General features: G+C 65.9%; 52 protein-coding genes and 1 tRNA gene (1 of these 53 running past the window's edge). 21 read left to right on the top strand and 32 right to left on the bottom strand.

The window, feature by feature from the left end; genetic code table 11:
* A protein-coding gene (ilvD, locus tag AC3FKH_RS04800; RefSeq protein ID WP_488673373.1) for a dihydroxy-acid dehydratase crosses the window boundary here: on the top strand, positions 1-116 show its 3' end. Its footprint begins 1,558 nt before the window's first position; the window shows 116 of its 1,674 coding nt (coding positions 1,559-1,674); its start codon lies off the left edge, out of view; the stop codon is at positions 114-116.
* 101 nt (positions 117-217) lie between these two features.
* On the opposite strand, the gene AC3FKH_RS04795 is transcribed toward ilvD, so the two are convergent.
* Genes AC3FKH_RS04795 through AC3FKH_RS04785 form a run of 3 tightly spaced genes read right to left on the bottom strand, consistent with a single transcriptional unit; the run spans position 218 to position 2,734 of the window.
* A complete protein-coding gene (locus tag AC3FKH_RS04795) occupies positions 218-748 on the bottom strand; it encodes a hypothetical protein (RefSeq protein ID WP_488673371.1) in 531 nt (176 codons plus the stop codon).
* Positions 745-1,179 (bottom strand): DNA polymerase III subunit chi, encoded by a 435-nt coding sequence (locus AC3FKH_RS04790; RefSeq protein WP_488673369.1) that lies wholly within the window; start codon positions 1,177-1,179, stop codon positions 745-747. The genes AC3FKH_RS04795 and AC3FKH_RS04790 overlap by 4 nt, the downstream gene beginning before the upstream one ends.
* A 22-nt stretch (positions 1,180-1,201) precedes the next feature.
* Entirely contained in the window at positions 1,202-2,734 is a 1,533-nt protein-coding gene (locus AC3FKH_RS04785; protein WP_488673367.1) for a leucyl aminopeptidase, read from the bottom strand.
* 165 nt (positions 2,735-2,899) lie between these two features.
* On the opposite strand from AC3FKH_RS04785, the gene lptF reads away from it, so the two are divergent.
* From lptF to AC3FKH_RS04770, 3 genes are read left to right on the top strand one after another with little or no spacing between them, the layout of a single operon-like run.
* Complete coding sequence (gene lptF, locus AC3FKH_RS04780; RefSeq protein ID WP_488673365.1) at positions 2,900-4,021, top strand: LPS export ABC transporter permease LptF; 1,122 nt, start codon at positions 2,900-2,902, stop codon at positions 4,019-4,021.
* Positions 4,018-5,172: an LPS export ABC transporter permease LptG gene (gene lptG / locus AC3FKH_RS04775; protein WP_488673363.1), complete on the top strand. Its 1,155-nt coding sequence runs from the start codon at positions 4,018-4,020 to the stop codon at positions 5,170-5,172. The genes lptF and lptG overlap by 4 nt, the downstream gene beginning before the upstream one ends.
* A 13-nt stretch (positions 5,173-5,185) precedes the next feature.
* Positions 5,186-5,599: a sirohydrochlorin chelatase gene (locus AC3FKH_RS04770; RefSeq protein WP_488673361.1), complete on the top strand. Its 414-nt coding sequence runs from the start codon at positions 5,186-5,188 to the stop codon at positions 5,597-5,599.
* A 46-nt stretch (positions 5,600-5,645) separates the two neighbouring features.
* Here the strand turns inward: AC3FKH_RS04770 and cobA are convergent, their stop codons facing one another.
* Genes cobA through AC3FKH_RS04735 form a run of 7 tightly spaced genes read right to left on the bottom strand, consistent with a single transcriptional unit; the run spans position 5,646 to position 12,681 of the window.
* Positions 5,646-6,449, bottom strand: coding sequence for a uroporphyrinogen-III C-methyltransferase (cobA, locus tag AC3FKH_RS04765; protein WP_488673359.1), 804 nt, complete (start codon positions 6,447-6,449; stop codon positions 5,646-5,648).
* 42 nt (positions 6,450-6,491) lie between these two features.
* On the bottom strand, positions 6,492-7,796 hold the full coding sequence (locus AC3FKH_RS04760; protein ID WP_488673358.1) for a sulfate adenylyltransferase subunit 1: 1,305 nt from the start codon (positions 7,794-7,796) through the stop codon (positions 6,492-6,494).
* 24 nt (positions 7,797-7,820) lie between these two features.
* On the bottom strand, positions 7,821-8,786 hold the full coding sequence (gene cysD / locus AC3FKH_RS04755; protein ID WP_488673356.1) for a sulfate adenylyltransferase subunit CysD: 966 nt from the start codon (positions 8,784-8,786) through the stop codon (positions 7,821-7,823).
* 17 nt (positions 8,787-8,803) lie between these two features.
* Positions 8,804-9,607 (bottom strand): phosphoadenylyl-sulfate reductase, encoded by an 804-nt coding sequence (locus AC3FKH_RS04750; RefSeq protein WP_488673354.1) that lies wholly within the window; start codon positions 9,605-9,607, stop codon positions 8,804-8,806.
* Positions 9,604-10,179, bottom strand: a complete 576-nt coding sequence (locus AC3FKH_RS04745) for a DUF934 domain-containing protein (RefSeq protein WP_488673352.1) — start codon at positions 10,177-10,179, stop codon at positions 9,604-9,606. Before AC3FKH_RS04745 ends, AC3FKH_RS04750 begins: the two co-directional genes overlap by 4 nt.
* Positions 10,180-10,196: 17 nt before the next feature.
* On the bottom strand, positions 10,197-11,879 hold the full coding sequence (locus AC3FKH_RS04740; protein WP_488673350.1) for a nitrite/sulfite reductase: 1,683 nt from the start codon (positions 11,877-11,879) through the stop codon (positions 10,197-10,199).
* 28 nt (positions 11,880-11,907) lie between these two features.
* Positions 11,908-12,681, bottom strand: a complete 774-nt coding sequence (locus AC3FKH_RS04735; RefSeq protein ID WP_488673348.1) for a sulfite exporter TauE/SafE family protein — start codon at positions 12,679-12,681, stop codon at positions 11,908-11,910.
* Between the two features lie 165 nt (positions 12,682-12,846).
* Between AC3FKH_RS04735 and AC3FKH_RS04730 the strand changes: the two genes are divergently transcribed.
* The 4 genes from AC3FKH_RS04730 to AC3FKH_RS04715 all read left to right on the top strand — a co-directional run bounded on the left by AC3FKH_RS04730 (position 12,847) and on the right by AC3FKH_RS04715 (position 17,224).
* Positions 12,847-13,788: a CysB family HTH-type transcriptional regulator gene (locus AC3FKH_RS04730; protein ID WP_488673346.1), complete on the top strand. Its 942-nt coding sequence runs from the start codon at positions 12,847-12,849 to the stop codon at positions 13,786-13,788.
* Between the two features lie 88 nt (positions 13,789-13,876).
* Positions 13,877-15,022, top strand: coding sequence for a methyltransferase (locus AC3FKH_RS04725; RefSeq protein WP_488673344.1), 1,146 nt, complete (start codon positions 13,877-13,879; stop codon positions 15,020-15,022).
* An 88-nt stretch (positions 15,023-15,110) separates the two neighbouring features.
* Positions 15,111-16,283, top strand: coding sequence for an ABC transporter substrate-binding protein (locus AC3FKH_RS04720; RefSeq protein WP_488673343.1), 1,173 nt, complete (start codon positions 15,111-15,113; stop codon positions 16,281-16,283).
* Positions 16,284-16,333: 50 nt separating this feature from the next.
* Positions 16,334-17,224 (top strand): NAD(P)-dependent oxidoreductase, encoded by an 891-nt coding sequence (locus AC3FKH_RS04715; protein WP_488673341.1) that lies wholly within the window; start codon positions 16,334-16,336, stop codon positions 17,222-17,224.
* 9 nt (positions 17,225-17,233) lie between these two features.
* Here the strand turns inward: AC3FKH_RS04715 and AC3FKH_RS04710 are convergent, their stop codons facing one another.
* Positions 17,234-18,139: an alpha/beta hydrolase gene (locus AC3FKH_RS04710; RefSeq protein WP_488673339.1), complete on the bottom strand. Its 906-nt coding sequence runs from the start codon at positions 18,137-18,139 to the stop codon at positions 17,234-17,236.
* Between the two features lie 205 nt (positions 18,140-18,344).
* Here AC3FKH_RS04710 and AC3FKH_RS04705 point away from each other — a divergent pair.
* The 7 genes from AC3FKH_RS04705 (at position 18,345) to cls (ending at position 27,490) form a co-directional block, all read left to right on the top strand.
* A tRNA-Leu gene (locus AC3FKH_RS04705) sits at positions 18,345-18,429 on the top strand.
* Positions 18,430-18,671: 242 nt separating this feature from the next.
* On the top strand, positions 18,672-19,457 hold the full coding sequence (locus AC3FKH_RS04700) for a class I SAM-dependent methyltransferase (protein WP_488673337.1): 786 nt from the start codon (positions 18,672-18,674) through the stop codon (positions 19,455-19,457).
* A gap of 173 nt (positions 19,458-19,630) precedes the next feature.
* On the top strand, positions 19,631-20,383 hold the full coding sequence (gene loiP / locus AC3FKH_RS04695) for a metalloprotease LoiP (RefSeq protein WP_488673335.1): 753 nt from the start codon (positions 19,631-19,633) through the stop codon (positions 20,381-20,383).
* A gap of 282 nt (positions 20,384-20,665) precedes the next feature.
* Positions 20,666-22,360 carry an aspartate-alanine antiporter gene (aspT, locus tag AC3FKH_RS04690; RefSeq protein WP_488673334.1) on the top strand — a complete coding sequence of 565 codons (1,695 nt, stop codon included), beginning with the start codon at positions 20,666-20,668 and terminating at the stop codon, positions 22,358-22,360.
* Positions 22,361-22,469: 109 nt separating this feature from the next.
* Positions 22,470-24,155, top strand: a complete 1,686-nt coding sequence (gene aspT, locus AC3FKH_RS04685) for an aspartate-alanine antiporter (protein WP_488673332.1) — start codon at positions 22,470-22,472, stop codon at positions 24,153-24,155.
* Between the two features lie 103 nt (positions 24,156-24,258).
* The gene (locus AC3FKH_RS04680; RefSeq protein WP_488673330.1) at positions 24,259-25,884 is read left to right on the top strand and encodes a bifunctional aspartate transaminase/aspartate 4-decarboxylase; all 1,626 of its coding nucleotides are present in this window, start codon (positions 24,259-24,261) and stop codon (positions 25,882-25,884) included.
* Positions 25,885-26,020: 136 nt separating this feature from the next.
* On the top strand, positions 26,021-27,490 hold the full coding sequence (gene cls, locus AC3FKH_RS04675) for a cardiolipin synthase (protein ID WP_488673328.1): 1,470 nt from the start codon (positions 26,021-26,023) through the stop codon (positions 27,488-27,490).
* Between the two features lie 180 nt (positions 27,491-27,670).
* Here the strand turns inward: cls and hutG are convergent, their stop codons facing one another.
* From hutG to AC3FKH_RS04620, 11 genes are all read right to left on the bottom strand, one after another.
* The gene (hutG, locus tag AC3FKH_RS04670; protein WP_488673327.1) at positions 27,671-28,483 is read right to left on the bottom strand and encodes an N-formylglutamate deformylase; all 813 of its coding nucleotides are present in this window, start codon (positions 28,481-28,483) and stop codon (positions 27,671-27,673) included.
* Between the two features lie 59 nt (positions 28,484-28,542).
* Positions 28,543-29,949 carry a formimidoylglutamate deiminase gene (locus tag AC3FKH_RS04665; protein ID WP_488673325.1) on the bottom strand — a complete coding sequence of 469 codons (1,407 nt, stop codon included), beginning with the start codon at positions 29,947-29,949 and terminating at the stop codon, positions 28,543-28,545.
* Between the two features lie 4 nt (positions 29,950-29,953).
* Positions 29,954-31,225 carry an imidazolonepropionase gene (gene hutI, locus AC3FKH_RS04660; RefSeq protein ID WP_488673323.1) on the bottom strand — a complete coding sequence of 424 codons (1,272 nt, stop codon included), beginning with the start codon at positions 31,223-31,225 and terminating at the stop codon, positions 29,954-29,956.
* Positions 31,222-31,815, bottom strand: a complete 594-nt coding sequence (locus AC3FKH_RS04655; RefSeq protein ID WP_488673321.1) for a HutD/Ves family protein — start codon at positions 31,813-31,815, stop codon at positions 31,222-31,224. Before AC3FKH_RS04655 ends, hutI begins: the two co-directional genes overlap by 4 nt.
* Positions 31,812-33,512, bottom strand: a complete 1,701-nt coding sequence (gene hutU, locus AC3FKH_RS04650) for a urocanate hydratase (protein WP_488673319.1) — start codon at positions 33,510-33,512, stop codon at positions 31,812-31,814. The genes AC3FKH_RS04655 and hutU overlap by 4 nt, the downstream gene beginning before the upstream one ends.
* Before the next feature lie 17 nt (positions 33,513-33,529).
* On the bottom strand, positions 33,530-35,110 hold the full coding sequence (hutH, locus tag AC3FKH_RS04645; RefSeq protein ID WP_488673317.1) for a histidine ammonia-lyase: 1,581 nt from the start codon (positions 35,108-35,110) through the stop codon (positions 33,530-33,532).
* A 90-nt stretch (positions 35,111-35,200) separates the two neighbouring features.
* Positions 35,201-35,968 (bottom strand): histidine utilization transcriptional repressor HutC, encoded by a 768-nt coding sequence (hutC, locus tag AC3FKH_RS04640; protein WP_483709110.1) that lies wholly within the window; start codon positions 35,966-35,968, stop codon positions 35,201-35,203.
* Positions 35,969-35,973: 5 nt separating this feature from the next.
* Complete coding sequence (locus tag AC3FKH_RS04635) at positions 35,974-36,753, bottom strand: ABC transporter ATP-binding protein (RefSeq protein WP_488673315.1); 780 nt, start codon at positions 36,751-36,753, stop codon at positions 35,974-35,976.
* Positions 36,753-37,607, bottom strand: a complete 855-nt coding sequence (locus tag AC3FKH_RS04630; protein WP_488673313.1) for an ABC transporter permease — start codon at positions 37,605-37,607, stop codon at positions 36,753-36,755. Before AC3FKH_RS04630 ends, AC3FKH_RS04635 begins: the two co-directional genes overlap by 1 nt.
* A 16-nt stretch (positions 37,608-37,623) precedes the next feature.
* Positions 37,624-38,601: an ABC transporter substrate-binding protein gene (locus AC3FKH_RS04625; protein ID WP_488673311.1), complete on the bottom strand. Its 978-nt coding sequence runs from the start codon at positions 38,599-38,601 to the stop codon at positions 37,624-37,626.
* A gap of 311 nt (positions 38,602-38,912) precedes the next feature.
* Positions 38,913-39,890 (bottom strand): NAD-dependent epimerase/dehydratase family protein, encoded by a 978-nt coding sequence (locus AC3FKH_RS04620; RefSeq protein ID WP_488673309.1) that lies wholly within the window; start codon positions 39,888-39,890, stop codon positions 38,913-38,915.
* A 9-nt stretch (positions 39,891-39,899) separates the two neighbouring features.
* Here AC3FKH_RS04620 and AC3FKH_RS04615 point away from each other — a divergent pair, with 9 nt between their 5' ends.
* Complete coding sequence (locus tag AC3FKH_RS04615) at positions 39,900-40,964, top strand: CDP-6-deoxy-delta-3,4-glucoseen reductase (RefSeq protein ID WP_488673307.1); 1,065 nt, start codon at positions 39,900-39,902, stop codon at positions 40,962-40,964.
* Positions 40,965-41,245: 281 nt separating this feature from the next.
* Positions 41,246-42,433 carry an acetylornithine transaminase gene (locus tag AC3FKH_RS04610; protein ID WP_488673305.1) on the top strand — a complete coding sequence of 396 codons (1,188 nt, stop codon included), beginning with the start codon at positions 41,246-41,248 and terminating at the stop codon, positions 42,431-42,433.
* Positions 42,434-42,496: 63 nt separating this feature from the next.
* Here AC3FKH_RS04610 and AC3FKH_RS04605 read toward each other — a convergent pair whose 3' ends face one another.
* The 7 genes from AC3FKH_RS04605 to AC3FKH_RS04575 all read right to left on the bottom strand — a co-directional run bounded on the left by AC3FKH_RS04605 (position 42,497) and on the right by AC3FKH_RS04575 (position 49,635).
* Positions 42,497-43,213: an ABC transporter ATP-binding protein gene (locus tag AC3FKH_RS04605; protein WP_488673304.1), complete on the bottom strand. Its 717-nt coding sequence runs from the start codon at positions 43,211-43,213 to the stop codon at positions 42,497-42,499.
* A gap of 15 nt (positions 43,214-43,228) precedes the next feature.
* Complete coding sequence (locus tag AC3FKH_RS04600; RefSeq protein WP_488673303.1) at positions 43,229-44,005, bottom strand: ABC transporter ATP-binding protein; 777 nt, start codon at positions 44,003-44,005, stop codon at positions 43,229-43,231.
* Positions 44,006-44,018: 13 nt separating this feature from the next.
* Positions 44,019-45,176, bottom strand: coding sequence for an ABC transporter permease subunit (locus AC3FKH_RS04595; protein WP_488673301.1), 1,158 nt, complete (start codon positions 45,174-45,176; stop codon positions 44,019-44,021).
* A gap of 13 nt (positions 45,177-45,189) precedes the next feature.
* Complete coding sequence (locus AC3FKH_RS04590; protein ID WP_011298876.1) at positions 45,190-46,125, bottom strand: branched-chain amino acid ABC transporter permease; 936 nt, start codon at positions 46,123-46,125, stop codon at positions 45,190-45,192.
* A gap of 211 nt (positions 46,126-46,336) precedes the next feature.
* Positions 46,337-47,539, bottom strand: coding sequence for a branched-chain amino acid ABC transporter substrate-binding protein (locus AC3FKH_RS04585; RefSeq protein ID WP_483709123.1), 1,203 nt, complete (start codon positions 47,537-47,539; stop codon positions 46,337-46,339).
* 623 nt (positions 47,540-48,162) lie between these two features.
* Positions 48,163-49,137: a 4-hydroxy-3-methylbut-2-enyl diphosphate reductase gene (ispH, locus tag AC3FKH_RS04580; RefSeq protein ID WP_488673298.1), complete on the bottom strand. Its 975-nt coding sequence runs from the start codon at positions 49,135-49,137 to the stop codon at positions 48,163-48,165.
* A gap of 9 nt (positions 49,138-49,146) precedes the next feature.
* Positions 49,147-49,635 carry an FKBP-type peptidyl-prolyl cis-trans isomerase gene (locus AC3FKH_RS04575; RefSeq protein ID WP_483709125.1) on the bottom strand — a complete coding sequence of 163 codons (489 nt, stop codon included), beginning with the start codon at positions 49,633-49,635 and terminating at the stop codon, positions 49,147-49,149.
* A 108-nt stretch (positions 49,636-49,743) separates the two neighbouring features.
* Here AC3FKH_RS04575 and radC point away from each other — a divergent pair, with 108 nt between their 5' ends.
* From radC to nadB, 4 genes are all read left to right on the top strand, one after another.
* Positions 49,744-50,430 carry a RadC family protein gene (radC, locus tag AC3FKH_RS04570; protein WP_488673295.1) on the top strand — a complete coding sequence of 229 codons (687 nt, stop codon included), beginning with the start codon at positions 49,744-49,746 and terminating at the stop codon, positions 50,428-50,430.
* Between the two features lie 177 nt (positions 50,431-50,607).
* The gene (gene rpmB, locus AC3FKH_RS04565) at positions 50,608-50,841 is read left to right on the top strand and encodes a 50S ribosomal protein L28 (RefSeq protein ID WP_006575661.1); all 234 of its coding nucleotides are present in this window, start codon (positions 50,608-50,610) and stop codon (positions 50,839-50,841) included.
* 13 nt (positions 50,842-50,854) lie between these two features.
* Positions 50,855-51,025 carry a 50S ribosomal protein L33 gene (gene rpmG / locus AC3FKH_RS04560; RefSeq protein ID WP_010814980.1) on the top strand — a complete coding sequence of 57 codons (171 nt, stop codon included), beginning with the start codon at positions 50,855-50,857 and terminating at the stop codon, positions 51,023-51,025.
* 207 nt (positions 51,026-51,232) lie between these two features.
* Positions 51,233-52,819, top strand: coding sequence for an L-aspartate oxidase (gene nadB / locus AC3FKH_RS04555; RefSeq protein ID WP_488673290.1), 1,587 nt, complete (start codon positions 51,233-51,235; stop codon positions 52,817-52,819).
* A 65-nt stretch (positions 52,820-52,884) separates the two neighbouring features.
* On the opposite strand, the gene nadC is transcribed toward nadB, so the two are convergent.
* The 3 genes from nadC to AC3FKH_RS04540 all read right to left on the bottom strand — a co-directional run bounded on the left by nadC (position 52,885) and on the right by AC3FKH_RS04540 (position 56,224).
* The gene (gene nadC / locus AC3FKH_RS04550; protein WP_488673289.1) at positions 52,885-53,748 is read right to left on the bottom strand and encodes a carboxylating nicotinate-nucleotide diphosphorylase; all 864 of its coding nucleotides are present in this window, start codon (positions 53,746-53,748) and stop codon (positions 52,885-52,887) included.
* Positions 53,745-54,899 carry a quinolinate synthase NadA gene (nadA, locus tag AC3FKH_RS04545; protein WP_488673287.1) on the bottom strand — a complete coding sequence of 385 codons (1,155 nt, stop codon included), beginning with the start codon at positions 54,897-54,899 and terminating at the stop codon, positions 53,745-53,747. Before nadA ends, nadC begins: the two co-directional genes overlap by 4 nt.
* A 134-nt stretch (positions 54,900-55,033) precedes the next feature.
* Positions 55,034-56,224, bottom strand: coding sequence for a DesA family fatty acid desaturase (locus tag AC3FKH_RS04540; protein WP_488673285.1), 1,191 nt, complete (start codon positions 56,222-56,224; stop codon positions 55,034-55,036).
* Positions 56,225-56,546: the final 322 nt, after the last annotated feature.

Genomic DNA, 56,546 nt, shown 5'->3' with positions numbered 1-56,546 from the left:
AGTTGGCACGGCGCCGGGCCGAATGGAAACCGCCCGCGCCGCGCTATACGCGTGGAGTCCTGGCGAAATTTTCGCGGCTGGCGTCAACCGCGAGCAAGGGGGCGGTGACCGATTGAGAGGACGGTTGCGCGAAGCGTCGCGGCTGCTGAGCCGCGCGCAGCGCAGCCGTAGGCGATGATGCGAAAGCGCGACCAGTGCCGGGCCAAGGACACCCTCCTCACATTCCCCCCGGATCCTTCTCAATCTCCTCCAGCGTCGCATCCAGCCACTCGACCAGCCGAGCCTCCAGCGCCTGGGTCAGTTCAGCCGCGAGCTGCGCGGTAAGCGGCGCCAACCGCGCGCGCAGCGTGGCCTCGGTATGCGCTTCCACCACCTGCGGCCACTCCGTGCGAAAGCGCATCATGACGCGTGTCAGCAACTCGGAACGCATGGCGCGCAGATCATCCTCGCCGGGCGCATCCGACAAATAGCGACCCGACACAGCGATGTCTTCAGGATCGGTCACCGGCAACGCGGTATCGCCGTCTTCCACCTCATCCATCAAAACCGGTATCGCCAGCGCATCGGGCTCCCCGGTGTCGCCCACATACGTGACCACGCCCGACTCCGCCATGCCTGCCGTATCGATGACCCCATCCTCGGATGGCGCGGCGGCGGCATCCGGAAACTCCACCACTTCGGTCAGCAGCGGAATGCTGTCGTTGGGCCCGAGCCGCGGGATCACCCGCGAGGTCGTGCGTTCGCTCATGCGGAATCTCCCTTGGGCTGGCCGAGGTCGTGGTGCGTCAGCGGATAACCGCGTTCACGGTAGAAGCGGTAGCGCTCGCGCCCCGCCTCGCGGTCTTCGTCGCCGGCACCCACCACTTCGATCAGGCGTTCAAAACTGGCGAACTGCGCCGGTGCCTGCGAGTCCAGGTTGATCAGCAGTTGATGGTGCGGCAGCCCGTCCAGCTGCGCGGCCAGCACGATCGGCGTGACGGCCGCATTGGGACTGTCCACGCCGCAGTGCGGCAGGAAGTCCAGCGGCGAGAAGGTCCACAGCCGCGCGTCGAGTTCCGCGAGCTGCGGCGGCTGGCCGTGTACCACTACCTTCTGGCCAGCGCTGTATGCCTTGCGGACCAGCCGGCAGACATAGCCCAGCTTGTCCGGCACGTTGCTGTGGAAATCGATGCGCGTCATGACTGCCTGTCCCTTGCGCCCGTCAGGCGGCGCGATCCATCAGGAACTGGGCCAGCAGCGGCACCGGGCGCCCGGTGGCACCCTTGGCCGCTCCACTCTTCCAGGCCGTGCCGGCGATGTCCAGGTGGGCCCAGTCGTACTTTTCGGTGAAGCGTGCCAGGAAGCAGGCGGCGGTCACGCTGCCGGCCGGGCGGCCGCCGATATTCGCCATGTCGGCGAAGTTCGACTTGAGCTGGTCCTGGTACTCGTCGTCCAGCGGCATGCGCCAGGCCGGGTCCATGGACTTGCGGCCCGCCTGCAGCAGCTGGTCGGCGAGCAGGTCGTTACGGGCGTAGAGACCGCTGTTGATGTGGCCCAGCGCGATGATGCAGGCGCCGGTCAGCGTGGCCACGTCGACCACCGCGGCCGGCTTGAAGCGCTCGACGTAGGTCAGCGCATCGCATAGGATCAGGCGGCCTTCGGCGTCGGTGTTCAGGATCTCGATGGTCTGTCCCGACATGCTGGTCACCACGTCGCCCGGCTTGGTGGCGATGCCGCTGGGCATGTTCTCGCAGGTCGGCACGACGGCAATCACGTTGAGCTTCAGGCCCATCTCGGCCACGGCCTGCAGCGTGCCAAGCACCGAGGCCGCGCCGCACATGTCGTACTTCATTTCGTCCATGCCCTCGCCCGGCTTGAGCGAGATGCCGCCGGTATCGAAGGTGATGCCCTTGCCCACCAGCACCACGGGCGCCTGCTTGGCGCCCGCGCCGTCATAGCGCAGCACGATGAACTGCGGCGGCTCGACGCTGCCCTTGGTCACGGCCAGGAACGAGCCCATGTTGAGCGCTTCCATCTGCTTGCGGCCGAGCACTTCCACCTTGAGCTTGTGGCGCTTGGCAATGGCGCGCGCCGTGTTGGCCAGGTAGGTCGGGGTGCAGATATTGGACGGCAGGTTGCCCAGGTCGCGGGTCAGTTCCATGCCGTTGGCGATGGCCGTGCCACGCACCACGGCCTGGGTCGCGGCCTTGGCATCGTTGGCGTCCACGGCCAGCACCACCTTGCGCAGCGTCGGCTTGTCGGGCGCACCCGGCTTGCCGTTGGCGCGCTTCAGGCCCGGGTGACGCTCCAGCAGGCGGTAGCCCGCGTCGCGCACCAATGTGATCGTCGTGATGACGGCCCAGCCGATGTCGCGCTGCTGCGGCGGCTGCTGCGACAGGCACCACAGCGCCGACGTCGCGCGCGTGGCCGACAAGGCACGCACGGCCGTGCGCACGGATTCGGCAAACGCCTTGTCGCTGAAGTCCGCTTCCTTGCCCAGGCCGACCAGCAGTACGCGGGCCGCGCCCACGCCGGCCACTTCGTGCAGCGTAAGCTGCGTGCCGCGCTTGCCTTCGAAGTCGCCCTGCTTCAGCAAGCGTGCGACCAAGCCCTTGGTGGCCACGTCAAGGGCCTTGGCGACCCCCGCCAGGTTCTGTCCTTCGAACACGCCGACCACCAGGCAGTCGGTCTTGGTCGCCAGGAAACCATTTTGGCCGGCTTTGCTCCAATCCAGGGCTTTTGTGCTAAATTCCATCGCGCTTCCTTCTAGGGGCTTGTAGTCACGAAAGCCCCCATTATCCGCGATTTTTATCCGCGACCTGCCGCTGCCGATCCGCCCCGCCGCCAGCCCGCTGTCCTGCGAGGCACTTGACACACGGCACATCGCCCGCGCCGGCCGGCAGCCCGGAACCGACACCGCATGATCCTTCAACAAGCCCTGCGACGCGAGCTCGCCTACACCGCCGGCGCGGTGTTCCTGGTGATGCTGACCTTCATGCTCACGTCGCTTGTGATCCGTATCCTGGGCCTGGCCGCCAACGGCAAGGCCAGTCCCAACGACGTGCTGATCCTGATCGGCCTGGCCACGATCGGCTATCTGTCGATCCTGCTCTCGGCCACGCTCTTCATCTCGACCCTGATCGTGCTCACGCGCTGGTACAAGGACTCCGAGATGGTGGTGTGGTTCTCGGCCGGCATCTCGCTGCGCGACCTGGTCAAGCCGGTGCTGCAGTTCGCGGCGCCGTTCATCCTGCTGTCGCTGTTGCTCGGCGTGTTCGCGTGGCCGTGGGCCAACCAGCAGAGCGCACTGTTCCGCGACCGCTTCGAGCAGCGCGGCGTGCTGTCGATGATTGCCGCGGGTCGCTTCATCGAACCGTCCAACGGCAACTACGTGCTGTTCATCGAAGGCATCGACGCCAACATGCAGTACGCGCGCAACGTCTTTGTCGCCAATGCCGAGGCCGGCAAGGTCGGGGTCGCGCTGGCCCACCAGGGCAAATTCGAGACCATGCCCAACGGCGACCGCCTGGTGGTCATGGAGAATGGCCGCCGCTATGCCGGCACGCCGGGCCAGATCGACTATCGCATCGTCGAGTTCGAGCGCTATGCCGTCAAGGTGGACAATAAGCCACCCGAAAGCCAGAACTCGGTGCCGCCAAAAAGCCGTGACACCATCGACCTGTTGCGCAATCCCACACGCGAGAACCTGGGCGAGCTGCTCTGGCGCATTTCCCTGCCGATCCTTGCCTTCAATTTCGTGATGATCGCCATCCCGCTGGCGTACGTGAACCCGCGGCTCGGCCGCTACACGCCGCTGGTGTTCGCGGTGCTGATCTACCTGACTTACAGCAACATGATCAACCTGGCCCAGTCCTGGGTGCGCTCGGGCTCGGTCCCGTTCTGGCTGGCCTGGTGGCCGATCCACCTGGCGGTGTTCCTGGCCGCGCTGGTGATGTTCCGTTACCGGCAGAACCGCAGCCTGGGCGGCTGGCGCGCCGTGTTCGGGCATCGGCCCGCGCCCGCCAAGGGGGGCACGGCATGAGGGTGCTGCGCGTCTATGAGCGCTACTTTGCGCGCCAGGTCTATGGGGTGTTCATCTTCATCCTGTTCGCGGTGCTGTCGCTGTTCGTGTTCTTCGATTTGCTCAACGAACTCGAGAGCGTTGCCGGCAAGTACACCTCGCTGATCGCGTTCTTCCACGTTCTGCTGCAGGCGCCGACGCGGGTCTACGAGGTGCTGCCGATCGCGGTGCTGATCAGCGCGATCTACGTCTTCTCGCAACTGGCCAGCCAGTCGGAGTTCACGATTTTCCGGGTGGCGGGCCTGAATACGCGGCAGGCGCTGTTCTCGCTGTTCAAGCTGGCGGTACCACTGGCCCTCATCACGTTCATCTTCGGCGAGTTCATCGGCCCCCGGGCCGAGCAGTTCGCGCAGAAGGTCAAGCTGGAAGCCATCGGTGCCACGGTATCGTCGGACTTCCGTTCCGGCGTCTGGGTCAAGGACCGCGACAAGGATCCGAAGGGCGATGGCGAGATCACGCGCTTCGTCAACGTGGCCGGGCTGCGGCCGGACCAGACCATCACCGGCATCACGGTTTATGAGTTCGATGCCCAGTACCGCCTGCGCGTCATCCGGGTGGTGAAGGAAGGCCGTTACCAGGGCGCCCAGTCGTGGCTGCTGAGCGATGTCAACGAGACGCGCTTCTCGGAACTGGGCAAGCCGGCCAACGCGCCTGGCGACGGGCTCGCGCCCGTGTTTCGCGCCGAGCAGGTCAAGTTCCCCAGCATCACCATGCACTCGGAGCTGACGCCGCAGATCCTGTCCGTGCTGCTGGTCACGCCCGAACGCATGTCGACGCTGGACCTGTTCCGCTATATCCGGCACCTGCGCGACAACAAGCAGGACACGCAGCGCTACGAGATCGCCTTCTGGAAGAAAGTGGTCTACCCGCTGACCCTGTTCGTCATGATGGCCCTCGCCCTGCCCTTCGCCTACCTGCACGCGCGTGCGGGCGCGGTCGGCGTGAAGGTGTTCGGCGGGATCATGCTGGGGCTGTCGTTCCACCTGTCGAATACGCTGTTTTCGCACGTGGGCTTGCTGCATACCTGGCCACCGATCCTTTCGGCGCTGGTGCCCGGAACGCTGTACCTGCTGCTGGCGCTGACTGCGCTGCGCTGGGTGGATCGTCATTGACACAAGGGCCGCGATGCCGCTGACCACAGCCACGCCCATCCGCCCGGCCCTCGTGTTGTTCGCGCACGGGGCGCGCGATGTGCGCTGGCGCGAACCGTTCGACCGGCTGGCGCAGAAGCTCGGCGCCGCCTTGCCGGGGATGCCGGTGCGGCTGGCCTTCCTGGAATTGATGTCGCCGCAGTTGCAGGAGGCCCTTTCTGAACTGGCTGCCGATGGCATCGATGAGGTCACTGTGGTGCCAGTGTTCTTCGGGCAAGGTGGCCACATTCGGCGCGACCTGCCGGCGCTCATTGATACGTGCAGGCAGCAATATCCTGCCTTGTCGATTCGCTGCGCGGCCGCAGTAGGCGAGGATGACAGTGTCCTCGATGCGATTGCCGCGTACTGCGTGGCATCGCTCGCGCCGGCCGCAACTGGCGGCGCATGAAAAACCGGGCAGTTGCCCGGTTTCTCTTTCGTACGGCTACGCGGCCTCAGGCCGCTTTCGCCGCAACAGGCTCCGTCTGATGATCCAGCACCGGCTCGGTCGCCCGCGCCGCCAGCGCCTCGCCAATCATCAGCAGGCTCGGTTGTGCCGGGTCGATCCAGCCAGCCGCCTCGCCCGCCGCCATCTGCTGCAGCGTAAACGCATGGCTGCGCTGGCGCGCGGTACTGACCGACTCCACCACCCATGCCGGCGTCGATGGCGCCTTGCCGTGTGCGATGAGCCGCGCCGCGATGGCCGCGGCCTGGTCGCGGCCCATGTAGTAGACCAGCGTGTCAGCGCGTACATCGGCCTCGATGTCGGCCGCCGCAGCCGGCACTTCCGTGCCGTCCGCGGCCTTGGCCTGCGTGGCAAACGCAACGCTGCGCGACACGCCGCGCTTGGTCAGCGGCTTGGCGATAGCCGAAGCGGCCGCCAGCGCGGCAGTAATGCCCGGCACCACCTCATACTCGATGCCCGCTGCTTCCAGCGCCTGCAGCTCTTCGTCGGCACGGCCGAACAGCATCGGATCGCCGCCCTTCAGGCGCACCACGCGTTCGAACTTGGTGGCCATGTCGACGATCTGGCGGTTGATGAACAGCTGCGCCGTCGAACGCTTGCCGCAGCGCTTGCCCACTTCCACCAGCTTCGCTTGCGGACACCAGGCCAGCATCTCCGGCGATACCAATGCGTCATGCAGCACGACCTGGGCTTCGCCCAACAACCGTGCACCACGCACCGTAATGAGATCCGCCGCCCCGGGACCTGCCCCGATCAGGTAGACCTTGCCGGTCGCTTTGCCTGTCTTGCTCATCGTCTGCCCCTTGCGCTTGCGATTGACTGTGTGTCGTAACGCTCAGGAGTATGCACGGATCATGCCCGCGGCCACCGTGTGATTGGTCGCCTCGTCGATCAGCACGAAGGCGCCGGTCGCCGGGTTGTCACCATAGGTGTCGCAGACAATCGGCTTCTGCAGCGAGAGCTGCACCGAGCCAATATCGTTCAGGCGGATATCGTGGCGGCCGGTCTCGTGCGACAGCGTATGCACGTCCAGCACGCGATCCACAGCCGACACACGCGCGAACACGCTGGCGGTGGTGTGCTTGAGCACGTACTTGCGCGACGGGTTCAGCGATTCGTCGTCGAACCAGCACAGGTCGGCCTGCAGCTTCTTGGCGGAGGCCGCGGTCGCGTCGGCGGCGACGAACATGTCACCACGCGATACATCGACGTCCTCGGCCAGGCGCACCGTCACGGTATCGCCGGCACTGGCGGAATCGGCGGCGCCATTCGGCGTCAGGACCTCGGCCACCACCGCATCGCGATTGGCCGGCAGCACGCGCAGCTTCTGGCCCACGCGCACGGTGCCTGCCTCGACACGGCCGGCGTAGCCGCGGAAATCGTCCGACTGCGAGCCGTCCTGGCGGATCACCAGCTGTACCGGGAAGCGCAGCGCGGTGTCGCCCTCCGGCGCAGCCTCTTCCACCGGCAGTTCTTCAAGCAGCGGCAGCAGCGACTCGCCCTGGTACCACGGCATGGCGTCGCTGGCGTGCACGATGTTGTCGCCGCGCAGCGCCGACACGGGCACGTAGCGCACATCCTTCAGGCCGAGCTGTTCGGCCAGCTCGGCATAGGCCGTGCGGATCTCGTTGAAGCGCGCTTCGCTGTAGTCGACCAGGTCCATCTTGTTGACGGCCACGATCACGTGCTGCAGTTCAAGCAGCTTCAGGATGGCCGAATGGCGCTTGGTCTGTGCCAGCAGTTCAGCGCGGCCGTCCTTGACCGTCACGCGGGTGGCATCCACCAGCACGATCGCCGCATGCGCGGTCGAGGCGCCCGTGACCATGTTGCGGGTGTACTGCTCGTGGCCCGGCGTATCGGCGATGATGAACTTGCGGCGCGCGGTCGAGAAGTAGCGGTACGCCACGTCGATCGTGATGCCCTGCTCGCGCTCGGCCTCAAGGCCGTCGGTCAGCAGCGAGAAGTCGATCTGTTCGCCGGCGGTGCGCTTGTTCTTGGCATTGGCCAGCGCGGTCAGCTGGTCGGACAGCACGGCCTTGCTGTCGAACAGCAGGCGGCCGATCAGCGTGCTCTTGCCGTCGTCGACGGAGCCCGCGGTGATGAAACGCAGCAGGCCCTGGTGGGTAGATTGGTGAGTCATGTCTGAATCCTTGGCTGCGTCGGCTTAGAAATAGCCTTCCTTCTTGCGGCGTTCCATCGACGCCTCGCTGGTCTGGTCGTCCATGCGCGTGGCGCCGCGCTCGGTGATCTCGGTCACGGCCGTTTCGGCGATGATCGCTTCCGGCGAATCCGCCGTGCTGGCCACCGGGCAGGTGCAGCTGATGTCGCCCACGGTGCGAAAGCGCACCGACAGCACTTCGCTGACGTCGCCGTCCTGCTTCGGCGTGATCGGCGTCACCGGCACCAGCAGGCCGTTCTTGCGTACCACTTCACGCTGGTGCGTGTAGTAGATCGGCGGCAGCGCCAGCTTTTCGCGGGCGATGTACTGCCACACGTCCAGCTCGGTCCAGTTCGAGATCGGGAACACGCGCATCTGCTCGCCCTGCGCCATGCGCGCGTTGTAGAGGCTCCACAGCTCGGGGCGCTGGGCCTTCGGGTCCCACTGGCCGAACTCGTCGCGGAACGAGAAGATGCGCTCCTTGGCGCGGGCCTTCTCTTCGTCGCGGCGGGCGCCGCCCATCAGCGCGTCGTACTGATGCTCGGCGATGGTTTCCAGCAGCGTCACGGCTTGCGCCGCGTTGCGCGAATCGGTGTCCTTGCGCAGGCGTACGGTGCCGCGCTTGATCGAATCCTCCACATGGCCCACCACCAGGCGCGCGCCGAGTTCGGCCACGCGCTGGTCACGGAAGGTGATCACTTCCGGGTAGTTGTGGCCGGTATCGATGTGCACCAGCGGGAACGGCAGCTCGGTCTTGCGCTCGCCGAGGCGGAAGGCCTTCAGCGCCAGGTGCAGCATGACGATCGAGTCCTTGCCGCCCGAGAACAGCAGTGCCGGGTTGCGGCACTCGGCCACCACCTCGCGGATGATGTAGATCGACTCGGCCTCGAGGCGGTCGAGGTGGTCGTTCTGTACCTGCAGCAGGTGCGCCACGCTGCTGGCGGCGCTTGCGATGTCGTTCATGATGCCCATGTCGTTCGGCCCCAATCTCAATGCTTGATGTTCTGTTCGTGGAGCCCGCACTCTTTCGAGTCCTTGCTCTCCCACCACCAGCGCCCGGCGCGCACGTCCTCGCCTGCGCGCACGGCGCGCGTACAAGGTTCGCAGCCAATGCTGGGGTAGCCCTTGGCATGCAGCGCGTTGACCGGTACGTTGTGGCGCTTCAGGTAAGCCCATACCTCGGCCTCGGTCCAGTCCGCGAGCGGATTGAACTTGGGGATGCCGCGGGCGTCGTCCATCTCTTCGAACGGCAGCTCGGCGCGCGTGACGGCCTGCTCGCGGCGCTGGCCGGTCATCCAGGCGTCGGCGTGCGACAGCGCGCGGTTCAGCGGCTCCACCTTGCGGATGCCGCAGCAATCCTTGCGCAGTTCGACGCTGTCGTAGAAAGCGTTCAAGCCGTGCTTCCTGAGGTAGTTTTCCACTGCCTCCGAATCCGGCGTGTATTGCTCGATGGTGTAGCCATAGTGACCGGTCACCTGGTCCAGCACAGCCAGCGTCTCCGCATGCAGGCGCCCGGTGTTCAGCGTGAACACCCGGATGCCCGCGCGCACGGCCTGCGTGCCGCGCAGGATCGCGTCGGTCAGCACCATGTCCTCGGCGGCGAGGCTGGTGGCGAAGCGCGCGCGGAAGAAACGTGCGGCAATGCCCGACAGGCGGCTCGCCAGCTCGCGCTCCTTCTCTTCCAGCGCGGCCACGCTGCCCGTGTACTCGGGCATGGTCCACAGCGTGGGACGCAGCGCCGATGCCGGCGCACCGGCATCCACCACCGCGATGTCGCTCAATGCAGCGCTCATGCCGATTCCCTTGCGCCAACCTCGGCGCGTGCACGGCGGAACAGCGGCAGCGGCTCGTCGACCGAAGCCTGGTACGCCACGGTGAACTCGGTGAAGCCCTTGATGGCGTCGTCGATGTTCTTGTCGGCACGCACCGCGAAGGTGTCGAAGCCGCAGCGCTTCATGAAGTTGAGCTGGTCGCGCAGCACGTCGCCGATGGCGCGCAGCTGGCCCTTCCACTGGTAGCGCGTGCGCAGCAGGTAGGCGGTGGAGAAACCGCGGCCATCGCGGAACACCGGGAAATCCACCGCGACCACGGCCACGCCGTCGAACAGCGCCTGGGCATCGCCCGGCTCGTCCTCGGGGGCCAGCCACACGCCGGTGCGCTCGCGCGCGCGGCCGGCCAGCAGGTCTTGATGCGACTTCCACACCGTCAGCGGGAACAGGACGGCGTCCTGGCCCTGCACGGCGGCGGTGATCTGCTCGTCGGTCAGCGGCTGGCCTTCGGCGCCACGCAGCACGGTCCAGTTGTCTTCGACGATGACCGGGGTGACCGCGTCGGCGGTGCGTTGCAGTTGAATGATCTTTGCCATGTGTCTTTCTCCGGTCCTCAGGCTTCGGCGCGCTCGCGCGGCTGCTTGTCGGCGTACACGCGTTCCTTGAACGGGGTGAGGCCGATCCGGTTCACGGTTTCGATGAAACGTTCGTCTTCGATGCGGTTGGCCACGAAGGTCTCGATGATGCGCGAGATCACGTCCGGCATTTCCTCGGCGCTGAACGACGGGCCGATGACCTTGCCCAGCGCGGTGCTGTTGCCCTGGGCACCGCCCAGCGTGACCTGGTACCACTCGGAGCCGTCCTTGTCGACGCCAAGGATGCCGATGTTGCCGACATGATGGTGGCCGCAGGCGTTGATGCAGCCCGAGATGTTCAGCGACACTTCGCCCAGGTCATGGACGAAGTCCAGGTTGTCGAAACGCTCCTGGATGGCCAGCGCGATCGGGATCGACTTGGCATTGGCCAGCGAGCAGAAGTCGCCGCCCGGGCAGGCGATGATGTCGGTCAGCAGGCCGATGTTGGCCGTGGCCAGGCCAGCCTTCTTCGCGAGCTGCCACAGGTCGTACAGGTCGTGCTTCTTCACGTCCGGCAGCACCAGGTTCTGCTCGTGCGCGACGCGCAGTTCGCCGAAGCCGAAACGGTCGGCCAGGTCGGCCACGGCTTCCATCTGCTCGGCGGTGGCGTCACCCGGAGGCGAGACCGGACCCGGCTTGGTCGACAGCGTCACGGCGGCGTAGCCCGGGACCTTGTGGCCGTGCACGCTGCGGCTCACCCAGCGCGCGAAGGCCTTGTCTTCGAGCAGGTGCTTCTCGTACGAGGCGTCGGTGTCGGCCAGCTTTTCATAGGCCGGCAGCGTGAAGTACTGCGCCACGCGGTCGAACTCATCCTGCGTCAGCGTGCCGGGGCCGTCCTTGCTGTACTGCCATTCCTCTTCGACTTCCTGTGCGAATTTCTCGGCGCCGATGGCCTTGACCAGGATCTTGATGCGCGCCTTGTACTTGTTGTCGCGGCGGCCATAGCGGTTGTACACGCGGATGGCGGACTCGACGTAGGTCAGCATGTGCTGCCACGGCAGGTCGTCCTTGATGATCGTGCCGAGGATCGGGGTACGGCCCAGGCCGCCACCGGCCAGCACGCGGATGCGGGTCTCGCCGGCGTCGTTCTTGTAGACGTAGATGCCGATGTCATGCATCTGCACCACGGCGCGGTCGTCCTTCGAGGCCGAGATCGCGATCTTGAACTTGCGCGGCAGGAACGCGAATTCCGGCTGGAACGTGCTCCACTGGCGCAGCAGTTCGGCCAGCACGCGCGGGTCGACCGACTCGTCCGGCGCGACACCAGCGAAGTGGTCGGTGGTGATGTTGCGCACGCAGTTGCCCGAGGTCTGGATGCCGTGCATCTCGACGCTGGCGAGTTCGGCCAGCACGTCGGGCACGCGCTCGAGTTCCATCCAGTTGTACTGGATGTTCTGGCGCGTCGAGAAGTGGCCATAGCCGCGGTCGTACTCGCGCGCGATATGGGCCAGCTTGCGCAGCTGCTTCGAAGCCAGCAGGCCGTACGGAATCGCCACGCGCAGCATGTAGGCATGGCGCTGCATGTACAGGCCGTTCTGCAGGCGCAGCGGCAGGAATTCTTCTTCGGTCAGCTCATCCGACAGGCGGCGGCGCACCTGGTCACGGAACTGGGCGACGCGCTCGTTGACGATGCGCTGGTCATATTGGTCGTACTGATACATGGCGGGGTCCGTTCAGTATTCGTGGGATTCAGGAGACGAGCTTGATGGCGACCAGGGTCAGCGTGGTGGCCAGGGCCGCGCGCACCAGGCGCTCGGGCAGCGCGCGGGAGAGCTGTGCACCCAGCCAGATGCCGGGGATCGAGCCCACCAGCAGCGCCAGCAGCAGATTCCAGTCGACGGTGCCGAGCCACACATGGCCCAGCCCGGCCAGCGCCGTCAGCGGGACGGCGTAGGCGATATCGGTGCCGGCCACTTCGGCCGGCTTCATATGGGGATACAGCAGCAGGATCAGCGTGGCGCCAACCGCGCCGGCACCGATCGACGACACCGTGACCAGCACGCCGATCACGGCGCCGACCACGATGGTGGCAATGACTTGTGCGCGGCCTTCCAGCTGGAAGCGCGGGTTGCGCGCCAGCCAGGCCAGCATCTGCTTGCGGAACAGCAGCGACAAGACGGTCAGCAGCACCGACACGCCGATCGTCAGGCGAATCGCATGCAGCCACTGCCCATGCAGTTCGCCGGCGCTCTTCAGGACGAGGATGGCGGCCACCGCGGCCGGCAGGCTGCCCAAGCACAGGCGGCGCACGACCTGCCACTGCACATGCCCGTGCGCACGGTGCGCCAGCGTGCCGAAGCCCTTGGTGATGGAGGCGAAGGCCAGGTCCGTGCCGACTGCCGTGGCCGGCGAGAAGCCAAACAGCAGCGTCAGCAGCGGCGTCATGAGCGAGCCCCCGCCCACCCCGGTCAGACCGACGAGGACGCCTACCAGCAAACCGGAAACGGTATAGGCAAGGGACATTGAGAGGCTCTTTTGGGCCATTCCGTCTTGCCTGCGCCACTTTCAGGGTGGTGGCTGCGGGCGCAATGCGGGCTGGCCGTTCATTAACAAAGTTCGAGAATCGTAATAAACTGGCCTCATACCTCAAACTAATAAGAAGTTGTTTGTTTATACGATCGAAGTTATATGAACCTGCACCAGTTTCGCTTTGTGCGTGAAGCGGTACGCCAGAACTACAACCTGACGGAAGCCGCAAAAGCGCTTTACACATCACAACCAGGTGTGTCCAAGGCCATCATCGAGCTGGAAGAAGAGCTGGGTGTCGATATCTTCACGCGCCATGGCAAGCGCATCCGCAGCCTGACCGAGCCGGGGCGGCGCATCCTCAACTCGGTGGAGAAGATCCTGCAGGAAGTGGAAAGCCTGAAGCGCGTGGGCATGGACTATGCCGCGCAGGATCAGGGCAACTTCACCATTGCCACCACGCACACGCAGGCGCGCTACGCCTTGCCGCGGGTCATCAGCGAGTTCACCAAGCGCTACCCGAAGGTCCGGCTGTCGATCCAGCAGGGCAACCCGGCGCAGATCGCCGACATGCTGCTCCATGACCAGGCGGACATCGGCATTGCGACGGAAGGCATTTCCAGCGAAAAGTCCTTGGTTTCCCTGCCGGGCCACCAGTGGCAACATGTGGTCATTACGCCGCCTGATCATCCGTTGCTCGAAAAGAAGCACCTGGCGCTGGAAGACCTGAAGGGCTACCCGCTGATCACTTACGATCCGAACTTTGCCGGCCGCCCCAAGATCGACAAGGCCTTCGCGCTGCGCCACCTGGAGCCCGACATCGTCCTGGAGGCCATCGATGCGGACGTGATCAAGACTTATGTGGAAGTCGGGCTTGGCGTCGGCATTGTTGCCGGCCTGGCCTACGATGCCGAGCGCGACCGCAACCTGCGCGGCATTCCGGCCGGCCACCTGTTCGGCACCAATGTGACGCACCTGGCCGTCAAGCAGGGCGCCTACCTGCGCAGCTTTGTCTATACCTTCATCGAACTGTTCTCCCCCACGCTGAATCGCAAGCTGGTGGAGCAAGCCATGTCGGGCGAGCACGAGGTCTACGAACTCTGAGGCCGCGGCTCCCGCCCTTCCCTATCTATATGCAGGACACCTTTATGCACGTTTTCCTGGCACACCCGTGCCACCCGGAGGCCCGCCCGTGAGCGAATTGCCGCAAATCCACTGGACCGAGGACGGCGCCGAACGCAGCGCGCAGTGGCGTTCCGAAGCCGGCCTCCCGCCCCCGCGCCGCGTGGTGGTGGCCGATGACACCACCTCCGCCGATACCGCATACCGCCTGGCCTGCGAAGGCACCGCGCTGCTATGGCGCGGCGACTTCCAGAATGCCCGCCAGATGCTGCAGGCCATGGCCCGCCGCACTGAGCGCAAGCCGAAGAAAAAGAGCCGGCCCGGACACAAGCATGCGTCCGAGTCGCCGACCGAAGCCTTCCACCAGCACCGGCTGGCACAGTCCCAGCGCGCGCGCACGCTGGGCATGCTGCTGCTGCCGTTCGACGCCGACCATACGGTGCCGCTGCGCCGCGCTCCGGATGTCGCGCAAGCCTGCGAACAGGTCTATGGCAACGCCGGCGAACCCTACGTCGCGTCGATGCGCGAGCTGCTCGGCATGATCGGCGCCTATGAATGGCGTCGCAAAGGCGTGGAGATTCCTGCGCTCGGCGCGCGCATCCACCCGTGGTACGGCGTGTTCTCGCCGGTGCGCGGCGAGTACGTGGACCTCGTCGCCAACGCGCCGCTGCCGTCGAAGGCGCTGGCATTCGACATCGGCGCGGGCACTGGGGTGCTGTCGGCCGTGCTGGCCCGGCGCGGCGTCAAGCGCGTGGTGGCGACGGACCAGGACCCGCGTGCGCTCGCCTGCGCGCGCGAAAACATCGAACAGCTTGGTGTGTCAGGCCAGGTCGAGGTTCTCGAAGCCGACCTGTTCCCGGCGGGCCGCGCGCCGCTGATCGTCTGCAATCCGCCCTGGGTGCCGGCACGGCCCAGTTCGCCCGTGGAGCGCGCCGTCTACGACCCCGACAGCGTCATGCTCCGTGGCTTCCTGGATGGCCTGGCGGCCCACCTGGAGCCTGGCGGCGAGGGCTGGCTGCTGCTGTCCGACCTGGCCGAGCACCTCGGCCTGCGTTCGCGCGAGCAACTGCTCGGCTGGATCGAAGCGGCCGGCCTGCAGGTGCTGGGCCGCACGGATATCCGTCCGCGCCACCCGCGCGCAACGGACGCCGCCGACGCGCTCCATGCTGCGCGCTCGGCGGAAGTGACGTCGCTCTGGCGGCTGGGGGCGCGGTAAGCTTGCCCCATTTGGCTGCTCCCACTCCCACTGCGTGGGAGAGGGAGCAACCCTCAAAAAGAAAAACACACACACCAGGAGGAGAACCATGCCCAACCTGCTGCGCCGCGCGCTTGCCATCGCCTGCGCCTCCGCCGCCGCCTTGATCGCCAATGCGGCGCTGGCCGACATCCGTGTCGGCGTCGATGTCTCGACCACCGGTCCGGCGGCCTCGATCGGCATTCCGTCGAAGAACACGGTGCTGATGTGGCCGCAGACGCTGGGCGGACAGAAGGCTCACTACGTGCTGCTCGACGACGGCTCGGACCCGGCCGCCGCGGTGCGCAACGTGCGCAAGCTGATCTCCGAGGAAAAGGTCGACGTCATCGTCGGCCCCAACATCACGCCCAATGCGATTGCCGCGCTGGACGCCATCGCCGAGAGCGAAACGCCGATGGTGGCGCTGGCCGCCTCCGCCGCGATCATCGAGCCCCTGACCGATGCGCGCCGGCGCTGGGCCTTCAAGATGCCGCAGAACGACTCGCACATGGCCACGGTGCTGACCGAGTACATGAGCAACCATGGCGTGAAGACGGTCGGCTTCATCGGCTTTTCCGACACCTACGGCGAAAGCTGGTGGCGCGAGTTCTCGCGCCTGGCGGAGGTGCGCAAGCTGAAGGTGGTCGGCAATGAACGTTTTGGCCGCAACGACACCTCCGTCACCGGGCAGGTGCTCAAGCTGATGTCGGCCAATCCGGACGCCATCCTGATCGCCGGCTCGGGCACGCCCGCGGTGCTGCCGCAGAAGACGCTGGCCGAGCGCGGCTACAAGGGCAAGATCTACCAGACCCACGGCATCGCCACGTGGGATTTCCTGCGCGTCGGCGGCAAGGACGTGGAAGGCACGCTGTTCCCCACCGGCCCCGTCGTGGTCGCGCGCCAGTTGCCGGCCAGCCACCCGGTGCGCAAGGTGGCGCTCGACTTTGTCACGCGCTATGAAGCGAAGTACGGCGCCGACAGCGTGACGCAGTTCGCCGGCGACGCCTGGGGCGCGTGGCAGCTGCTCGACGATGCATCGCGGCGCGCACTGAAGACCGGCGCGCAGCCGGGCACGCGGGAATTCCGCAACGCCTTGCGCAACGCCATTGAAGCCACTTCCAATCTCACCATTCCCAACGGCGTGATGAACATGAGCGCGAAAGACCACCAGGGCTTCGACCAGCGTTCGCGCGTGATGGGAACCGTCCGCAACGGCAAGTTCGCCTACGCGGGCGACGAGTAGTCTCCGCAGCCATTGCGACCGGCACGGCCGGACTGAAAAGGAAATACCGCATGACCACCGCCACTCCACAATCCTGCGCACGCACCGTCGCCTTCATCGGCCTGGGCGCCATGGGCTCGCACATGGTCCGCCACCTGCTGGCCGGCGGCCACACGGTGCGCGCCTTCGTGCGCCGCCCAGAAGCCGCCGAGGCCGCGCGCGCGCTCGGCGCCGAACCGTTCTTCACGCCCGCCGAAGCCGCGCGCGGCGCCAGCGTGGTGTTCACCAACGTAACCTCGTCCGAGGATGTGCGCGAGGTGCTGCTCGGCGCGAACGGCGTGATCCTTGGGGCCGCGCCCGGCACCGTCTGCATCGATCACAGCACCATCTCGCCGATCGTCACGCGCGAAATCGCCACGGCATTGGCCGCACGCGGCATCGACATGCTCGACTGCCCCGTATCGGGCGGCACCATGGGCGCCGAGGCCGGCACGCTGACCATCATGGCCGGCGGCAAGCCCGAAGTGCTGGAGGGCGTGCGCGCGCTACTGGCGCTGCTCGGCAAGACCATCACTCATATCGGCGACCACGGCGCCGGCCAGGTGGCCAAGCTGTGCAACCAGATCGCGCAGGTGGTCAATATCGAAGGCATCGCCGAGGCCATGCGCTTTGCGTCCGCGCAGCAGGTGGATACCGCACGGGTGTTCGAAGCCATGTCCACCGGGATGGCGGGCAGCCGCATGCTCGACATGATGGGCCCGAAGATGGTCGCGCACGACTTTGCCGCCGGCATCGAGGCACGCCTGCATGACAAGGACTTCGGGCTCGCGCGTGACATCGCGCAAGAAATCGGCCTGAAGCTGCCGGCCATGGAAGCCACCTCCGGGCAGCTTCAGACGCTCATGGAAAACGGTTGGGGCAAGGACGATACCTCGTCCCTGCTGCGCGTGCTGGAAGGTTGAGCGCGCCGGCTACGTCCTGACGCCCGCCAGCGTCAGGACGGCCCGCAGCAGCGTGCTGTCGGGATTGGCCAGGTCGTCCATCACGTTGAAATGGTGGCGGCCCGGCAGCGGCACATCCTGCGCCGCGTTGGCCGGCCACGCGGCGCGGATCAACGCGTTCTGGCGGTGGTACTCGGCGGCTTCCAGTTCGCCCACGGCCGTCACCAGCGGCGCATGCGTCGCGGGCGGCATGAACGCCGGCGACAGGCGCGCGACGTCGGCCTCGGACAGGCGCAGGTCGCGCTGCAGGAATTCGGCGCGGCGCAGCGGCTCCAGGTCGTACAGGCCGCTGACCGACAGGCCGCCCTTGACCAGGTCGTCCGGCAGGTCGGGACCGACCTGCGGCCACAGCGCCGCCATCAGCATGGCCACCAGGTGGCCGCCAACCGAATGGCCGGCCACGAAGATGCGCGCAGGGTCATGGCCCAGGCGCGATGATTGCCGGTACAGCCACGCCACGCTGCCCACCACCTGGCGCACGATCGCCGGGACCGCCACGGACGGGCACAGGGAATAGTTCACGACCGCCACCGATACGCCCAGCCGCGGCAGCTCGCTGGCCACGAAACTGTGGTCGCGCTTGTCCAGCGCGCGGAAATAGCCGCCGTGCACGAATACCAGCAGCGGCGGGTAGTCGCCGGCGCCCGGGAAGTAGTCCAGCCGCTCGTCCTGCGCGTGGACCGAACCGGGTGCGGCATAGCTCAGATCCTCCTGGTAGCCGCCGCGCGCGCGCACCTGCGCCGACAGCGTCGCCCAGCGCGCCATGTGTTCAGCGTTGTCGGGCACGCGCGCACGGTTGTTGTATTCACGCTCGTAGTAGGCGGGGTCCTGGGAAGGCAACCGGGCCAGGCTGGCCAGGGACGATCGTGCGGGCATGGCGGGCTCGGCGTGCGTGGGAAAGCGCCATCGTAGCCCCGGCCCGGCACGCGCGGATATCCGGGCCAATACCACTGAATACTGCGACGGCAACCGCCACATCAACGCCCGCCGGGGCCGCTGAGCGCACCCGCAGGTTGTCGACAGGGGCGATTTCCGGCATAATTCGCGGCTCAACGCGGTGCCGGCTCCGGCGCCCACACCTGCCCGGGTGGTGAAACAGGTAGACGCAGGGGACTCAAAATCCCCCGCCGCAAGGCGTGTCGGTTCGAGTCCGACCCCGGGCACCATCAATACCGATCAAACCTTTGATTGACAAAGGATTTGCGGATCGGCGCTCCCAGCTCCCCTGCCCCTGGCATTTCCGCGAACGCACCGGCGTACGCTTGCATTGCTGCGCGCACGATCCAAAAGATCGAGTCGTTCTGAGGCCTTCCGCACAAACGTCATCAACCTTTGGGATGAAGCTGGCTGTGGTTGTTACTAAGCTGAAACATCCGAGCCAGTCCCCACAGCCCAGACAGGAGGCAACATGACTACGGCAGCCACACCCGCACGTTCCGTACTGGCGCAACGCGTCAAACAAACGCTGAAGCCATTCATGCCGGCGTGGGTGCTGAAGTTCCACCGCGACCGAAACATACGCAGGCAAACGGCGCTGTATGAAGGCAAGCCGCTTGGGGAAGTATTTACCCACGTGTATCAGACTGGTGGCTGGGGCGTGGCGGAGGACCAGTCCGGGTTCTACAGCGGCAGCAGTTCCCATGATCCCAAGATCGTCGAACCCTATGTAAAGGCGGTGACCGAGTACCTGGGCGCGCTGTCGCAGCCGGCTGTCGTCGACCTCGGCTGTGGCGACTTCAACGTCGGCAAGCGGATTCGCGCCGTTTGCGGGCGCTACGTTGGCTGCGACGTCGTGGACGCGGCGATCCAGTCGAACCGGACAAGGTTCGCCGATCTCGACGTGGACTTTCGCTGCGTCGACATCACGACCGATCCGCTGCCCGCGGGCGACATCGTGTTCCTGCGCCAGGTGCTCGACCACCTGGACAATGCGCGCATTGCCACCGTGCTGTCGAAACTCGGGCCGTACAAGGTGCTGATCCTGACCGAGTACCTGCCGCAGAGCGCGAACTTCACGCCTAACGTCGACAAGGCAATCGGCTCGCACCTGCGCCTGTTCGGCGCGCAACCGAGCGGGCTCGTGCTGACCGCGCCACCGTTCAACCTGAAGGTACGGTCCGCGCGGATTCTCTGCGAGGTGGCCGATAGCGGTGGTGTCATCCGCACCATCGCCTACGAACTGCCGCAAAACTGAGGCGTCGGGAGCCGTCCCCGCAATGTGCGCGAAACGGCCCGAGGCCCGCTGAAAAAAACGCTCCACGTCACAGGACGCGCTCGCGCGCGTCCGTGTCGGACAAACTCCACTGGCGCATTCGCTCCCGGTTTCCCTATGCTATGCATTGGTCAATTCCGCCCTGGAGCCGAACCATGACGCGAATCGCGCGAGTTGCCGTCCCTGCCGTGGTCTGCGTGGCCTTGCAGGCCGGCTGCGCCAACATGAACATGGACAGCATGACGCAAGCCGGCGGCAGCCTGTTCTCGGCAGCCTCGCTGACCGACGCCAACGTCAAAACCTTGTCCGACCAGTCCTGCGCGGAAATGGACAAGAAAAACACCATTGCCGCGGCCGACAGCCCCTACACCAAACGCCTCGCCAACGTGATGAGCGGGCTGAGCAATACCGGCCTGCCGCTCGACGCCAAGGTGTACATCACCAAGGACGTGAATGCCTGGGCCATGGCCAACGGCTGCGTGCGCGTCTACAGCGGCCTGATGGACCTGATGAGCGACGACGAAGTCCGCGGCGTGGTGGGCCACGAGATCGGCCACGTCGCGCTGGGGCATACGAAGCACGCCATGCAGGTGGCGTACAGTACGTCGGCTGCGCGCGGGCTGCTCGGCTCGCTCGGCAGCCCGACACTGACCGCGCTGACCTCGTCGCAGATCGCGGACCTCGGCGAACAATTCGTCAATGCGCAGTTTTCGCAACGGCAGGAAAGCGCCGCCGATGATTATTCGTTCGACCTGCTCACGAAGAACGGTGCCAACCGGCAGGCGCTCGCCTCTGCCTTCCGCAAGCTGGCGGCACTCGATGGCGGGCAATCCAGCATGCTCAGCAGCCATCCGGGATCGCTGGAGCGCGCCAAGCATATCGACGCGCGATTGGCTGGCGGCAAATAGTCGCTGCGCTGCTCATCGTGGTGTCGCACCCAATCGGGTGAGGCACAACAGATCCGCCGCGTGCTGCCGCGCGACGGCCATTGACGGCCATTGACGGCCTTTAATTATTTAATTCACGGACAAAAGCTTTCAGTACGCCTGCTGCAAATCGACAGTGATAATCCATCACGCTGCATCCCCTGCGGATGCTGATGCGTTCGGGCCACATGGCCGCGTTTCCGGCGGCCATGCGCCACGCACCTCGCGCCTCGCCGCACGCCCCAAGGATATCGCTGCCGCGCCATGGAATTGCTTTCAGGCCTGCTTGCCTCGCAACCGGAAATTGCGCTGTTCCTCGCGCTTGCGGTCGGCCATGCCATTGGCGCGATCCGCTTCGGCCCGTTCCAGCTCGGCGGCATCTGCGGCACGCTGATCGCTGCGCTCGTGATCGGGCAAAGCGGCGCGCGCCTCGACGACGACGTCAAGAACGTTGCGTTCGCCGTATTTATCTTCGCGCTGGGCTTCACCGGCGGGCCACAGTTCTTTGCCAATGTAGGACGCGAATGGCGCATCGGGCTGCTTTCGCTCGTGGAAGCCTTCGTGCTGCTGGCGCTGCTGGCCATTGCGGTGCCGCTGCTCGCGCTGGACCAGGGCACGGCCGCAGGCCTGCTGGCCGGCGCCGCGACGGAATCAGCCGTAATCGGCACCGCGTCCGAAGCGATTTCCCGGCTGGACATCTCGCAAGAACAGATACGGGTGCTGCAAACCAATATCGTCACCGCGTACAGCGTGACCTACCTGTTCGGCCTGGTTTCCATCGTCCTGTTCACAAGCCAGCTCGCGCCGTGGCTGTTGCGCGTGAACCTGCGCGACTCCGCTGAAAAACTGTGGCACAAGCTCGGCGGCGAGAACGACATGGGCCAGGGCCAGAGCAGCGCGTTGCCGCTGCTGGTCGGACGCGTACTGCGCGTCGAAGACGTGGCCGGCAAGACCGTGCTCGATACCGAGAAGCTGGTCGCGCTGGGCGTAACGATCCGGCGTGTACGGCGCGACGGGAACACGTTCCGGCCGACCCCCGACGAGATCCTGCGCGGCGGTGATGCGGTGCTCGCCGTTGGCCGGCGCGATGCCATGGTGGCCTTCGCCGGACTGGTCGGCCCCGAATTGCCGGAAGAGCCCGGCATGGACGCCGTGCAAAGCGAGCACGACGTCCTGCTCACGCGGCGCGAGATCGTTGGCCTCACGCTGGCACGCCTGCGCCAGATGGCCGATGTCGGCATGGGGCGCGGCGTCTATATCCAGCGCATCGCGCGCATGCAGCACAGCGTTCCCGCCTTGCCCGAAACCGTGCTCGAGCGCGGCGACGTGCTGACCCTGGCGGGCCCGCAGGAGGCGGTGCAGCGCGTGGTGCCGGAACTCGGCTACACGGTCATGCCGACCATCAAGACCGACTTTGTGTTCCTCGGCATCGGCGTGCTGCTGGGCATGCTGATCGGTGGGCTCAGCGTCAAGCTGGGGCGCGCCGATCTCACGCTCGGCACCGGCGGCGGCTGCCTCGTGTCGGGCCTGATGTTCGGCTGGCTGCGCGCGCGCGTGCCGCTGTTCGGCTCGCTGCCCTCTTCCGCCGCCGAGATCCTGAAGGACTTCGGCCTGGCCACCTTCATTGCCGCGGTGGGCCTCTCCGCCGGCCCCGACGCTATCAAGCTCATCCGCGAATACGGCCTGATCCTGCCGCTGGCGGGCATCCTGGTCTCGGTGGTGCCGGCCGCGATCTCGCTGTTCATCGGTCATCGCTGGCTGAAGCTCGACACGCCCATCCTGCTCGGCGCCGTGGCCGGGCAGCACTGCAGCACGCCGACCCTCATGGCGCTGACCACGGCCGCGGGCAACGGCACCCCGGTGATCGGCTACACGATCACTTACGCGATTTCCAACGTTCTGCTGCCACTGCTGGGCCCCATCTCGGTGGCCGTGGCCGGCGCGCTGGCAACACATTGAAAGACGCGGCACGAAAGCGGCCGCGCGAGAGCACTGTCCCTGCAAGACCCCGGCAGCACCCTGTCGAAAACGTCGTCTCAACTCGCATTGATCGCTTCAGGAGGGCACCATGGATTGGTTGCACACCATCTTCCAGAAATCGCCGGAGTCAGCGCTATTCCTGTCGCTGGCCGTCGGCTATGCCATCGGCAAGATCACCTTCGGGCGCTTCCAGCTCGGCGGCGTGGCCGGCTCACTGCTTGCCGCAGTGGTGATCAGCCAGTTCGGCGTCCAGATCGACAATGGCGTCAAGGCCGTGATGTTCGCGGTGTTCATCTATGCCGTGGGCTACGAAAGCGGCCCGCAGTTCTTCAACTCGCTGAACCGCAGCTCGCTGCGCGAGATCGCCATGGCGGTCTTCATGGCGGTATGTGGCCTGGTGACCGTGGTGGTGCTGGCGAAGATCTTTGATCTCGACAAGGGCATCGCGGCCGGACTCGCCGCGGGCGGCATGACCCAGTCGGCCATCATCGGTACGGCGGGCGATGCCATCACCAAGCTCGGCCTGCCGGCGGACGAGGTGAAGCGGCTGCAGGCCAACGTCGCGATCGGCTATGCCGTGACCTATGTGTTCGGCTCGCTCGGGGCCATCATCGTCTGCGTGAACATCCTGCCGCGCTTCATGAAGGCCGACCTCAAGACGGATGCCAAGAAGATGGAAGCGCAGCTGCATGGCGGCCTGCCTCAGTTCGGCCCGGGCCAGCGCGGCGCGCTGTCGCGACTGACGGGTCGCCTGTTCCGCGTGAATGGTGCGGCCGGCAAGACCGTGTCGCAGGTCGAGATCAGCGGCGAGGATCTGGTCACGGTCGAGAAGATCCAGCGCGGCGGCAAGCTGATCGAGGTCAAGCAGGACGTGGTGCTGAAAGACGGCGACCTGGTCCTGCTGGTCGGTCGCCGCGACGCGATGGTGCCGACCGCCGTGCACATCGGCGAGGAAGTCGCGGATGCGGAAGGCATGGGCATCGTCATGCAGACGCGCAAGGTGGTCTTCACTGCCAAGGGCATGAACAACAAGACCGTGGCGGAGATTGTCGAGATGGTCGGACGCGACATGCGCCACGGCGTCTACATCGAGCATATCGAGCGCTATGACAACCCGCTTCCGCTGCTGCCGGAACTGAAGCTGCAGCACGGTGACATCATCACGCTCTATGGCACGCCGGCCGATACCAAGCGGGCGGCGCAGATGGCCGGCTACGAGCTGGTGCCGAGCGAGAAGACCGACTTCGTCTACTTCGGTGCCGGCGTGCTGGTGGGCCTGCTGATCGGCCTGCTGGTATGGCGCGTCGGCTCGATCCCGCTCACGCTCGGCGCCGGCGGCGGCGCACTGCTGTCCGGCCTGGTGTTCGGCTGGGCCCGGTCCAAGCACAAGATGTTCGGCGCCATGCCCACGGCGGCCTGCCAGCTGCTCAAGGATTTCGGGCTGGCCGCGTTCGTCGCCATCGTCGGCATCAACTCCGGCCTGCAGGCTGCCACCACGCTGAAGCAACAGGGGCTGACCATCTTCATCCTCGGTGCCGTGGTCACGCTGCTGCCGCTGTTCCTGACCATGTTCTTCGGCCGCTACGTGCTCAAGTACGACAACGCCGCGCTGCTCGCCGGTGCACTGTCCGGCTCGCGCAGCGCCAACCCCGCCTTCGGCGGCATCCTCGACAAGGCGGAGAGCCCGGTGCCGACCGTGCCCTTCGCCATTACCTATGCCATCGCCAACGTGCTGCTGACGCTGCTCGGACCGCTGGTAGTGGGCCTCGTATAGCGGGCCCGTTGTTGCATCGTCATCGTCCATCCTGCTGCGCGGGCCAACCCTGCCCTGCGGCCCGCCAGCGCCAACCCGACAAGCGTCTTTACAGGAGCAAGTCATGAGCAAACCGGATATCTCCAAGCTGGCCAGCCTCTCGCCGTTTGAACTGAAGGATGAACTGATCAAGCTTGCCAGCAGCGACGCCGACCGCCTGATGCTGAACGCGGGCCGAGGCAACCCGAACTTCCTCGCCACCGTGCCGCGTCATGCCTTCTGGCAGCTCGGCCTGTTCGCCATGCGCGAGTCCGAGCGTTCGTTCTCATACATGCCCGAGGGCGTGGGCGGCTTCCCGCGGCGCGAAGGCATCGAAGAACGCTTCGACCTGTTCGCGCGCGAATTCGCCGATGTGCCCGGCGTGTCGTTCCTGGCGGGTGCCGTGTCCTATGTGCGCGACCAGCTCGGCCTGAATGCCGGCGCCTTCCTCTACGAGATGTGCGAAGGCATCCTGGCCTGCAGCTACCCCGTGCCGGATCGCATGCTGAAGCTGTCCGAAGTCATCGTCGGCCAGTACATCCGCAAGGAGATGATCGGCAATCATCCGTTCATCGGCGACTTCGACCTGTTCGCCGTCGAAGGCGGTACCGCGGCCATGACGTACCTGTTCAACTCGATTCGCGAGAACCACCTGCTCAAGCCCGGCGACACGATCGCGCTGGGCATGCCGATCTTCACGCCGTATATCGAGATCCCCGAGCTGAACGACTACAAGCTGCTCGAGCTGTCCATCGACGCCGACCCCGGCAGCAACTGGCAGTATTCGAACAAGGAGCTCGACAAGCTGCGCGACCCCAAGGTCAAGGCCTTCTTCCTCGTCAACCCGAGCAACCCGCCTTCGGTGCGCATGAGCGATGAAAGCCTGGAGTACCTGGCTTCGATCATCGAGGAACGTCCGGACCTGATCATCCTGACCGACGATGTGTATGGCACGTTCGCCGACAACTTCGTGTCGCTGTTCGCGATGTGCCCGAAGAACACCATCCTGGTGTACTCGTTCTCGAAGTACTTCGGCGCGACCGGCTGGCGGCTCGGCGTGATCGCCACGCATCGCGACAATATCTTCGACGAGAAGATCGCCAAACTCCCCGAAGCCGCGCGCAAGGAATTGCACGAGCGTTATACGTCGATCACGACGGAGCCGGACAAGCTCAAGTTCATCGACCGCCTGGTGGCCGACAGCCGCACGGTGGCGCTGAACCACACGGCGGGCCTGTCGACGCCGCAGCAGGTGCAGATGGTGTTGTTCTCGCTGTTCTCGCTGATGGACACGCCGGACAACTACAAGACCGCGATGAAGCGCCTGATCCGCAACCGCAAGGCGGCGCTGTACCGCGAGATCGGCATCGCGCCGGAGGCGGACGATCCGAACGCCGTGGACTACTACACGCTGCTCGATATCGAAGCACTGGGCGGCAAGGCGCTGGGGCCGGACTTCGTCAAATGGGTGCTGGCATCGGTGGAGCCCAACGAACTGCTGTTCCGCCTGGCCGAGGATTCCGGCGTGGTGCTGCTGCCGGGCCGCGGCTTCGGTACGCGCCACCCGTCGGGCCGCGTGTCGCTGGCCAACCTGAACGAATCTGACTACACCAAGATCGGCCGCTCGATCCGCAAGCTGTTCGAGGAGTATGTGGAGAAATACAACGCGGCCACCGGCAACAAGGCCAACAAGAACGTGGTGAAGAAGTAAGCGCAGCACTGGCCGGCACCGCGAGGTGTCGGCCCCGGTTGCCCGCCGCGTTTGCCCACGTATGGCCGCGGGCAGCCGGCTCTGGTATGGTCTGGGCGATTTCCGTCGCCCTCCGCCGCCATACCCGAGCCCTGGCATGCTGCTTCCGTCGTTCCTGTCTTCGCTGCCCGACCCCGCGCTGTGGTCGGACCCGCTGTTCACGCTGACCGAGTGGGCGATCCGCCTGACCATGCTGGTCTATGTACCGCAGCGCCGCGCCCCGGCAGCCGCGCGTACATGGCTGCTGCTGGTGTTCTTCCTGCCCTGGGTTGGCCTGCTGCTCTATGCGCTGTTCGGGCGCATCTACTATCCGAAATCACGCAGCCTGAAGCTGGCCCGCATCAACCGCGGCATCGAGCAGTTGCGCGAGCGCATCAGCCACGAGTTGCCGGAAGGTCCGCTGCCCGACGGGGTGTGCCAGACCGGGGCCTGCCTGATCGAGCGCGTCGGCTCGTTCGCGCCGATGCGCGGCAACACGGTCACGCTGATGGACCGCTATAACGATGTCGTGGCGGCAATGGTGGCCGATATCGATGCCGCGGTGCAGTCGGTGCACATCCTCATGTACATCTACGCCGCTGACGCCACCGGCCGCACGATCACCGACGCCGTGCTGCGCGCTGCGCGCCGCGGCGTGCGTTGCAGCGTGCTGCTCGACGCGCTGGGCGCGCGTGGCGGCCTGAAGGCCTTCACCGACGTATTGCGGCATGCCGGCGTGCAGGTGGTGCCGGTGCTGCCGATGGGCTCGCTGTCCGCGGTGCTCAAGGGCAAGAGTGCGCGCTTCGACCTGCGCAACCACCGCAAGATCGTGGTGCTCGATGGCCGCGTCGGCTATATCGGCTCGCAGAACATCGTCGATGCGGAGTCGATGCCGGGCCTGCCCAACGAGGAACTGGTGGCGCGCGTCACGGGGCCGGCCGTGTCGCAGTTGCAGGCCGTGTTCCTGGCGGACCGCTACCTCGAAACCGGCGACAAGGACCTTGGTGCGGCGGATTTCCCGCCGCTGGCGCCGGAAGGCCCGAGCATCGCGCAGATGCTGCCGAGCGGACCCGGCTACGGTACGCAGAACGCGCAGATGGTGCTGGTCTCGATGATCCACAACGCCATGCGCCGCGTGGTCATCACCACGCCGTACTTCGTGCCCGATGAAGCGTTCCTGCAGGCGCTGCACGTGGCGTGCTACCGCGGCGTGGAAGTCCACCTGGTGCTGTCGCAGCGCATCGACCAGCGCTTCACGCAGGCCGCGCAGGAAGCCTATTTCGGCGTGCTGCTGGAGTCGGGCGTGAAGATTCACCTGTACCGGCCGGCATTCCTTCATGCCAAGCATGTGACCATCGACGACACCGTGGCCATGGTCGGATCGACCAATATGGATATCCGCTCGTTCGCGCTCAATGCCGAGGCGGCGCTGGTGATCTATGACCGCGAGGTGGTGGAAAAGATGGTGCGGATCCAGCAGCGCTATCTGGCGGACAGCGAGACGGTGGTGCGGGAAAAATGGGCTCGGCGGCCGTTGCGGACGCGGACGTGGCAGAACCTTTGCAGGTTGGCGGATTCGTTGTTGTAAGGGTATTGGCCACGGCGAGCGCCGCCCCCCCCCCGGGGGGGGGGGGGGGGGGGGCGCCGGCGGGGGGGGGGGGGTTTGGGCCCCCGGGCGGGCCGGCCCCCCCCCCGGGCCCCTCCCCCGCTGGGGGTGGGGGGCCCGGGGGGGAGGGCCAGCGTATCCACCAGCGCCGGACTACGCCGTTCAACGCCCTTCCACAAACCCCAGCACCGCCACCAGCATCTGCTTCAGCGACGGCTGCAGCGCCGAGGCCTTCGCTTCGTCATACGCGAACGGATACGACTCGCTCATGTAGGCCGATTGCGCCAGTTCAAGCTGCACGGCGTGCACGCCATCACGCGGCTGCCCGTAGTTGCGCGTGATATAGCCACCCTTGAAGCGTCCGTTCAGCACGGCGGTATGGCCGGGCACGTCCTGCGCGATCTCCAGCAGTTCGTCCGCCAGCGCCTGGTCGCAACTGTCGCCGTTGGCCGTGCCCAGGTTGAAGTCCGGCAGCTTGCCGTCAAAGAAGCGCGGCAGCACCGAGCGGATCGAATGCGCGTCCCACAGCGCCACGGTGCCGTGCTGCTGGCGCAGGCGCGCCAGCTCTTCGGCCAGCGCGGTGTGGTACGGCCGCCATACAGCATCGCGGCGCATGCCGATCTCGGCTTCGTCCGGGCCCACGCCACTGACGTACAGCGGCGTCTTGTCGAAGGTGTCGACCGGGCACAGGCCGGTGGTGTCCTGGCCGGGATACAGGTTGGCGTTATCGGGCGGACGGTTCAGGTCCACCACATAGCGCGAATGCGTGGCCGCCAGCACCGAGGCGCCGAGTTCGCGCGCGAAGTCGTAGAGGCGTTCCAGGTGCCAGTCGGTATCGGGCACGGTGCGCGCTTCGGCGGTCAGCCGCTGTGACACGGTGGCGGGCAAATGGGTGCCGACGTGCGGCATCGATACCAGCAGCGGGCGGGTGCCGCGATGCAGGGTAAAGGCGGGGGTATCGGTAGAAAAGGACATGGTCTCTGTAATGCTGGGCAGCGCGCCGCCCCAACGTGACAGGGCGGCGGCTGCCGGTTTCAGTCGCCCAGCAGGCTCGCGCGCGCGGCCACGAACAGCTGGCCGGCTTCCGCCTGCAGCGGATGCGCGCCATGCTGCACGCGGCAACGGCCGGCCGTGCGGACCTCCGCTAGTGTCTCATGGCCGTGGTTGGCAAAGACGTGCGTGGCGAGCGACTGCGCGCCATCGAGCCCCGCCAGCGCCGGATGCGCACCGTCGAGCACCACGAAATCCGCCTGCTGGCCGGCCGCCAGTCCCGCCACCGCACGCCCCGCGGCGCGCGCGCCGCCGGTCACGGCTTCCAGGTACAAGCGGTCCGCGACCTGCAGGTGCGATTCCGACGCCAGCACATTGCGCTGCTGCAGCGCCAGCCGCTGGCCGTATTCGAACATGCGCAGCTCCTCCGCCACGCTGACGCTCGCATGGCTGTCGGAGCCGATGCCCCACGCGCCGTGCTGCGCCATGTAGGGCGCCGCCTCGAACACGCCATCGCCAAGGTTGGCCTCGGTGGTCGGGCAGATGCCGGCCACGGCGCCGCTGTGCGCGAGCCGCCGGCGCTCATCCCAGTCCATATGGGTCGCATGCACCAGGCACCAGCGTGCGTCGACCTCGGCATGGTCGAGCAGCCATTCGACCGGACGGATGCCGGCCCAGGCGATACAGTCGTCCACCTCGCGCTGTTGCTCGGCGATGTGGATGTGCACCGGAGCGGTCGGATCGATCGCATGCAGGCCGGCCAGCGCGTGCGTCAAGCTCTGCGGCGGCACCGCGCGCAGCGAATGCGGGGCCAGCCCAAGACGGGCACCGTGCTCGTTGCAGGCCGGCGAGAGCCGTTCAAGCAGCTTCAGCATGGCATCGGTGTCATGCAGGAAGCGGCGCTGCTCGGCCAGCGGCGGCTTGTTGCCGAAGCCAGCGGTCTGGTACAGCACGGGCAACAGCGTCATGCCGATGCCGGCGCGCTGGGCCGCGCGCAGCAGGCGCAGCGACATCTCGGCCGCGTCCGCATAGGGCTTGCCATCGATGTCGCGGTGCACGTAGTGGAACTCGCACACGCTGGTGTAGCCCGCGCGCAGCATCTCGATGTAGAGCTGCGTGGCGATGGCCTCGAGCGTGTCTGGCGACAGGCGCAGCGCAAAGCGGTACATCTGCGTGCGCCAGCTCCAGAACGAGTCGGCACCGGCGGGGTCCCCGCCCTGCGCCACGCTGCGGTACTCGGTCAGGCCGGCAAAGCCGCGTTGGAACGCGTGCGAATGCAGGTTCGGCATGCCGGGCAATACCGGACCAGCCGCGCGCGGCACGCCGGCCGCGGCGGATGCGCCCGCCTGTACCGAGGTCAGGCGGCCATCGGCGTCCCATGCCAGCAGCACGTCGCGAGCCCAGCCGGTGGGCAGCAATGCATGGGGTGCAAAAATGCGTGATTCGCTCATGCTCTCATGCCCTCCCGCCATGTTGCGACGGCCCCGGATGGATGCGTCCCTGACGCACCACGGCAGCAGCCGGATTGCGGCCGAACCAGTAGGCCAGCTCCGCCGGGGAATCGACGCGCCAGAGCACGAAGTCCGCGGCACGTCCCGTTGCGAGCAAGCCATGCCGGTCGGCTGCGCCGAGTGCGCGCGCCGCGTGCGTGGTCACGCCGGCCAGCGCCTCGGGCACGGTCAGCCGGAACAGCGTGCAGGCCATGTTCATCATGAGCAGGAGCGATGTCACCGGTGAGGTCCCGGGATTGTGGTCGGTGGAGATCGCCATGGGCACGCCATGGCGGCGCAGCAGCGCGATCGGCGGCAGGTTCGTGTCGCGCAGGAAATAGTAGGCGCCCGGCAGCAGCACCGCCACCGTGCCCGCGGCCGCCATGGCCGCCACGCCGGCTTCGTCCAGATGCTCCAGATGGTCCGCCGACAGTGCGCGATGGCGCGCGGCCAGCGCGGCGCCACCGAGGTTGCTCAATTGCTCCGCGTGCAGCTTGACCGGCAGGCCATGGCGGGCGGCGGCTTCAAACACGCGCTCGGTCTGCGCCAGCGAGAAGCCGACCGATTCACAGAAGGCGTCGACGGCATCGACCAGTCCTTCTTCGGCGAGCGCCGGCAGCATGGTGTTGCAGACCAGGTCGATGTAATCGTCGGCACGCCCCGCATACTCCGGCGGCAGCGCATGCGCGCCAAGGAAGGTCGTGTGCACCGACACGCCGAAGGCTTTGCCGAGCCGGCGCGCGACGCGCAGTTGCCGGCGCTCGGCCTCCAGTTCCAGGCCATAGCCGGACTTGATCTCGATGGCCGTTACGCCTTCGGCCAGCAGCGGCGCCAGGCGCGCAGCAGCCTGCGCGAACAGCGTGTCTTCATCCGCGGCACGCGTGGCACGCACCGACGACACGATGCCGCCGCCCGCGCGTGCGATCTCCTCATAGCTGGCGCCTGCCAGCCGCATGGCGAATTCATCGGCACGCTGGCCGCCGTAGACCAGATGCGTATGGCAATCGACCAGGCCCGGCGTGATCCATGCCCCGTCCGCATCGTGACGGGGCAGGCCGCGATAGTCGGCGGGCAGTTCGGCCTCCGGCCCGAGCCACGCGATGCGGCCCTGCTCGACCACCAGCGCGCCGTCGCGCACGGCGCGGTCCGGGTCGGCATCGGGCAGCAGGTGACAGTGGTGCCAGACGCCGTCGGCGGACCGGGCTTCGGGCAGGCCCGCAGCAAGAGACGCGGTCATTGGCCGACCTCCGTTTGCAGCGTGATGCACAGGCACAGCGAATCGTCTTCGAGCGGCGCGAGCGCATGGAATGCCGCGGTGACGCCAGTGGGATACCAGACCCCCTCGTTGGCGCGCAGCGGCTCCATCAGGCTCGCGCCGGGATCGCGCCAGGCGCCCCGGAGCACGAACAGCGCCACGGCGTCCTCGCCCGAGTTGAACGAGAAGCCATGCCGCATGGCGTGGACTTGCGCGCGGCACACGCCGCGGCGCGACATCACGTTGAAGTCGCGCGTGGTGCCAGCGACGAGCGTGGCATCCACGGCCACGTCGCCCGGAAACGCGAACGGTTCGCCGACGGTATCGAGGCGATGATCGAAGCTGCCGTCCGCGGCGCGCAAACGCACGCCGGCGCCATCGAGCAGCACGATCTGCCGGTCGATGCCCGCGAAGGCCGAGAACGGGCCGTCCGCCGAGATGTCGGCGACGCTGATGCGCCACGCAAAGTCATCGAGTCCCGCATCGGGTGGCCACACGGCGACTTCGCGCGTGGTACCGCCGCCGTTCTTCCACGGCGTGGGGGAAAGGGTGTCGAGCGCGAAGCGGGTCATGCGCGGTCCACCATCGGCAGGTTGAGGCCCTTCTCGCGCGCGCAGTCGATGGCGAGGTCATAGCCGGCATCGGCATGGCGCATCACGCCAGTGGCCGGGTCGTTCCACAGCACGCGCTCGATGCGCTTCGCCGCGGCATCGGTGCCGTCGCAGACGATCACGACACCCGAATGCTGCGAGAAGCCCATGCCGACGCCGCCGCCATGATGCAGGCTGACCCACGTGGCGCCGCCCGCGGTGTTCAGCAGCGCGTTGAGCAGTGGCCAGTCGGACACGGCATCGGAGCCGTCGCGCATGGCTTCGGTCTCGCGGTTGGGCGAGGCCACGGAGCCGCAATCGAGGTGGTCGCGGCCGATCACGATCGGCGCTTTCAGCTCGCCCGACTTCACCATCTCGTTGAACGCCAGGCCGGCGCGGTGGCGCTCGTCCAGCCCCACCCAGCAGATCCGTGCGGGCAGGCCCTGGAACGCGATGCGGTCATGTGCCATGTCGAGCCAGCGGTGCAGGGCCTTGTCCTCGGGGAACAACTCCTTCATCTTGGCATCGGTCTTGTAGATATCCTCGGGGTCGCCGGACAGCGCGACCCAGCGGAACGGCCCCTTGCCGCGGCAGAACAGCGGACGGATATAGGCCGGCACGAAGCCCGGGAAGTCGAACGCATTCTTCACGCCCTCGTCGAATGCGACCTGGCGGATGTTGTTGCCGTAGTCCACGGTAGGCACGCCCATCTGCTGGAAGGCGAGCATCGCCTGCACATGCTTGACGATCGACGGGCGCGCGGCCGACTCCACCGACTTCGGATCGTGCTGGCGCGCCTGCTCCCATTGTTCGACAGTCCAGCCTTGCGGCAGGTAGCCGTTGACGAGGTCATGCGCGGAGGTCTGGTCGGTGACGATATCAGGACGCATGCCGCCCGCCTGTGCGCGCTTGACGAGTTCCGGCACGATGTCGGCGGCATTGCCGAGCAGGCCCACCGAGATCGCTTCTTTCTTCTGCGTGGCCTCGGCGATCATCGCCAGCGCTTCGTCGAGCGTGGTGGCCTTCTTGTCGAGATAGCGCGTGCGCAGGCGGAAGTCGATGCGCGATTCCTGGCACTCGATCGCCAGCACGCACGCGCCGGCCAGCACGCCGGCCAGCGGCTGCGCGCCGCCCATGCCGCCCAGGCCCGCGGTCAGGATCCATTTGCCCGACAGGTCGCCGTTGTAGTGCTGGCGGCCCGCTTCGACGAAGGTCTCGTAGGTGCCCTGCACGATGCCCTGTGTGCCGATGTAGATCCACGAGCCCGCGGTCATCTGGCCGTACATCATCAGGCCGGCGCGGTCGAGTTCGTTGAACTTGTCCCAGTTGGCCCAGTGCGGCACCAGGTTGGAGTTGGCGATCAGCACGCGCGGCGCGTCCGGGTGCGTGCGGAACACGCCGACCGGCTTGCCCGACTGCACCAGCAGCGACTCGTCCTCGCCCAGGCGGCGCAGGCTGTCGAGGATGGCGTCGAAGCATTCCCAGTTGCGCGCGGCCTTGCCGATGCCGCCGTAGACCACCAGGTCCTGCGGGCGCTCGGCCACGTCCGGATCCAGGTTGTTCTGGATCATGCGGTAGGCCGCTTCGATCAGCCAGTTCTTGCAATGCAGCTGCGTGCCGTGCGGCGCTCGGATCTCGCGCTGGCCACGCTGGAGGAATTGGGATTCGTGGGCGTTCATGAGGTCTCTCTCCTTGCTCAGGCGCTCTTGGTGTTGGTCGGCAGGATGTCGCGAACCGCTGCCGGCCACCCCGCGCCCGCATCGCCCTGCACCACCCACTGCTTCATCGCTTCGATATCCGGTGCCAGGTAACGATCCGCTTCCACGAACGCCACGCGCGCGCGGATGCGGGCCAGTTCGCTTTCGATCAGCGGCGACGACTTCAGCGGCCGATGGAATTCGATGCCCTGCGCGGCAGCCATCGCCTCGATGCCAACCACCACCGCGGTATTGGCCGCCATGTCGCCCAACCGGCGCGCGCCGTAGGTGGCCATCGACACATGATCCTCCTGATTGGCCGACGTCGGCAGGCTGTCCACGCTCGACGGATGCGCCAGCGACTTGTTCTCCGATGCCAGCGCCGCTGCCGTCACCTGCGCGATCATGAAGCCCGAGTTCAGGCCGCCATCGCGCACGAGGAACGGCGGCAGGCCGGACAAGCCCGTATCCAGCAGCAGCGCCAGGCGGCGCTCGGAGATCGCGCCGATCTCGGCGATCGCCAGCGCGATGATGTCTGCGGCGAACGCCACCGGCTCGGCGTGGAAGTTGCCGCCGGAAATCACGTCGCCCTGCGCGGAGAAGACCAGCGGGTTGTCCGAGGCGGCATTCGCTTCGATCCGCAGGATGCGCGCGGCGTGCTGCAGGTTGTCGAGGCAGGCGCCCATCACCTGCGGCTGGCAGCGGATCGAGTACGGGTCCTGCACGCGGCCACAGGCCTTGTGCGAATCGACGATCTCGCTGCCGTCCAGCATCGCGCGCGCCGCGCCGGCCACGGCGATCTGGCCGGCCTGGCCGCGCGCTTCATGGATGCGTGCGTCGAACGGCTTGACCGAGCCCTTGATCGCTTCCAGCGACAGCGCACCGGCCACGAGGCCGGCCGCGAAGGCATCTTCGGCGGCGAACAAACCCGCCAGCGCCAGCGCGGTCGATACCTGCGTGCCATTGAGCAGCGCCAGGCCTTCCTTCGGACCCAGTTCGAAAACGGACAGACCGGCAACCGCCAGCCCTTCGGCGGCCGGCACGCGGCGGCCATCGACAATGACATCGCCGACGCCGATCAGCGTGCACGACATGTGGGCCAGCGGCGCGAGGTCGCCCGAAGCGCCTACGGAACCCTTGCCCGGGATGCACGGCGTCACGCCGTGGTTGGCCAGCGCCAGCAGCGCTTCGATGAGCTCGGGACGCACGCCCGAATGGCCGCGCGCCAGGCTCACCGCCTTGATGGCGAGGATCAGGCGCACCGTGTCCTCGGCAAGGTCCGGGCCCGTGCCGACGCTGTGCGACAGCACCAGGTTGCGTTGCAACGTAGCCAGCTTGTCATGGGGGATGCGCGTCTGCGCAAGCTTGCCGAAGCCGGTATTGATGCCATAGACCACGGCGTCGGCATCGATGATGTCCTGCACGGTGGCCTGCGCGGCACGCACGCCGGCCCAGGCCGAGTCGGCCATTGCCACGCGCACTTCGCCGCGATAGATTCGGCGCAGATCGGCCAGGGTGACCTGGCCCGGATGCAGGGTCAGCAGCGGGCGGGAGGCGTGTACGGTTTGGCTGGCGGTCATGAGTCGATCCTGTCTTGTATGTTCCTGTCTATACAGCTTAGAACAAAATTGGGTTGGGTTGATTGGCTTCTGTCGGAAATCAGTGCGAAATCAGCCGAAGGCGGGATTGCCGTCGGCGCGGAAGCGGCTGCCGAGGCGGTAGCGGTTGCCCGGGTGCAGGCAACGCACGAAGGTCACCGGCACGCCGTTGGTCCAGGTGCGCCGGGTCAGCATCAGGCAAGGTTGTGTCGGCGGCATTTCGAGTTGCGCGGCCTGGTCGGGCGTCGCGGAAATGGCGTCGACCACATGCTCGACCTGGTCATAAGGCACATTGCGCAGCAGGTATTCGCCGGGCTTGATGCCGGTGAAATCCTGGCTGATGAAGTCCGGTGCCACGCGCGGGTTGACGTATCGGTCTTCCAGCTGCACCGGCACGCCGTCCTCGCGATGCACGCAGACGGAATGGAACACCGATTCGCCGGTGCGCAACTCCAGCGCCGCGGCCACTTCGATCGATGCGGCCACGCGTTCGACCAGGATCACGTCGCAGGCGTAGTCATGCCCGCGCATGCGGATCTCATCCTGCAGGTTGACCACGCTGAGCAGCGTGGACTGCGGCTTGTGCTCGGCCACGAAGGTGCCCACGCCGGCCACGCGCACCACCCTGCCCTGCTCGGACAGTTCGCGCAGCGCGCGGTTGACGGTCATGCGCGATACGCCGAAGCGGGTCACCAGTTCCTGCTCCGATGGCACCCGGTCGCCCGGCTGCCACGCGCCGCTCTGGATCTGGCGCGCGATGTACTCCTTCACCTGCTGGTAAAGCGCGGTGGGAGAGTTCGTAGCGGAGTTGGCTGGCCCCTGGCCGACGGCGTGGTTCATGGTGTTCAGTGCTCGGCCGCGGCCATGGCCTCGGCGCGGATCTCCTCGGTCAGCCGCGCCTTGAGCGCGGAAAACTCCGGCGACGTCTTGATCGTGTAATGGCGCGGATGCGGAAAATCGACCGCGATCTCGCTCTTGATCCGACCCGGCCTGGCGGAAAACACCGCCACCCGGTTGGCCATGAAGATGGCCTCGTCGATATCGTGGGTCACGAATAATACCGTCTTGCGCGAAGCTTCCCAGATGCCGAGCAGCAATTCCTGCATCAGGACGCGGGTCTGGTTGTCGAGCGCGCCGAAGGGCTCGTCGAGCAGCAGGATCTTGGGATCATTGGCCAGCGCGCGTGCAATCGCGGTGCGCTGCTGCATGCCGCCCGAGAGCTGCTTCGGGTAGTGATGCTCGAAGCCGCGCAAGCCCACGCGCTGGATGAAGAAGCCGCTGCGCTCGCGCTGTTCGGCCTCGCTCATGCCGCGCTCGCGCAGGCCGAAGCGCACGTTCTGATCGATCGTCAGCCACGGGAACAGCGTATAGGACTGGAACACCATGCCGCGGTCGGCGCCCGGCCCGCTGACCGGCTGGCCGTCAAGCAGCACGGTGCCGCTCGTGGGCGTGTCGAGACCGGCCACGATGCGCAGCAGCGTGGACTTGCCGCAGCCCGACGGGCCCAGGATGGTGACGAAGTCGTTGTCGCGCACCTCGAAATCGACCGGCAGCAGCGCCTGGGTCTGGCCGCCGCGCGGGTTGGTGAAGGTGCGCGAGACCTGCTGGATGGACAGTGCGCTCATCAGATCGAACTCCACGGGAACAGGCGCTGGTTGGCCTGCTTGAAGACGAGGTCCGACACCAGCCCGATGCAGCCGATGACGATGATGCCGAAGATGATCTGCCCGGTATTCAGCAGCGCCTGGCTGTCGGTAATCATGTGGCCGATGCCCGACGAAGAACCGATCAGCTCGGCGACGATCACGTAGGTCCAGGCCCAGCCCAGCACCAGCCGCAGGATCTCCGCGATCTCCGGCGCCGCGCCCGGGATCAGAACGCGCTTGACGATGCCGCGACTATTGGCGCCCAGCGTATAGGCGGCTTCCACCAGGTCCTTGCGCGCGCCGCCCACGGCGATCGCCACCATCAGCACGATCTGGAAGAACGAGCCGATGAAGATCACCAGCAGCTTCTGCGTCTCGCCGATGCCGGCCCACAGGATCAGCAGCGGAATGAAGGCCGAGGCCGGCAGGTAGCGGCAGAACGAGACGAACGGCTCGAAGAACGCCTCGGCGGCCTTGTACGCGCCCATCAGGATGCCCAGCGGCACCGCCAGCACCGCCGCCAGCACGAAGCCGCCGAGCACGCGCCATACGGTCATGCCGATATCGCCGATGAAGTTGTACTCGGCGAACAGTGTCATGCCTTCGCGCGCCATCGTCAGCGGATCGGCCAGGAAGGTGCGCGGCACGAAACCGCCCAGCGTGACCACAGCCCATACCGCGAAGAACAGCACGAAGAACAACAGGCCCAGCACCCAGCGTGCGTGCGGCGACACCGGCACCAGCGGCGACAGCCACGGATGCCGGCGGCGCGCCGGTGCCGCCTTCGCCGCCATGGCGACCGGCGCCGGGGAACTCACTTGAACTTGCGCCATGACATCGGCCCCTTGCTCACTTGAGGAAGCGTGCGTCGTACAGCGCGGTGACGTCCGGCACCTGGCGGATCACGCCGATGTCGAGCAGCACGCCGGCGGCTTCCTTGCTGAAGCTGGCCAGCTCGCCCGAGAAGAACTTGCGGTTGGCCTCGCGGTCCTGCCAGCGCAGATAGGCCGACGATTTCGCGAACTGCTCGCCGGTCTGCTTGACCGCGGCGCCCATGATCTCGTTGGACTTCCCGGGCTCCTTCTGGATCATCTCGATCGCTTCGAAGTAGCTGTCGACCAGCGCCTGCGCGGCCTTGGGATTGTCCTTGAGCCATTTGGGCGCGCAGCCAAGCGTGTCCGTCACCATCGGATAGTCGAGCGTGGTGGCCAGGATCTTGCCCTTGTCCGGGTTCTGGCGAACGGTGGACAGGTAGGGTTCGTAGGTCATGGCGCCGTCGTTCTGGCCGGCCACGAAGGCCTGCGCGGCCGCCTGCGGCGACAGCGTGGTGGTCTTCACGTCCTTGAGCGTCATGCCGTTCTTCTTGAGCATCCACGCCAGGCCGAAGTACGGCGCGGTACCGGGCGCGTCCACGCCGATAGTCTTGCCCTTCAGGTCGGCAAAGCCCTTGACGTCGCCGCGCACGGCGAGACCATCGGCACCGTAGGATTTGTCGAGCTGCACGATCTGCGTGATCGGCACGCCGTTGGCGTTCCAGGCGACGTGCGTTTCCACGGTGGTGGCCGCGCACTGGATCGCGCCGGAGGCCAGCGCGAGATGGCGGTCCTTCTGCGGAATCATCTTGATGTCCACGTCGACGCCATGCTTCTTGAAGATTCCTGCCTTGTCGGCCAGCGTCAGCGGCGCGAAGCCGGTCCAGCCGCTCATGCCGAGCGTGACCTGCGTGGTCTGAGCGTGGGCCGCCCCGGCCATGGCGACAGCTGCCATCAGCGACGCCCGGGCCACGCGCATGGCGGCCTGACCTGCAATCCGGCTCTGAATCCTCATCGGTAAGCTCCTTTGGTTTGTCCGTCAGCGGCGGCGCCATGCTTGTGGCACTGCTCGTGTCCGGGGGATTTTACAATCCTGTATATACAAGTCAACGTAGTAGTTGCCCGAGGCATGCCATGCATCAGGCATCGATTTGCGCACTTCCGTGGCGAGCTGCGGCACAAAGTGCGCGACGAAGCAGCCTTGGGCAATCGCAGCCGATGCACGGTCGCGGGGCAAAAAGGCCAGTTGCTGTATAGACAGGAAAGATGCGGCCGATGGAACCGCAAGCGCCGTGCCTGAAACGGCACGGCGCGGACTCTTGCGACTCAGGCGTCGAAGAAAGACGAGACGGTCGGATAGCGCAGCCGCAGGCGCAGTTCGCGCTTCAGGCGCCGGTTATCGAGGCGGCGCGATTCGCTCATGAAGCTGAGCAGCGTGGGATCGATCACTTCACGCGCCTGCTGGCGTGTAATGCGCGGCGGCCGTGGCAGGCCACGGCGGTCGGCCACCAGGTCGAAATAGTCCGCCATGCGCAGCTCGGTGTCGTCGCTCGCATGCACCACGCGCTGCGGCCGTCCGCGGAACAGTGCCGCCACCATGGTCCGTGCGAGATCGTCGGCGTGGATGTGGCTGGTGTAGACGTCGTCCTGGGGTGCCAGCGCCGGCGTGCCGCGCTTCAGGCGCGCCAGCGGCAGGCGATCCTCGGCATAGATGCCCGGAATGCGCACGATGCTCGTGCGCCAGTTCCCGGCACGGCCGAACTCGCGCACGGTGCGCTCGGCCGCTACGCGGCGACGCGCCCGCGCAGTCTGCGGGCGAACGCGCGCGAATTCGGCCACCCGGGCGCCGGCCCGGTCGCCATAAACCCCCGATGTGCTGGCATAGACGAAGGCCGGACGGGCCCTGCGGCGCTCGGGTAGAATGACGGGCTCGCCGGCGTGCGCCCGGGCGCGGCGCCAGGCGGTACGGCGCAGGGTGGCGAGCAAGGCGCGCGTGCGGGGATCGCCCTCACCCGATCCGGGTGGCGGCGCCAGGTCCAGCACGCGATCCGCCAGGCCGCGCAGGCGTGCCAGCGTGGCAGGCCGGTCCAGGTCCGCAACCAGCGGCACCGCGCCGGCGGCACGCAGTTCGGCCCGGCGCGCCGGCTGCGACGTCACGGCAAAGACACGCATGCGCGCCGACAGGATTCGCAGGCAGCGCGTCCCCACATCCCCGCACCCGACGATCAGCAGGCGCGGGCGGCCCAGGCGAACGGCAGGGCCTGGACGGCGCGATGGCTGCAGCTTCTTAAGAATTTCGCTCATAGATCGATTATGGCTTATCAAGTCACCGTAATGCCCAGCGGCCACAAGTTCGAAGTGGCTGCCGATGAAACCATCCTGGGCGCGGCCCTGCGCCACAGCATCGGCCTGCCCTACGGCTGCAAGAACGGCGCATGCGGCTCGTGCAAGGGCCGCGTGCTGGAAGGCACGATCGTACAGGGCGACCACGCCCCCGCCGCGCTGACCGACCAGGAAAAGACCGAGGGCCGCGCGCTGTTCTGCTGCGCCAACGCCAGCTCGGACATCACCATCGAAAGCCGCGAGGTCCACGGCGCGGGCGACATCCCCATCAAGAAGGTGCCGTGCCGCGTCGCCTCGCTGGAACGCCTGGCCGACGACGTCATCGCCATCAAGCTGCAACTGCCCGCCACCGAGCGCATGCAGTACCTGGCTGGCCAGTACGTCGAGTTCCTGCTGCGCGACGGCAAGCGCCGCAGCTATTCGATCGCCACGCCGCCGCATGAGGACGGCCCGATCGAACTGCATATCCGCCACATGCCCGGCGGCGCGTTCACCGACTACGTGTTCGGTGCCAAGGAAGGCGCGCCGGCCATGAAGGAGCGCGACATCCTGCGTTTCGAAGGCCCGCTGGGCAGCTTCTTCCTGCGTGAAGAGTCCGAAGCGCCGATCGTCCTGCTGGCTTCGGGCACGGGCTTCGCGCCGATCAAGGCCATCGTCGAGCACGCCGCCTACACCGGCATCACGCGCCCGATGACGCTGTACTGGGGCGGCCGCCGGCCGAAGGACCTGTACATGCACGCGCTGTGCGAGCAGTGGGCGCGCGACCTGCCCAACTTCCAGTACGTGCCGGTCATCTCCGATGCGCTGCCGGAGGACAACTGGAGCGGGCGCACCGGCTTCGTCCACCAGGCCGTGATCGCGGACCACCCGGACCTGTCCGGCCACGAGGTCTACGCCTGCGGCGCCCCGGTGATGATCAACGCCGCCCGCACCGATTTCACGAAGCAGTGCAAGCTGCACGAAGACGCGTTCTTCGCGGACTCGTTCACGTCCGAGGCCGACATGCACCCGGCCGGCTCGGCCCCGGCGGCCTGACCCCCCGCCCGACTGCCGTTCCGTCAGCGCAACAATGCCCGGGTCCGCCAAAATTCGTTTTGACACCCGGGCCCATGCGCCTTATATTTGCCCGCATGCACATGACCTTCAACCGACGCCGCAGCTTCCGTACGTCGCTCCCCGCTGGGGTGCCGCGCGGCTGACCGTCGACTGCGTCTGTTCATGTCAACGAGCCACGGGCAACCCCCGTGGCTTTTTGTTTTTCCGCGTTTTTTCCCGCTTGTCCGTCCATCGTTCAAAGCCGACCCCTGGAGTCCGCCATGGCATTTGCTGAGTATCCCGTTCAATCCCTGATGTACATCACCAACCGCCCCGAACTCGTCTTCACCGAGGGCAAGGGCTCCTGGCTGACGGACCACAACGGCAAGCGATACCTGGACTTTGTGCAAGGCTGGGCAGTGAACTGCCTTGGCCATTCCAACCAGGGCATGGTCGATGCCGTGGTCGCGCAGGCGGCCAAGCTGATCAACCCGAGCCCGGCGTTCTACAACGAGCCGATGATCAGGCTGGCGAAGCAACTGACCGACAACAGCTGCTTCGACAAGGTCTTCTTCGCCAACAGCGGCGCCGAAGCCAACGAAGGCGCGATCAAGCTCGCGCGCAAATGGGGCCGCAAGCACAAGAACGGCGCGTTCGAGATCATCACCATGGACCACAGCTTCCATGGCCGCACGCTCGCCACCATGAGCGCATCGGGCAAGGCCGGCTGGGACACCATCTTCGCGCCGCAGGTTTCGGGTTTCCCGAAGGCCGACCTGAACGACCTGGCGTCGGTGGAAAAGCTCATCAACGACAAGACTGTCGGCATCATGCTGGAGCCGGTGCAGGGCGAAGGCGGCGTGATCCCCGCCACGCGCGAGTTCATGCAAGGCCTGCGCGCGCTGGCCGACAAGCACAAGCTGCTGCTGATCGTCGACGAGGTGCAGACCGGTTGCGGCCGCTGCGGCACGCTCTTCGCCTACGAGCTGTCGGGCGTCGAGCCGGACATCATGACGCTGGGCAAGGGTATCGGCGGCGGCGTGCCGCTGTCGGCGCTGCTGTGCAAGGCCGAAGTCGCCAGTTTCGAAGCCGGCGACCAGGGCGGCACCTATAACGGCAACCCGCTGATGACGGCCGTGGGCAGCTCGGTGATCGAACAGCTGACCGCGCCCGGCTTCCTGGATGAGGTCAACGCCAAGGGCGAGTACCTGAAGGAACAGCTGCTGGCGCTGTGCAACGAATTCGGCCTGGAAGGCGAACGTGGCGAAGGCCTGCTGCGCGCGCTGCAGCTCGGCAAGGACATCGGCCCGCAACTGGTCGAGGAAGCCCGCGACATGGGACCGGAAGGCATGCTGCTGAACGCGCCGCGCGCCAACCTGCTGCGCTTCATGCCGGCACTGAACGTGACGCGCGAAGAGATCGACCAGATGATCGGCATGTTGCGCACGCTGCTGAAGAAGCTGGCCTGATCGCATTGCGCTTCAAAACAAGAAGCCCCGCTTTCGCGGGGCTTCTTGTTGTTGCGGAGCGCTTTACTCGCCCAGGTACGCTGCCCGCACCTTCGGGTCGTCCAGCATCTGCTTGGCCTCGCCGCTCATCGTGATCAGGCCCGACTCCATCACGTAGCCACGGTGCGCGGCCTGCAGCGCCAGGCGCGCGTTCTGCTCGACCAGCAGCACGGTCACGCCCTGTGCCGAGACGTCGCGCACGACTTCGAAGATCTTCTCGACCATGATCGGCGACAGACCCATCGACGGCTCGTCGAGCAGCAGCACCTTGGGCTGGCTCATCAGCGCGCGAGCCATCGCCAGCATCTGCTGCTCGCCGCCCGACATGGTGCCCGCCAGCTGGTTGGCCCGCTCCTTCAGGCGCGGGAAGATGCCGAACATGCGATCGACATCGTCCTTGATCTTGCTGTCGTCGTTGCGGGTGTAGGCGCCCATCTGCAGGTTCTCGGTGATGGTCATGCGCGCGAACACGCCGCGCCCTTCCGGCACCATCGCCAGGCCCCGCTTGAGCAGCGCGTAGCTGGGCACGCCCTTGATGGACTTGCCCATGTACTCCACATCGCCGCCGGCCCAGCCCTGCAGGCCGGTGATGGCCTTCATGGTGGTGGTCTTGCCGGCGCCGTTGGCGCCGATCAGCGTCACCAGTTCGCCATCGTTGATTTCGAGGTCGATGCCCTTGACGGCCTGGATGCCGCCGTAGGCAACCTTCAGGCCGGAGATCTTCAGTACTGTCTGTTTCATTGCTGTCCTCCCGCCTCAGTGCGCCGACGAACCCAGGTAAGCCTCGATCACCGCCGGGTTGCTCTGTACTTCATGCGGCAGCCCTTGCGCGATCACCTTGCCGTAGTCCAGCACGGTCAGGCGGTTGCACAAACCCATCACCAGCTTTACGTCGTGCTCGATCAGCAGGATGGTCTTGCCATCACCCTTGATCTTCTCGAGCAGGCCGCGCAGCTCCACTTTCTCGGTCGCGTTCATGCCGGCTGCCGGTTCGTCCAGCGCCAGCAGCTTGGGCTCCGTCGCCAGCGCGCGGGCGATTTCGAGCCGGCGCTGGTGGCCGTACGACAGGTTGCGCGAGGTGAAGTTGGCGTACTTGCCGATGCCGACATAGTCGAGCAGGTCATGCGCCAGGTCCTCGATGCCCTCTTCCTCGCGGCGCACCGCCGGCGGACGGAAGATCGCACCGAACAGGCCGGCCTTGGAACGCACGTGGCGTCCGACCATCACGTTCTCGAGCGCGGTCATGTCGCCGAACAGGCGGATGTTCTGGAACGTACGGGCGATGCCGGCCTTGGCCACCTCATGCACGGCGGTCGGCTGGTAGGGCTTGCCGCCCAGCACGAATTCGCCGGAATCGGGCGTGTAGAGGCCCGTGATGACGTTGAAGAACGTGGTCTTGCCGGCGCCATTGGGGCCGATCAGGCCGTAGATTTCGCCCGGCTTGATCTCCAGGCCAACCTCGGACAGCGCCTGCAGGCCGCCGAAACGCTTGTTCACCCCCTGTACCGACAGGAGGAAATTGTTATTGCTCATGTTGTCCTCCTGGTCAGAAACGGCCCACGCTGCCCGCGCGGCGTGCGACGGGGCGATCTTCCTTGCGCGGCGACGGCCAGATGCCCGCCGGGCGATACAGCATGACACCGACCAGGGCCAGGCCGAACAGCAGCTGGCGCAGGACTTCCGCATCGACGATCACGTGGCCGAAGATGCCGGTCTGGATTGGCTCCGCCACCACGCGCAGCAGTTCCTGGAAGCCGACCAGCAGGATGCCGCCCAGGATCACGCCCGGGATATGGCCCATGCCGCCCAGCACCACGATGGCCAGCACGTAGATCGATTCCCACAGCGTGAACGATTCCGGCGACACGAAGCCCTGGAACGCGCCGAACACCGCACCCGAGGCGCCGCCGAACGACGCGCCCATGGCGAAGGCCAGCAGCTTGATGTTGCGGGTGTTGATGCCCATCGCCTTGGCGGCGATCTCGTCTTCGCGAATGGCGACGAACGCACGGCCTATGCGCGAGTTCTGCAAGCGGATACAGACGAACACGATCACGATCACCAGCGCGACCAGCAGGTAGTAGTACATGAACACCGGCGAGAACTTCAGCCCGAAGATATCGTGCGTCTTCGAAAAGTCGAAGCCGAAGATATGGACCGGATCCACCGCGGTGATCCCCTTCGGCCCGTTGGTGATGTTCAACGGGCGATCGAGGTTGTTCATGAAGATGCGGATGATCTCGCCGAAGCCCAGTGTCACGATAGCCAGGTAGTCACCGCGCAGCTTGAGGGTCGGCGCGCCCAGCAGCACGCCGAAGGTGGCGGCTACCAGGATCGCCAGCGGCAATACCCACCACATCGACAGATGCAGCCCATGGGGGAACAACTGGTGGATCCACTCGAACTGGTTGGCCAGGTGCGGCGAGCCGAGCAGCGCCATCATGTAGGCGCCGACCGCGTAGAACGCGATGTAGCCCAGGTCGAGCAGGCCGGCGAAGCCCACCACGATGTTCAGGCCCAGCGCCAGCATGATGTACAGCAGCGCGAAGTCGAGCACGCGTACCCAGTAGTTGCCGCCCAGGGTCTGGACGAAGAACGGGGCGCACAGGGCGATCACCAGGAAGCCGACCAGCGCGGCCAGGGTTTTCGCAGGAACTTTGGACGGCGCGGCGACGGCGGCCGTGGATGGAATCGGAGTATTCATGGATTCGCTCCCCTCAGGCACGGTCAGCCACGCGCTCGCCCATGATGCCGGACGGACGGAACACGAGTACGGTAATCAGCACAATAAACGCAAAGACATCCTGGTAGTTGGAACCAAAGACGCCGTTGGTCAGGTCGCCGATATAGCCGGCGCCCAGTGCCTCGATCAGGCCCAGCAGCATGCCGCCAACCATGGCGCCAGCCAGGTTGCCGATGCCGCCCAGCACCGCGGCGGTGAACGCCTTCAGGCCGGGAATGAAGCCCATGTAGAAGTGGGCGTTGCCATAGTTGGTGGCCATCATCACGCCAGCCAGCGCGGCCAGCGTCGCGCCGATCATGAACGTGGCGGAGATGACGAAGTTCGGGTTCACGCCCATCAGGCCGGCAACCTTCTGGTTTTCGGCGGTGGCGCGCATGGCGCGGCCCAGCTTGGTGCGGTTGACCAGGGCCAGCAGGCCGGCCATGACCATCACGGCGAGGCCGATGATGACCATTTCCTTGCCGGTAATGGTGGCGCCGGTGGAGCCGATGTCGATCGGTTCGGAAGGCAGCAGCTGCGGGAAGGTCAGCGGGTTGCGCGACCAGATCAGCATGCCCGCGGTCTGCAGGATGATGGAAACGCCGATGGCGGTGATCAGCGGTGCCAGGCGCGGTGCATTGCGCAGCGGCCGGTAGGCGATCCGCTCGATGGAATAGGCCAGTACAGCACAGACCGGCATGGCGATGAGGGTGGCAATCACCAGCGTCAGCCACTCGGGCAGCCCGGGAGCGAATTTCTGCAGCCCCAGAATCGCTGACAAAGCGGTCAGCGCGCCAATCATCAGGACGTCGCCGTGGGCGAAGTTGATGATGCCCAGAATGCCGTAGACCATGGTGTAGCCCAGTGCGATCAGCGCATAAATGCTGCCGAGCACCAGACCGTTCACGATCTGCTGGATAAAGATATCCATGAAAACTCCTGCTTCAGCCCCGGTTCTTACGGCATGGTGTGGATGCCGGAGGGACCATGGTGCGAGATGGGTAGGTGAGTGTGGTGGGTTGCTGGTAAGCGGCCTTGCCCTGTTCCATCCTTGGTAAGGATGCTTCTACATTAGGCGAGGCTAAAAAGAACGGCACCGCAAAATACTCACGGTGCCGTTCGGATGGGCCGGTAAGCCCGAATTACATCTTCACGACGTCGAGAACGGACTTCTTCTTGTCCTTGTACTCGTACAGCGTGATGGTGCCTTCCTTCATGTCGCCCTTCTCGTCAAAGGCGATGTTGCCGATCACGCCCTTGTAGTTGGTCTTGGGCATTTCGGCCAGGATGGCGGCCGGCTCGGTCGAGTTGGCGCGCTTCATGGCATCCACGATGACCATGACGGCGTCATACGTGAACGGTGCGTAGATCTGCACCGGCGCATTGAAACGAGCCTGGTAGCGCTTCTCGAAGTCCGCGCCGTTCTCCATCTTCGACAGGGCCAGGCCTGCCTCGGAACAGATGATGTTGGACACGGCATCGCCGGCCAGCTCGGCCACCTTGTCGGTACAGACGCCGTCGCCGCCAACGATCTTGGACGAGATGCCCAGTTCCTTGGCTTGCTTGGCGAACGGGCCGCCGGTGGCGTCCATGCCGCCGTACATGATGACGTCAGGCTTCTTGCCCTTGATCTTGGTGAGAATGGCCTTGAAGTCGGTGGCCTTGTCGTTGGTGGCTTCACGCGCCACCACGTTCACGCCTGCCGCCTTGGCGGTCTTCTCGAACTCGTCGGCCAGGCCCTTGCCGTAGGCGGTGGCATCGTCGACGATGGCCACGCTCTTGGCGTGCAGGCTCTTGGCGGCGTAGTTGGCCAGCGCCGGACCTTGCTGGGCATCGGTGGCGACCACGCGGTAGGTCGTCTTGAAGCCCTGCTTGGTGTAGTCGGGGTTGGTCGACGACGGCGAGATCTGGACGATGCCGGCATCGCTGTAGATCTTCGACGCCGGGATCGACACGCCCGAGTTCAGGTGGCCGACCACGGCCACGACCTTCTGGTCGACCAGCTTCTGGGCCACGGCGGTGCCGGTCTTCGGATCGGCCGCGTCGTCTTCGCCGATCAGTTCCAGCTTGATCTTCTTGCCACCGATCTCGAGACCCTTCTTGTTGACTTCTTCCACGGCAAGGCGGGCGCCGTTTTCGTTGTCCTTGCCAAGGTGGGCGATACCGCCGGTCAGCGGAGCCGCGTGACCGATCTTGACGACAACTTCACCGCCGCCAGCGGCCGGAGCGGCAGCCGCAGGAGCCGATGCCGACGGTTCAACCGGCTTTTCTTCTTTCTTGCCGCAAGCTGCAACGAGCGCCACTGCGGCCGCAATCGGCAGAATCTTGGCAAACGAGATTTGCATGAGTGATCTCCTAGGGATTCACAAAACGGGGATTTGCGACGCCTCCCGGACGTCTCCCCGTACCGCCTTTGTTTAGTTTCAATTTGAAACGCGCGCATTGTATCCCCTTTCTTCGGCGATGCAATACGCGACGCAACAACCTGGACGAATTACCCGCCAATCGAGCTAGGGAATTTCCCCAATGCACAGATTGGGGCAATTCCTGATCGCCTGGTGGCGTCAACGCCATTGCTTACAAGAACCGTGCCTGCTTCTTCTCTCCATTGAAATATACGCGCCTGGGGCCATACATAATCCATCCGTATTAATTAGGCATTTCATTCGCAAACCCATGCACCGCTATCTAATGTGCAGAATGTAGCGCCGCACCATAATAGGGAAAACCCCAGTTACGGGGATTACCCTGATTTGTCTGCTTACCCGAACAGGCACGTAATGAGTGCCCCTTAATGGGGCGTATTCAGAGCCTTCCGTAGGATTGAATTTCAAAGATTATCGTTGTGACGATAAAAGCATCCGGTCAACTGGAGCGAAATGTCGGTACGCCCGCGCACGCAGGGCGCGGATACGGCAGGGAAAGTGAAGCGGGGAAACAGGCGCCGCAGGAGGCGGCGCCTGGCAGGTCAGGCGGTAACGCCGGCCGGGATAGTGGCCTGCAGCCCGCGCGGAAGCGGGAAGGCCATGTTTTCTTCAATGCCTTGCAGGGCGCGGACATGGCCCGCGCCGAGTTCGCGCAGGCGCGCGACGATGGATTGGGCAAGTTCCTCGGGCGCCGAAGCGCCCGCGGTCAGGCCGATGCGACGCTTGCCAGCGACCCATTCGGGGCGCACCTGCTCCGGCGCATCCACCATGTAGGCCGGCACGCCTAGGCGCGCGGCCAGCTCGCGCAGGCGGTTCGAGTTGGAACTATTGGGGCTGCCCACGACGATCACCACGTCCACCTGGGGCGCCATGAACTTCACGGCGTCCTGACGGTTCTGCGTGGCATAGCAGATGTCCTGCTTCTTGGGCTCGCGGATCAGGGGGAAGCGCGCCTTGAGTGCCGCCACGATCTCGAGCGTCTCGTCCACGGACAGCGTGGTCTGCGTCACGTAGGCGAGGCGCGCGGGATTGGCCACCGCCAGGCCGGCGACATCAGCCACCGACTCGACCAGCAGCATGCCGCCTTCGGCCTGCCCCATCGTGCCCTCGACCTCCGGATGCCCGCGGTGGCCGATCATCACGATCTCGCAGCCTTCCGTGCGCATCTTGCCCACTTCCACATGGACCTTGGTCACCAGCGGGCAAGTCGCGTCGAATACATTGAGGCCGCGCACGGCGGCCTCGGCCCGGACGTCCTTGGACACCCCGTGGGCACTGAAGATGACGGTGGCGCCGGCAGGCACCTCGTCCAGCTCGCGCACGAACACGGCGCCCTTGCGGCGCAGGTCCGCCACGACATAGGCGTTGTGGACGATCTCGTGACGCACATAGATTGGCGCCCCGAAGCGTGCCAGCGCGCGCTCGACGATCTCGATGGCGCGGTCGACGCCGGCGCAAAAGCCGCGCGGCTGCGCCATCAGGATCTCGGCATCGGGGGCGGTAGTCAGGTCAGGCATGCTGCAATGTCAGAGGATCCCGATCAGCTGCACGTCGAACAGGATGGTCTGCCCGGCCAGCGGATGGTTGAAATCGAACAGCGCCGCCGTGTCGCCGAACTCCTTGAGGACGCCGGCGTACTTGCCGCCGCCGGGCGCGTTGAACTCGACCAGGTCGCCCGGGCTGTAGTCTTCCTCGAACGAGCTGTTCTCGCGCAGCGTGGCCAGCGAGACCCACTGGAGCAGTTCCGGGTTGCGCGGGCCGAACGCCTGCTCGGGCGCCAGGCGATAGGTCATGCGCTCGCCCTCGGGCATGCCGAGCAGCGCCTGCTCCAGGGTCGGGGCGAACTGACCCTGGCCGAGCAGCAGCGTGGCGGGCTTGTCCTCGAACGTGCTCATGACTTCGGTGCCGTTTTCGAGAGAGAGACTGTAATGGAGGGTCAGGAACGAGTCGGCCTGGACCGTCTTGCGGCCAGCTGCGCCGCCGTCGGCTTCCGACGCAAATGTTTGCAAATTCATGGGTGATCAACCAGGGAACAACCCGTATTGTATTCGACTGGGCTGCCGGGCGCCCTGCCCATCCACGCCTGCCCGACCCGGACTCACCCGTCCAGAGACTCCCGAGACATGAGCATCACAAACTGGCCACCCTGCGAGCGGCCGCGAGAAAAGCTGCAGGCGAGCGGCGCCGCTGCCCTGTCCGACGCCGAGCTGCTGGCCGTGTTCCTGCGCATTGGCGCGACGGGCAAGAGCGCGGTGGAGCTGGCGCGCGATCTGATGGTTCATTTTGGCTCGCTGACCCGCCTGTTCTCGGCCGATGCACGAACCGTCCTGGACATCCGGGGCATGGGCGAAGCCAAATACACCCAGCTGCAGGCCGTGCCCGAACTGGCACGCCGCATGCTGGCCGAGTCACTGCAACTGCCGCGCGGCCTGGATTCCCCTGCGGCGGTACGCAACTACCTGCGCCTGACGCTGGCCCCGCTCGCGCATGAGGTCTTTATCTGCCTGTTCCTCGATACCCGCAACCGCATGATCGCGACCGAGGAAATGTTTCGCGGCACGCTGACCCAGACCGCGGTCTATCCGCGGGAGGTGGCACGCCGCGCGCTGGCGCACAATGCCGCCAGCGTCATCATCGCGCACAACCACCCGTCCGGGTCGTGCACGCCAAGCCAGAGCGACATGCAGATGACCCGCATGCTGGGCCGCGCCCTGGCACTGATCGACGTACAGCTACTCGACCACTTCGTCGTAGCGGGCACCCATGTGCACTCCTTTGCCGAGCACGGACAACTGAAATTCGTCACGTGATGCCGACGGCACTGCAAAGGGGTATACAACACCAGAGTGCAGAAGGCATTGATTCATCGGCGGCTTCCGGTCTATAATGCCCGTTTGCTGTGTCTCATCCGCTGCAGTCCGGGCCCGCGCGCCTTTTGTTGATCTGTTGCGAACATTGTCCACGAATAGAAGAGTTAGGAGTGCTTCATGGCACGCGTCTGTCAAGTGACCGGGAAAGCGCCGATGGTCGGCAACAACGTTTCCCACGCAAACAACAAGACCAAGCGCCGTTTTCTGCCCAACCTGCAGAATCGTCGTTTCTTTGTTGAATCGGAAAACCGCTGGGTGAGCCTGCGCGTCTCGAACGCCGGCCTGCGCCTGATCGACAAGAAAGGCATCGACTCCGTGCTCGCCGATCTGCGCGCACGCGGCGAAGTCTAATTAGGAGTACATCATGGCAAGCAAGGGCGGCCGCGACAAAATCAAGCTGGAATCGACCGCAGGTACGGGTCACTTCTACACCACCACCAAGAACAAGCGCACCATGCCGGAAAAGATGGAGATCATGAAGTTCGATCCCGTCGCCCGCAAGCACGTCGCTTACAAGGAAACCAAGATCAAGTAATTGATCCGGATTCCAGCCAGAAAGCCCCGCTACCGCGGGGCTTTTTGTTTTTGTGGCGTCAGCGCGGCTTATGGCGCGCACCGAGGTTCGCCACAGCGCTTTTGCCCCTTGCACAGGCGACAGCGCTGATGCATGAGGGCACCCCGGGGTGTAGACTTTCGAGCTTTCCCTCCAATGCCGCGCCCTCGCGCGGGCACCTCCTGCACCATGAACTTCGACGTCGCCATCGTAGGCAGCGGGCTGGCCGGTCTCACGGTCGCGCTGCAACTGGCCGACACCCACCGGGTTGTCATCCTCAGCAAGCGCGCCATGACGCATGGCGCCAGCGATTGGGCCCAGGGCGGCATTGCCGCAGTGCTGGATTCAGGCGACAGCCATGACGAGCACACGCAGGACACGCTCGTCGCCGGCGCCGGCCTTTGCGATGAAGAAGCCACGCGTTTTATCGTCGAGCACGGGCGGGAAGCCATCCAATGGCTGATCGATCGCGGCGTGCCGTTCACCAGGGACGAACAGGCCGAACTCGGCTATCACCTGACCCGCGAGGGCGGACACAGCCGTCGCCGGATCATCCACGCAGCCGATGCGACTGGCCATGCCGTCGTCAGCACGCTGTCGGAGCAGGCGCGCCAGCATCCGAACATCACGATCCTCGAAGACCAGTTCGCCGTCGATCTGATCACCTCGCGCAAGCTCGGGCTACCTGGCAACCGCTGCTACGGCCTGTATGTGCTCGACGACGGCACCGGCGAGGTTCGCACCATCACCGCGACGCACACGGTGCTGGCCGCCGGCGGCGCCGGCAAGGTCTACCTGTACACCACCAACCCGGACACGGCCACTGGCGACGGCATCGCCATGGCGTGGCGCGCGGGCTGCAGGGTATCGAACATGGAGTTCATCCAGTTCCATCCGACCTGCCTGTACCACCCCTATGCCAAGTCCTTCCTGATCTCGGAAGCCGTGCGCGGCGAAGGCGGGCTGCTGAAGTTGCCGGACGGCACCCGCTTCATGCCCGAACATGATGAGCGCGCCGAACTGGCGCCGCGCGACGTGGTGGCGCGCGCGATCGACTTCGAAATGAAAAAGCGTGGCCTGGACTGCGTCTACCTCGACATCACGCACCAGCCCGAGGCCTTCCTCAAGGAGCATTTCCCCACCATTCACGCCCGCTGCCTGGAGCTGGGCATCGACATCGCGCGCGAGCCGATTCCCGTGGTCCCGGCCGCGCACTACACGTGCGGCGGCGTGGTGACCGATACCGCGGGCCGCACCGATATCGGCAACCTCTATGCCGTAGGGGAAACCGCCTGCACGGGCCTGCACGGCGCCAACCGGCTGGCATCGAATTCACTGCTGGAGTGCATGGTCATCGGCCGCGCCGCCGCCACCGACATTGCAGGCCAGGACAAGGCCGGCTTGCCGGATCTCACGCTGCCGGCCTGGGACGAGAGCCGCGTCTCGGACGCCGACGAGGAAGTCGTGGTCTCCCACAACTGGGACGAACTGCGCCGCATGATGTGGAACTATGTCGGCATCGTTCGCACCAGCAAGCGGCTGGAGCGCGCGCAGCACCGCATCCGCCTGCTGCGCGAAGAGATCGCCGAGTACTACGCGAATTTCCGTGTCACGCGCGACCTGCTGGAACTGCGCAATCTGGTCGAGGTCGCCTCGTTGATCGTAGACAGCGCGTATTCGCGCCATGAAAGCCGCGGCCTCCATTTCAGCCGCGACTATCCGGAGACCCTGCCCAAGGCGCTGCCTACCGTGATGCAGCCCGCGCGCAAGCGCTGACAAGCCGTACTCCATGCAAAACGGCCCGCATCGAGCGGGCCGTTTTCGTTCTGCGCAGTCAGCAATCAGCCGATGATGCGCAGCGAGTAATCGGTGGCGCGCACATCCTTGGTGAGCGCCCCCACCGAGATGCGGTCCACGCCGGTCTCGGCAAAGGTGCGGATGGTCTCGGCATTGACACCGCCCGATACCTCCAGCAGTGCGCGGCCGGCATTGATGCGTACGGCATCATGCATCATCGGCACCGTGAAGTTGTCGATCAGGACCGAGGTGGCACCGGCAGCCAGCGCTTCCTCCAGTTCCGCCAGCGACTCCACCTCGACCTGGATCGTCGCGTCGGCGCCCAGCGCCAGGGCAGCTTGCATCGCCGCCGTGATGCTGCCGGCCGCCGCAATGTGGTTTTCCTTGATCAGGATACCGTCATAGAGCGCCAGCCGCTGGTTCTCGCCACCGCCCACCCGGACCGCGTACTTCTGCGCCAGCCGCAGGCCCGGCAGTGTCTTGCGAGTGTCCAGCACGCGCGCGCGCGTGCCGGCGATCAGGTCGGCATAGCGTCGCGTGACCGTCGCCACGCCGGACAGCATTTGCAGGAAATTCAGCGCGGGCCGCTCCGCAGTCAGCAGCGCGCGGGCGGGTCCGGTGATTTCGCAGACGATCGAATCGGGTGCCATGCGGGCGCCCTCTTCCTGCTTCCAGCTCACCACCAGACGTTCGTCGATGGCCTTCATGCAGGCGGCGAACCACGGCTGACCACAAAGCACCGCCTGCTCGCGCACGATCACCCGCGCCAGCGCCTGCTTGTCGGCCGGCACCAGCAGGCCGGTCAGGTCACCGCTGCCTACGTCTTCGGCAATGGCCGCGCTGACGTTGGCTTCCAGCGCCACCTTCAGCGCCGAACCATAGCTATCGAAAATGGGTTTCACGCTCATGCCGGGCCGATTCCCTGGAACAACGCCTGTTCTTTCGCCAGGTCAGCCACCGGGCGGACATTGGCCTTCTGCTGCGCAGCGAAATCCAGCATGCGGTTGATGCAGACCACGGCCTGGCGGCCCGTGGCCGGATCCACGTGGATCTCGTTGCGGCCGGTCTCGAGCACTTCGGCCAGGTTCGACAGCGCGTTCATCGCCATCCACGGGCAGTGCGCGCAGCTCTTGCACGTGGCGCTGTTGCCCGCGGTCGGCGCTTCGATGAAGTGCTTGCCCGGCGCCGCCATCCGCATCTTGTGCAGGATGCCGTTGTCCGTCGCCACGATGAATTCGGTCGCGTCCAGTTCCTGCGCGGCCGCAATCATCTGCGACGTGGAGCCCACCACGTCCGCCTGCGCCACCACGTTGGCCGGCGACTCCGGATGCACCAGGATCTTGGCGTTGGGAAACTCGCGTCGCAGCAGGTCCAGCTCGACGCCCTTGAATTCGTCATGCACGAGGCAGGAGCCCTGCCACAACAGCATGTCGGCACCGGTCTGCTTCTGGATATAGCCGCCGAGATGCTTGTCCGGTGCCCACAGGATCTTCTCGCCGCGCGCATGCAGGTGTTCGACGATCTTCAGGCCGATGCTGGAGGTCACCATCCAGTCGGCCCGGGCCTTCACCGCCGCGCTGGTATTGGCGTACACGACCACGGTGCGGTCCGGATGCGCGTCACAGAAGGCAGCGAATTCGTCGGCCGGGCAACCCAGGTCCAGCGAACAGGTCGCATCCAGGTCCGGCATCAGGATGGTCTTTTCCGGGCTCAGGATCTTGGCGGTCTCGCCCATGAAGCGCACGCCGGCCACCACCAGGGTCTGGGCCGAATGGTCACGGCCGAAGCGGGCCATTTCCAGCGAGTCCGAAACACATCCGCCCGTTTCTTCGGCCAGGTCCTGCAGGTCGGCGTCGACGTAATAGTGCGCGACCAGCACGGCGTTGCGCTCTTGCAGCAAGCGCCTGATGCGCGCCTTGAGCGCCTGCCGCTCGCCTGGAGTGAGCACGGGCGGCACCTTGGCCCAGGCATGGGCCACGCAGCTACCACCGGCGGGGTCTTGGCTATCCGCCAGGTTCGGCTTTTCGAACTCGACGGTCTTGATCGATTGGGGGGTCATCTCCGGTACTCCTCTTGGCCCCTCAGGCATGCAAACTTCATGCGGGCGGCCAGAACATGGGGGAGTTTATCTAAAACAAAAGGCCCCGCCATGGGCGGGGCCTTGTGTAGCCATTCGGGCGCGGGCCGATTGTATCAGGCGTAGCGGCGCAGGCGCAGCGAAAAATCGTGCAGCGCCTGAATTCCGCTGGCCTCGGCACGATGGCACCAGGCCTGCAATTGCTGCAGCAGTTGCTCGCGCGTCAGGTTGGAACGGCCCCAGATGGCGGCCAGCTCACGTCGCATTTCCACGAAGGTGTGCAGCGACTTGCTCTGCTCCACGATGCTGGCCAGTTGCTGGCGTTGCGGCGCGGCCAGCTTGGCCTCTTCGCGGTGGAACCACTTGCCGGCCGGCTTGAGGGTGCGGTACTCGGCGCCACGGCCTTCCTTGAGTTGCTCCAGTTCCTGGCGGAACGCGCTCTTCAAGGCTTTGGCGTAGCGCGCCATCACGTCATAGCGATTGGCGATGATGGCTTCCAGCGTGTTGTCGTCCACCGGACGCGCTTCCACGAGCCGGGCCTTGGGCGGCGTCTTCTTCACCTTGGCCAGCCCCACGGCCTGCATGGCGCGGATATAGCCCCAACCCACATCGAACTCGTACCACTTGATCGAGAACTTGGCCGACGTCGGATAGGTGTGATGGTTGTTATGCAGCTCTTCGCCACCAATGATCAGGCCCCACGGCGACACATTGGTCGAAGCGTCTTCGCAATCGTAGTTGCGATAGCCCCACCAGTGGCCCAGGCCATTGATGATGCCGGCAGCGTGGATCGGGATCCACAGCATCTGCACAGCCCAGACCGTCATGCCGATCACGCCGAACAGGGCCAGATCGATAATCAGCATCAGGCCGACGCCCTGCCAGCCGAAGCGCGAATACACATTGCGCTCGACCCAGTCGTTGGGGCAGCCATGGCCGAACTTGGCAATGGTTTCCTTGTTCTTCGACTCGGCGCGATACAGCTCGGCGCCTTCCAGCAGCACCTTGCGGATGCCACGGGTCTGCGGGCTGTGCGGATCGTCTTCGGTCTCGCACTTGGCGTGGTGCTTGCGGTGGATGGCAGTCCACTCGCGGGTGACCATGCCCGTGGTCAGCCAGAGCCAGAAGCGGAAGAAATGCTGGGCAATCGGGTGCAGGTCCAGCGATCGATGCGCCATGCAACGATGCAGGAAGATGGTGACCCCGGCGATGGTGATGTGCGTCATCACCAGCGTGTAGATCACGATCTCCCACCAGGACCAGTTGGCAAGGCCATTGGCGGCCCAGTCAAGAATAATGTCGAACAAACTCTGTTCTCCGTCGGTTAAACAGGGGCATTCCTTTGCGGCTGCCCCGGCGCCGTGCACAACGCGCAGAAAAAAGACTGCAAATCTACTGATTGCGATATGGTCTGGCGTCTGCCAGGGACCGGCCATCTCATGGCGGGAACCCCCGGCGCGCAGTTCCGGCGCCGGCGGTTGGCAGGCGGGACAGGCACGAGCCGCTGCAATCTGGCGGCTGTCGGTGTGGGCGCGCGGGATGCTCGCAACCCGCGACAACCCGGCATTCTACCGGATTGCTCAAGCCTGAGTCATACGCTTTTTCCCGGAGTTTGACGAGGCGCCGCGA

It is taken from the genome of Cupriavidus sp. 21MJTG02-4 (assembly GCF_057798975.1).
The sequence above is the reverse complement of the archived record's forward strand: the minus strand, read 5'-3'. Positions and strand labels throughout refer to the sequence as shown.

Coding starts and splice junctions, on each gene's coding strand:
- AC3FKH_RS04795 (WP_488673371.1), bottom strand. CDS start 748: ATGAGCGAACGCACGACCTCGCGGGTGATCCCGCGGCTCGGGCCCAAC.
- AC3FKH_RS04790 (WP_488673369.1), bottom strand. CDS start 1,179: ATGACGCGCATCGATTTCCACAGCAACGTGCCGGACAAGCTGGGCTAT.
- AC3FKH_RS04785 (WP_488673367.1), bottom strand. CDS start 2,734: ATGGAATTTAGCACAAAAGCCCTGGATTGGAGCAAAGCCGGCCAAAAT.
- lptF (WP_488673365.1), top strand. CDS start 2,900: ATGATCCTTCAACAAGCCCTGCGACGCGAGCTCGCCTACACCGCCGGC.
- lptG (WP_488673363.1), top strand. CDS start 4,018: ATGAGGGTGCTGCGCGTCTATGAGCGCTACTTTGCGCGCCAGGTCTAT.
- AC3FKH_RS04770 (WP_488673361.1), top strand. CDS start 5,186: ATGCCGCTGACCACAGCCACGCCCATCCGCCCGGCCCTCGTGTTGTTC.
- cobA (WP_488673359.1), bottom strand. CDS start 6,449: ATGAGCAAGACAGGCAAAGCGACCGGCAAGGTCTACCTGATCGGGGCA.
- AC3FKH_RS04760 (WP_488673358.1), bottom strand. CDS start 7,796: ATGACTCACCAATCTACCCACCAGGGCCTGCTGCGTTTCATCACCGCG.
- cysD (WP_488673356.1), bottom strand. CDS start 8,786: ATGGGCATCATGAACGACATCGCAAGCGCCGCCAGCAGCGTGGCGCAC.
- AC3FKH_RS04750 (WP_488673354.1), bottom strand. CDS start 9,607: ATGAGCGCTGCATTGAGCGACATCGCGGTGGTGGATGCCGGTGCGCCG.
- AC3FKH_RS04745 (WP_488673352.1), bottom strand. CDS start 10,179: ATGGCAAAGATCATTCAACTGCAACGCACCGCCGACGCGGTCACCCCG.
- AC3FKH_RS04740 (WP_488673350.1), bottom strand. CDS start 11,879: ATGTATCAGTACGACCAATATGACCAGCGCATCGTCAACGAGCGCGTC.
- AC3FKH_RS04735 (WP_488673348.1), bottom strand. CDS start 12,681: ATGTCCCTTGCCTATACCGTTTCCGGTTTGCTGGTAGGCGTCCTCGTC.
- AC3FKH_RS04730 (WP_488673346.1), top strand. CDS start 12,847: ATGAACCTGCACCAGTTTCGCTTTGTGCGTGAAGCGGTACGCCAGAAC.
- AC3FKH_RS04720 (WP_488673343.1), top strand. CDS start 15,111: ATGCCCAACCTGCTGCGCCGCGCGCTTGCCATCGCCTGCGCCTCCGCC.
- AC3FKH_RS04715 (WP_488673341.1), top strand. CDS start 16,334: ATGACCACCGCCACTCCACAATCCTGCGCACGCACCGTCGCCTTCATC.
- AC3FKH_RS04710 (WP_488673339.1), bottom strand. CDS start 18,139: ATGCCCGCACGATCGTCCCTGGCCAGCCTGGCCCGGTTGCCTTCCCAG.
- AC3FKH_RS04700 (WP_488673337.1), top strand. CDS start 18,672: ATGACTACGGCAGCCACACCCGCACGTTCCGTACTGGCGCAACGCGTC.
- loiP (WP_488673335.1), top strand. CDS start 19,631: ATGACGCGAATCGCGCGAGTTGCCGTCCCTGCCGTGGTCTGCGTGGCC.
- aspT (WP_488673334.1), top strand. CDS start 20,666: ATGGAATTGCTTTCAGGCCTGCTTGCCTCGCAACCGGAAATTGCGCTG.
- aspT (WP_488673332.1), top strand. CDS start 22,470: ATGGATTGGTTGCACACCATCTTCCAGAAATCGCCGGAGTCAGCGCTA.
- AC3FKH_RS04680 (WP_488673330.1), top strand. CDS start 24,259: ATGAGCAAACCGGATATCTCCAAGCTGGCCAGCCTCTCGCCGTTTGAA.
- cls (WP_488673328.1), top strand. CDS start 26,021: ATGCTGCTTCCGTCGTTCCTGTCTTCGCTGCCCGACCCCGCGCTGTGG.
- hutG (WP_488673327.1), bottom strand. CDS start 28,483: ATGTCCTTTTCTACCGATACCCCCGCCTTTACCCTGCATCGCGGCACC.
- AC3FKH_RS04665 (WP_488673325.1), bottom strand. CDS start 29,949: ATGAGCGAATCACGCATTTTTGCACCCCATGCATTGCTGCCCACCGGC.
- hutI (WP_488673323.1), bottom strand. CDS start 31,225: ATGACCGCGTCTCTTGCTGCGGGCCTGCCCGAAGCCCGGTCCGCCGAC.
- AC3FKH_RS04655 (WP_488673321.1), bottom strand. CDS start 31,815: ATGACCCGCTTCGCGCTCGACACCCTTTCCCCCACGCCGTGGAAGAAC.
- hutU (WP_488673319.1), bottom strand. CDS start 33,512: ATGAACGCCCACGAATCCCAATTCCTCCAGCGTGGCCAGCGCGAGATC.
- hutH (WP_488673317.1), bottom strand. CDS start 35,110: ATGACCGCCAGCCAAACCGTACACGCCTCCCGCCCGCTGCTGACCCTG.
- hutC (WP_483709110.1), bottom strand. CDS start 35,968: ATGAACCACGCCGTCGGCCAGGGGCCAGCCAACTCCGCTACGAACTCT.
- AC3FKH_RS04635 (WP_488673315.1), bottom strand. CDS start 36,753: ATGAGCGCACTGTCCATCCAGCAGGTCTCGCGCACCTTCACCAACCCG.
- AC3FKH_RS04630 (WP_488673313.1), bottom strand. CDS start 37,607: ATGGCGCAAGTTCAAGTGAGTTCCCCGGCGCCGGTCGCCATGGCGGCG.
- AC3FKH_RS04625 (WP_488673311.1), bottom strand. CDS start 38,601: ATGAGGATTCAGAGCCGGATTGCAGGTCAGGCCGCCATGCGCGTGGCC.
- AC3FKH_RS04620 (WP_488673309.1), bottom strand. CDS start 39,890: ATGAGCGAAATTCTTAAGAAGCTGCAGCCATCGCGCCGTCCAGGCCCT.
- AC3FKH_RS04615 (WP_488673307.1), top strand. CDS start 39,900: ATGGCTTATCAAGTCACCGTAATGCCCAGCGGCCACAAGTTCGAAGTG.
- AC3FKH_RS04610 (WP_488673305.1), top strand. CDS start 41,246: ATGGCATTTGCTGAGTATCCCGTTCAATCCCTGATGTACATCACCAAC.
- AC3FKH_RS04605 (WP_488673304.1), bottom strand. CDS start 43,213: ATGAAACAGACAGTACTGAAGATCTCCGGCCTGAAGGTTGCCTACGGC.
- AC3FKH_RS04600 (WP_488673303.1), bottom strand. CDS start 44,005: ATGAGCAATAACAATTTCCTCCTGTCGGTACAGGGGGTGAACAAGCGT.
- AC3FKH_RS04595 (WP_488673301.1), bottom strand. CDS start 45,176: ATGAATACTCCGATTCCATCCACGGCCGCCGTCGCCGCGCCGTCCAAA.
- AC3FKH_RS04590 (WP_011298876.1), bottom strand. CDS start 46,125: ATGGATATCTTTATCCAGCAGATCGTGAACGGTCTGGTGCTCGGCAGC.
- AC3FKH_RS04585 (WP_483709123.1), bottom strand. CDS start 47,539: ATGCAAATCTCGTTTGCCAAGATTCTGCCGATTGCGGCCGCAGTGGCG.
- ispH (WP_488673298.1), bottom strand. CDS start 49,137: ATGCCTGACCTGACTACCGCCCCCGATGCCGAGATCCTGATGGCGCAG.
- AC3FKH_RS04575 (WP_483709125.1), bottom strand. CDS start 49,635: ATGAATTTGCAAACATTTGCGTCGGAAGCCGACGGCGGCGCAGCTGGC.
- radC (WP_488673295.1), top strand. CDS start 49,744: ATGAGCATCACAAACTGGCCACCCTGCGAGCGGCCGCGAGAAAAGCTG.
- rpmB (WP_006575661.1), top strand. CDS start 50,608: ATGGCACGCGTCTGTCAAGTGACCGGGAAAGCGCCGATGGTCGGCAAC.
- rpmG (WP_010814980.1), top strand. CDS start 50,855: ATGGCAAGCAAGGGCGGCCGCGACAAAATCAAGCTGGAATCGACCGCA.
- nadB (WP_488673290.1), top strand. CDS start 51,233: ATGAACTTCGACGTCGCCATCGTAGGCAGCGGGCTGGCCGGTCTCACG.
- nadC (WP_488673289.1), bottom strand. CDS start 53,748: ATGAGCGTGAAACCCATTTTCGATAGCTATGGTTCGGCGCTGAAGGTG.
- nadA (WP_488673287.1), bottom strand. CDS start 54,899: ATGACCCCCCAATCGATCAAGACCGTCGAGTTCGAAAAGCCGAACCTG.